The organism is Aquitalea sp. FG25 (assembly GCF_057809375.1).
This window is the reverse complement of sequence record NZ_JBMDJV010000009.1, coordinates 57,223-113,686: the sequence shown is the minus strand read 5'-3', so window position 1 is coordinate 113,686 and position 56,464 is coordinate 57,223. Positions and strand designations below refer to the sequence as shown.

54 protein-coding genes, 1 other RNA gene and 1 pseudogene (1 of these 56 cut by a window edge) are annotated in these 56,464 nt (G+C 59.4%); 11 read left to right on the top strand and 45 right to left on the bottom strand.

What is annotated here, in order from left to right; translation table 11 throughout:
- Positions 1-27 precede the first annotated feature (27 nt).
- The 10 genes from hisB to ACODR9_RS10105 all read right to left on the bottom strand — a co-directional run bounded on the left by hisB (position 28) and on the right by ACODR9_RS10105 (position 8,537).
- Complete coding sequence (gene hisB / locus ACODR9_RS10150) at positions 28-621, bottom strand: imidazoleglycerol-phosphate dehydratase HisB (protein WP_178971877.1); 594 nt, start codon at positions 619-621, stop codon at positions 28-30.
- A 4-nt stretch (positions 622-625) separates the two neighbouring features.
- The gene (gene hisC / locus ACODR9_RS10145) at positions 626-1,696 is read right to left on the bottom strand and encodes a histidinol-phosphate transaminase (protein ID WP_488809174.1); all 1,071 of its coding nucleotides are present in this window, start codon (positions 1,694-1,696) and stop codon (positions 626-628) included.
- A 229-nt stretch (positions 1,697-1,925) separates the two neighbouring features.
- Positions 1,926-3,218, bottom strand: a complete 1,293-nt coding sequence (gene hisD, locus ACODR9_RS10140) for a histidinol dehydrogenase (protein WP_488809136.1) — start codon at positions 3,216-3,218, stop codon at positions 1,926-1,928.
- Positions 3,219-3,235: 17 nt separating this feature from the next.
- Complete coding sequence (gene hisG / locus ACODR9_RS10135; RefSeq protein WP_089082604.1) at positions 3,236-3,877, bottom strand: ATP phosphoribosyltransferase; 642 nt, start codon at positions 3,875-3,877, stop codon at positions 3,236-3,238.
- A gap of 40 nt (positions 3,878-3,917) precedes the next feature.
- On the bottom strand, positions 3,918-4,682 hold the full coding sequence (locus ACODR9_RS10130) for a flagellar brake protein (RefSeq protein ID WP_488809135.1): 765 nt from the start codon (positions 4,680-4,682) through the stop codon (positions 3,918-3,920).
- A gap of 45 nt (positions 4,683-4,727) precedes the next feature.
- Complete coding sequence (locus tag ACODR9_RS10125; protein WP_488809134.1) at positions 4,728-5,294, bottom strand: SCO family protein; 567 nt, start codon at positions 5,292-5,294, stop codon at positions 4,728-4,730.
- A 23-nt stretch (positions 5,295-5,317) separates the two neighbouring features.
- Positions 5,318-6,220 (bottom strand): heme o synthase, encoded by a 903-nt coding sequence (locus tag ACODR9_RS10120; protein ID WP_488809133.1) that lies wholly within the window; start codon positions 6,218-6,220, stop codon positions 5,318-5,320.
- A gap of 13 nt (positions 6,221-6,233) precedes the next feature.
- Positions 6,234-7,280, bottom strand: a complete 1,047-nt coding sequence (locus ACODR9_RS10115; protein ID WP_488809132.1) for a COX15/CtaA family protein — start codon at positions 7,278-7,280, stop codon at positions 6,234-6,236.
- A 55-nt stretch (positions 7,281-7,335) separates the two neighbouring features.
- Positions 7,336-7,839: a hypothetical protein gene (locus ACODR9_RS10110; RefSeq protein WP_488809131.1), complete on the bottom strand. Its 504-nt coding sequence runs from the start codon at positions 7,837-7,839 to the stop codon at positions 7,336-7,338.
- Positions 7,836-8,537, bottom strand: a complete 702-nt coding sequence (locus ACODR9_RS10105) for an SURF1 family protein (RefSeq protein ID WP_488809130.1) — start codon at positions 8,535-8,537, stop codon at positions 7,836-7,838. The genes ACODR9_RS10110 and ACODR9_RS10105 overlap by 4 nt, the downstream gene beginning before the upstream one ends.
- On the opposite strand from ACODR9_RS10105, the gene ACODR9_RS10100 reads away from it, so the two are divergent.
- Positions 8,536-8,736 (top strand): DUF2909 domain-containing protein, encoded by a 201-nt coding sequence (locus ACODR9_RS10100; protein ID WP_488809129.1) that lies wholly within the window; start codon positions 8,536-8,538, stop codon positions 8,734-8,736. The genes ACODR9_RS10105 and ACODR9_RS10100 overlap by 2 nt on opposite strands.
- Positions 8,737-8,743: 7 nt before the next feature.
- On the opposite strand, the gene ACODR9_RS10095 is transcribed toward ACODR9_RS10100, so the two are convergent.
- Genes ACODR9_RS10095 through coxB form a run of 5 tightly spaced genes read right to left on the bottom strand, consistent with a single transcriptional unit; the run spans position 8,744 to position 13,120 of the window.
- Positions 8,744-9,607, bottom strand: a complete 864-nt coding sequence (locus tag ACODR9_RS10095) for a cytochrome c oxidase subunit 3 (protein ID WP_488809128.1) — start codon at positions 9,605-9,607, stop codon at positions 8,744-8,746.
- A 12-nt stretch (positions 9,608-9,619) separates the two neighbouring features.
- Positions 9,620-9,796 carry a DUF2970 domain-containing protein gene (locus ACODR9_RS10090; RefSeq protein ID WP_488809127.1) on the bottom strand — a complete coding sequence of 59 codons (177 nt, stop codon included), beginning with the start codon at positions 9,794-9,796 and terminating at the stop codon, positions 9,620-9,622.
- Complete coding sequence (locus ACODR9_RS10085; RefSeq protein WP_488809126.1) at positions 9,793-10,335, bottom strand: cytochrome c oxidase assembly protein; 543 nt, start codon at positions 10,333-10,335, stop codon at positions 9,793-9,795. The genes ACODR9_RS10090 and ACODR9_RS10085 overlap by 4 nt, the downstream gene beginning before the upstream one ends.
- A gap of 12 nt (positions 10,336-10,347) precedes the next feature.
- A complete protein-coding gene (ctaD, locus tag ACODR9_RS10080; protein ID WP_488809125.1) occupies positions 10,348-11,976 on the bottom strand; it encodes a cytochrome c oxidase subunit I in 1,629 nt (542 codons plus the stop codon).
- Between the two features lie 10 nt (positions 11,977-11,986).
- Positions 11,987-13,120 carry a cytochrome c oxidase subunit II gene (gene coxB, locus ACODR9_RS10075; protein WP_488809124.1) on the bottom strand — a complete coding sequence of 378 codons (1,134 nt, stop codon included), beginning with the start codon at positions 13,118-13,120 and terminating at the stop codon, positions 11,987-11,989.
- Between the two features lie 310 nt (positions 13,121-13,430).
- On the opposite strand from coxB, the gene ACODR9_RS10070 reads away from it, so the two are divergent.
- A complete protein-coding gene (locus tag ACODR9_RS10070) occupies positions 13,431-14,642 on the top strand; it encodes an HD-GYP domain-containing protein (protein ID WP_488809123.1) in 1,212 nt (403 codons plus the stop codon).
- Between the two features lie 27 nt (positions 14,643-14,669).
- On the opposite strand, the gene bioD is transcribed toward ACODR9_RS10070, so the two are convergent.
- From bioD to ilvB, 6 genes are all read right to left on the bottom strand, one after another.
- Positions 14,670-15,305: a dethiobiotin synthase gene (gene bioD / locus ACODR9_RS10065; protein WP_488809122.1), complete on the bottom strand. Its 636-nt coding sequence runs from the start codon at positions 15,303-15,305 to the stop codon at positions 14,670-14,672.
- Positions 15,306-15,618: 313 nt separating this feature from the next.
- Positions 15,619-17,415 (bottom strand): 2-isopropylmalate synthase, encoded by a 1,797-nt coding sequence (locus tag ACODR9_RS10060; RefSeq protein WP_488809121.1) that lies wholly within the window; start codon positions 17,413-17,415, stop codon positions 15,619-15,621.
- A gap of 306 nt (positions 17,416-17,721) precedes the next feature.
- On the bottom strand, positions 17,722-18,474 hold the full coding sequence (gene pssA / locus ACODR9_RS10055) for a CDP-diacylglycerol--serine O-phosphatidyltransferase (protein WP_488809120.1): 753 nt from the start codon (positions 18,472-18,474) through the stop codon (positions 17,722-17,724).
- A gap of 229 nt (positions 18,475-18,703) precedes the next feature.
- Complete coding sequence (gene ilvC / locus ACODR9_RS10050; protein WP_488809119.1) at positions 18,704-19,720, bottom strand: ketol-acid reductoisomerase; 1,017 nt, start codon at positions 19,718-19,720, stop codon at positions 18,704-18,706.
- A 64-nt stretch (positions 19,721-19,784) separates the two neighbouring features.
- On the bottom strand, positions 19,785-20,276 hold the full coding sequence (gene ilvN / locus ACODR9_RS10045) for an acetolactate synthase small subunit (protein WP_059284698.1): 492 nt from the start codon (positions 20,274-20,276) through the stop codon (positions 19,785-19,787).
- A 10-nt stretch (positions 20,277-20,286) separates the two neighbouring features.
- Positions 20,287-22,053 carry a biosynthetic-type acetolactate synthase large subunit gene (gene ilvB, locus ACODR9_RS10040; protein ID WP_488809118.1) on the bottom strand — a complete coding sequence of 589 codons (1,767 nt, stop codon included), beginning with the start codon at positions 22,051-22,053 and terminating at the stop codon, positions 20,287-20,289.
- A gap of 223 nt (positions 22,054-22,276) precedes the next feature.
- Between ilvB and ACODR9_RS10035 the strand changes: the two genes are divergently transcribed.
- From ACODR9_RS10035 to ACODR9_RS10015, 5 genes are all read left to right on the top strand, one after another.
- On the top strand, positions 22,277-22,843 hold the full coding sequence (locus tag ACODR9_RS10035) for an RNA polymerase sigma factor (RefSeq protein WP_488809117.1): 567 nt from the start codon (positions 22,277-22,279) through the stop codon (positions 22,841-22,843).
- Positions 22,840-23,226, top strand: coding sequence for a DUF3619 family protein (locus ACODR9_RS10030; protein ID WP_488809116.1), 387 nt, complete (start codon positions 22,840-22,842; stop codon positions 23,224-23,226). The genes ACODR9_RS10035 and ACODR9_RS10030 overlap by 4 nt, the downstream gene beginning before the upstream one ends.
- A complete protein-coding gene (locus ACODR9_RS10025) occupies positions 23,219-23,608 on the top strand; it encodes a DUF3106 domain-containing protein (protein ID WP_488809115.1) in 390 nt (129 codons plus the stop codon). Before ACODR9_RS10030 ends, ACODR9_RS10025 begins: the two co-directional genes overlap by 8 nt.
- A gap of 22 nt (positions 23,609-23,630) precedes the next feature.
- Positions 23,631-24,170 carry an RDD family protein gene (locus ACODR9_RS10020; protein WP_488809114.1) on the top strand — a complete coding sequence of 180 codons (540 nt, stop codon included), beginning with the start codon at positions 23,631-23,633 and terminating at the stop codon, positions 24,168-24,170.
- 237 nt (positions 24,171-24,407) lie between these two features.
- Positions 24,408-24,905, top strand: a complete 498-nt coding sequence (locus ACODR9_RS10015; RefSeq protein ID WP_488809113.1) for a MarR family winged helix-turn-helix transcriptional regulator — start codon at positions 24,408-24,410, stop codon at positions 24,903-24,905.
- A gap of 56 nt (positions 24,906-24,961) precedes the next feature.
- Here the strand turns inward: ACODR9_RS10015 and ACODR9_RS10010 are convergent, their stop codons facing one another.
- Genes ACODR9_RS10010 through ACODR9_RS10000 form a run of 3 tightly spaced genes read right to left on the bottom strand, consistent with a single transcriptional unit; the run spans position 24,962 to position 28,668 of the window.
- Positions 24,962-26,269: an Nramp family divalent metal transporter gene (locus tag ACODR9_RS10010; RefSeq protein ID WP_488809112.1), complete on the bottom strand. Its 1,308-nt coding sequence runs from the start codon at positions 26,267-26,269 to the stop codon at positions 24,962-24,964.
- Positions 26,270-26,323: 54 nt separating this feature from the next.
- Positions 26,324-26,962, bottom strand: coding sequence for a lytic transglycosylase domain-containing protein (locus tag ACODR9_RS10005; RefSeq protein ID WP_488809111.1), 639 nt, complete (start codon positions 26,960-26,962; stop codon positions 26,324-26,326).
- On the bottom strand, positions 26,962-28,668 hold the full coding sequence (locus tag ACODR9_RS10000) for a proline--tRNA ligase (protein ID WP_488809110.1): 1,707 nt from the start codon (positions 28,666-28,668) through the stop codon (positions 26,962-26,964). The genes ACODR9_RS10005 and ACODR9_RS10000 overlap by 1 nt, the downstream gene beginning before the upstream one ends.
- Before the next feature lie 300 nt (positions 28,669-28,968).
- Here ACODR9_RS10000 and kup point away from each other — a divergent pair, with 300 nt between their 5' ends.
- Positions 28,969-30,834: a low affinity potassium transporter Kup gene (gene kup, locus ACODR9_RS09995; protein WP_488809109.1), complete on the top strand. Its 1,866-nt coding sequence runs from the start codon at positions 28,969-28,971 to the stop codon at positions 30,832-30,834.
- Positions 30,835-31,079: 245 nt separating this feature from the next.
- On the opposite strand, the gene ampD is transcribed toward kup, so the two are convergent.
- Positions 31,080-31,622, bottom strand: coding sequence for a 1,6-anhydro-N-acetylmuramyl-L-alanine amidase AmpD (gene ampD, locus ACODR9_RS09990; RefSeq protein ID WP_488809173.1), 543 nt, complete (start codon positions 31,620-31,622; stop codon positions 31,080-31,082).
- Between the two features lie 78 nt (positions 31,623-31,700).
- Positions 31,701-31,946 (bottom strand): annotated as a pseudogene (locus tag ACODR9_RS09985) (GNAT family N-acetyltransferase); the annotation flags it as partial.
- Between the two features lie 349 nt (positions 31,947-32,295).
- On the opposite strand from ACODR9_RS09985, the gene ACODR9_RS09980 reads away from it, so the two are divergent.
- The gene (locus ACODR9_RS09980) at positions 32,296-32,826 is read left to right on the top strand and encodes a hemerythrin domain-containing protein (protein WP_488809108.1); all 531 of its coding nucleotides are present in this window, start codon (positions 32,296-32,298) and stop codon (positions 32,824-32,826) included.
- 70 nt (positions 32,827-32,896) lie between these two features.
- Here ACODR9_RS09980 and tal read toward each other — a convergent pair whose 3' ends face one another.
- The 3 genes from tal to phoB all read right to left on the bottom strand — a co-directional run bounded on the left by tal (position 32,897) and on the right by phoB (position 36,399).
- Entirely contained in the window at positions 32,897-33,958 is a 1,062-nt protein-coding gene (gene tal / locus ACODR9_RS09975) for a transaldolase (RefSeq protein ID WP_488809107.1), read from the bottom strand.
- A 421-nt stretch (positions 33,959-34,379) separates the two neighbouring features.
- Positions 34,380-35,702 (bottom strand): phosphate regulon sensor histidine kinase PhoR, encoded by a 1,323-nt coding sequence (gene phoR / locus ACODR9_RS09970; protein ID WP_488809106.1) that lies wholly within the window; start codon positions 35,700-35,702, stop codon positions 34,380-34,382.
- Between the two features lie 7 nt (positions 35,703-35,709).
- On the bottom strand, positions 35,710-36,399 hold the full coding sequence (gene phoB / locus ACODR9_RS09965) for a phosphate regulon transcriptional regulator PhoB (protein ID WP_488809105.1): 690 nt from the start codon (positions 36,397-36,399) through the stop codon (positions 35,710-35,712).
- A 453-nt stretch (positions 36,400-36,852) separates the two neighbouring features.
- On the opposite strand from phoB, the gene ACODR9_RS09960 reads away from it, so the two are divergent.
- On the top strand, positions 36,853-37,296 hold the full coding sequence (locus ACODR9_RS09960; RefSeq protein WP_159874614.1) for an Lrp/AsnC family transcriptional regulator: 444 nt from the start codon (positions 36,853-36,855) through the stop codon (positions 37,294-37,296).
- A 261-nt stretch (positions 37,297-37,557) separates the two neighbouring features.
- On the opposite strand, the gene gap is transcribed toward ACODR9_RS09960, so the two are convergent.
- From gap to rnpB, 16 genes are all read right to left on the bottom strand, one after another.
- Positions 37,558-38,568, bottom strand: a complete 1,011-nt coding sequence (gap, locus tag ACODR9_RS09955; RefSeq protein ID WP_488809104.1) for a type I glyceraldehyde-3-phosphate dehydrogenase — start codon at positions 38,566-38,568, stop codon at positions 37,558-37,560.
- A gap of 174 nt (positions 38,569-38,742) precedes the next feature.
- Positions 38,743-40,494 (bottom strand): N-acetylglucosamine-specific PTS transporter subunit IIBC, encoded by a 1,752-nt coding sequence (nagE, locus tag ACODR9_RS09950; RefSeq protein ID WP_488809103.1) that lies wholly within the window; start codon positions 40,492-40,494, stop codon positions 38,743-38,745.
- Between the two features lie 409 nt (positions 40,495-40,903).
- Positions 40,904-41,926: an SIS domain-containing protein gene (locus tag ACODR9_RS09945; RefSeq protein WP_488809102.1), complete on the bottom strand. Its 1,023-nt coding sequence runs from the start codon at positions 41,924-41,926 to the stop codon at positions 40,904-40,906.
- On the bottom strand, positions 41,907-43,028 hold the full coding sequence (nagA, locus tag ACODR9_RS09940) for an N-acetylglucosamine-6-phosphate deacetylase (protein WP_488809101.1): 1,122 nt from the start codon (positions 43,026-43,028) through the stop codon (positions 41,907-41,909). Before nagA ends, ACODR9_RS09945 begins: the two co-directional genes overlap by 20 nt.
- A complete protein-coding gene (locus ACODR9_RS09935) occupies positions 43,025-43,759 on the bottom strand; it encodes a GntR family transcriptional regulator (protein ID WP_488809100.1) in 735 nt (244 codons plus the stop codon). Before ACODR9_RS09935 ends, nagA begins: the two co-directional genes overlap by 4 nt.
- 455 nt (positions 43,760-44,214) lie before the next feature.
- Positions 44,215-45,087, bottom strand: a complete 873-nt coding sequence (yedA, locus tag ACODR9_RS09930) for a drug/metabolite exporter YedA (protein WP_488809099.1) — start codon at positions 45,085-45,087, stop codon at positions 44,215-44,217.
- A gap of 115 nt (positions 45,088-45,202) precedes the next feature.
- Positions 45,203-45,871: a protein TolQ gene (tolQ, locus tag ACODR9_RS09925; protein ID WP_178971840.1), complete on the bottom strand. Its 669-nt coding sequence runs from the start codon at positions 45,869-45,871 to the stop codon at positions 45,203-45,205.
- Positions 45,872-45,899: 28 nt separating this feature from the next.
- Positions 45,900-46,568 carry an L-threonylcarbamoyladenylate synthase type 1 TsaC gene (tsaC, locus tag ACODR9_RS09920; protein WP_488809098.1) on the bottom strand — a complete coding sequence of 223 codons (669 nt, stop codon included), beginning with the start codon at positions 46,566-46,568 and terminating at the stop codon, positions 45,900-45,902.
- A complete protein-coding gene (locus tag ACODR9_RS09915; protein WP_488809097.1) occupies positions 46,565-47,293 on the bottom strand; it encodes a substrate-binding periplasmic protein in 729 nt (242 codons plus the stop codon). Before ACODR9_RS09915 ends, tsaC begins: the two co-directional genes overlap by 4 nt.
- 39 nt (positions 47,294-47,332) lie before the next feature.
- On the bottom strand, positions 47,333-47,554 hold the full coding sequence (locus tag ACODR9_RS09910; protein ID WP_488809096.1) for a hypothetical protein: 222 nt from the start codon (positions 47,552-47,554) through the stop codon (positions 47,333-47,335).
- Between the two features lie 148 nt (positions 47,555-47,702).
- The gene (purD, locus tag ACODR9_RS09905; RefSeq protein ID WP_488809095.1) at positions 47,703-48,980 is read right to left on the bottom strand and encodes a phosphoribosylamine--glycine ligase; all 1,278 of its coding nucleotides are present in this window, start codon (positions 48,978-48,980) and stop codon (positions 47,703-47,705) included.
- 74 nt (positions 48,981-49,054) lie between these two features.
- Positions 49,055-49,906 (bottom strand): hypothetical protein, encoded by an 852-nt coding sequence (locus ACODR9_RS09900; RefSeq protein ID WP_488809094.1) that lies wholly within the window; start codon positions 49,904-49,906, stop codon positions 49,055-49,057.
- Positions 49,907-49,981: 75 nt separating this feature from the next.
- Positions 49,982-51,559, bottom strand: coding sequence for a bifunctional phosphoribosylaminoimidazolecarboxamide formyltransferase/IMP cyclohydrolase (gene purH, locus ACODR9_RS09895; RefSeq protein ID WP_488809093.1), 1,578 nt, complete (start codon positions 51,557-51,559; stop codon positions 49,982-49,984).
- A 144-nt stretch (positions 51,560-51,703) separates the two neighbouring features.
- A complete protein-coding gene (locus tag ACODR9_RS09890; protein WP_045845804.1) occupies positions 51,704-51,940 on the bottom strand; it encodes a helix-turn-helix domain-containing protein in 237 nt (78 codons plus the stop codon).
- 86 nt (positions 51,941-52,026) lie between these two features.
- Positions 52,027-53,049, bottom strand: a complete 1,023-nt coding sequence (dusB, locus tag ACODR9_RS09885) for a tRNA dihydrouridine synthase DusB (RefSeq protein ID WP_488809092.1) — start codon at positions 53,047-53,049, stop codon at positions 52,027-52,029.
- Positions 53,050-53,191: 142 nt separating this feature from the next.
- An RNA gene (rnpB, locus tag ACODR9_RS09880) (RNase P RNA component class A) lies at positions 53,192-53,554 on the bottom strand.
- A gap of 107 nt (positions 53,555-53,661) precedes the next feature.
- Here rnpB and ACODR9_RS09875 point away from each other — a divergent pair.
- On the top strand, positions 53,662-56,464 hold the 5' portion of the coding sequence (locus tag ACODR9_RS09875; RefSeq protein WP_488809091.1) for a bifunctional diguanylate cyclase/phosphodiesterase. 368 nt of this gene lie beyond the right edge of the window; 2,803 of the gene's 3,171 nt are visible here — the first part of the coding sequence; the start codon lies at positions 53,662-53,664; its stop codon lies beyond the right edge, outside the window.

The window sequence follows — 56,464 nt, the reverse complement described above, 5'->3', positions numbered from 1 at the left end:
ACTATTCGGGTGGAAGTGGGCTGCGGCTCAGGCCGTCAGCGTACCCTTGGTGGACGGTGTGGCACCACCCATGCGTTCGTCTACTTCACAGGCCATGCGCAACGCGCGGCCAAAGGCCTTGAAGATGGTTTCCGCCTGATGGTGGCTGTTTACCCCGCGCAGGTTATCGATATGCAGGGTCACCATGCTGTGGTTGACAAAGCCATGGAAGAACTCGGAGAACAGGTCGACATCAAACTGGCCGATGCTGGCACGGGTGTAGTCCACGTTGTATACCAGACCCGGGCGGCCGGAGAGGTCGATCACCACGCGGCTGAGCGCTTCGTCCAGCGGCACATAGGCATGGCCGTAACGACGGATGCCCTTCTTGTCGCCAATGGCCTTGGCAAAGGCCTGGCCCAGCGTGATGCCGATGTCTTCCACCGTGTGGTGGGCGTCGATATGCAAATCACCCTTGGCCACGATGTCCAGGTCGATCAGGCCATGGCGGGCAATCTGGTCCATCATATGGTCGAGAAAGGGCACGCCGGTATCGAAATGGCTGCGGCCAGTACCATCCAGATTCAGGGTGACGGTGATCTGGGTTTCCAGGGTATTGCGGGTAACGGAGGCTGTTCTCATGATTTCAGGCAAAGTAGCCGGCCAGTGCAGCAAGCACGGCCGTGTTTTCATCCGGACTGCCCACGGTGAGGCGCAGACAGTTGTCGAGCAGCGGGTGGCTGCCATGCAAGTTCTTGATCAGGATGCCATTTTTCTTCAGGAAGGCAAACAGTTCTGCGGCATCCGGCACGCGGATGGTGACAAAATTGGCCTGTGAATCAAACGCGGTCAGCGCGCTGTACTGACGCAAGGCCTGCAACAGGCGCTGGCGTTCGTCGCGCAGGGTCTGTGCCTGCTGCATGAACACAGCCAGATGGCGCAGGGCAAAACGCGCAGCCGCCTGGGTCAGCACATTGATGTTGTAAGGCGGGCGTACCTTGTCCAGCTCGTCTATCCATTCGGCGCAGCCTGCGGCATAGCCCAGGCGCAGACCGGCCAGGCCCAGCTTGGACAGGGTGCGCATCACCAAGAGATTGGGGCGGCTACCGGCCAGATCCATCAGGCTATCGCTGGCAAAGGCCTGGTAGGCCTCATCCACCACCACCAGTCCCGGCGCCGCGTCCAGCACGGCCAGAACCTGCTCGCGGGTAAACTGCGGGCCGGTGGGATTATTCGGGTAGGACAGGAACACCATCGCCGGTTGATGAGTGGCAATGGCTGCCAGCAGGGCGGGCAGATTCAGGCTGAAGTCGGCATTCAGCGGCACGCCGACATACTGCAGGCCGGAGAACAGCGCATTCATGCGGTACATGACGAAGGACGGTTCCAGCGCCAGCATCACCGCGCCAGGACGTGCCAGCGCCTGGGCAATCAGGGTGATGATTTCGTCCGAGCCATTGCCCAGCAGCACACTGGCGGCGGCCGGTATGTCAAACGCGGCTTTCAGTTCGTCCTTCAGCCCGCCGCCATGCGGATCGGGATAACGATTGATGGCCACGTCGGCCAGACACTGGCCCAGTTCGGCACGCAATGCGGATGGCAGTGCGTAGGGGTTTTCCATGGCGTCCAGCTTGATGAGGCCGCTGGCGTCGGCCACGTGGTAGGCCTTGATTCCGGCGATTTCCGGGCGGACCAGTTGCTTGGCAGTCAGTGTCATGATGATGGGGCTGCGCCGGTTACCGTTGGCAACCAACCCGGCCATGCAGGTCAACAGGGGCGTTGTCAGTACAACGCTGGAGGGGCCTATCCTACCGTGTTCGGCCGTTTTGGGCTAGTTGCGCCCGGCACCGGCCCTGGCTGATGGCGCGGGAAAACGACATTTCCGGCCAGGCAAAAAAACAGGGCCGGCATTGGCGCGGCCCTGTCTTCAAGCAAAGTCATCGCGCTCAGGATTCCAGACGCAGCTCGGCAGCACGGGCGTGGGCGGTGAGGCCTTCGCCGTGGGCCAGCACGCTGGCAATCTTGCCCAGCTTTTGTGCACCAGCGGCAGAAACCCGAATCAGGCTGGAGCGTTTCTGGAAGTCGTACACCCCCAGCGGGCTGGCAAAGCGGGCGGTGCGGCTGGTGGGCAGCACGTGGTTGGGGCCGGCACAGTAGTCGCCCAGGCTTTCCGAGGTAAAACGCCCCATGAAGATGGCACCGGCGTGGCGCAACAGCGGCAGCTGCTGTTCCGGCTCGCTCACCGACAACTCCAGATGTTCCGGGGCAATGTAGTTGGCAATCTCGCAGGCTTCGGCCAGGTCGCGCACCTGAATCAGCGCACCACGGTTGCCCAGGCTGGCTTCGATGATGGCGCGGCGCGGCATGGTGGGCAGCAGTTTTTCGATGCTGGCTTCCACCTGGGCAATGTATTCCGCCGACGGACACAGCAGGATGGCCTGGGCGATTTCGTCGTGCTCGGCCTGGCTGAACAGGTCCATGGCAATCCAGTCGGCCGGGGTGTTGCCATCGCAAATCACCAAAATCTCGGACGGGCCAGCCACCATGTCGATGCCCACCACGCCAAACACGCGGCGCTTGGCAGCCGCCACATAGGCATTGCCCGGCCCGGTAATCTTGTCCACCTGCGGAATGGTTGCCGTGCCATAGGCCAGCGCGGCCACCGCCTGGGCACCGCCACAGGTGAATACCTTGTCCACCCCGGCGATGAAGGCGGCAGCCAGTACCAAGTCGTTACGCTCGCCTTGCGGGGTGGGTACTACCATGATGATTTCACCCACACCGGCCACTTTGGCCGGCATGGCGTTCATCAGCACCGAGCTGGGGTACGCCGCCTTGCCACCGGGCACGTAGATGCCTACCCGGTCCAGCGCGGTGACTTGCTGCCCCAGCAGGGTGCCGTCTTCGTCTTCGTAGCTCCAGGAATGGGCCAGCTGCTTCTCGTGATAGCGACGTACCCGTTCAGCGGCAGCGCTCAGTGCCTGTTGCACTTCGGCAGGCAGGCGCAGCCAGGCTGCTTCCAGCTGCTCGCGCGACAGGGTGAGATCAGCCATGGAAGTGGCTTGCATACGGTCGAAGCGGTTGGTGTATTCCAGCACGGCGGCGTCGCCGCGCGCCTTGACGTCATCGCAGATGGCGGCCACGGCGCTGTCTACCGCCGGGTCCTGCGCGGTTTCGAAGGCCAGCAGCGCCTGCAGTTGCTGCTGGAAATCAGCTTGGGTCGAAGACAGTTTCAGCATGGGATTCCGTTTCTGCCTTATGCCGGCACGGCAGAGGCAAAGGCATCCAGCACCGGCTGGATGCGGTCGTATTTGAGCTTGAGCGCAGCCTGGTTCACCACCAGACGCGAGCTGATGTCGATGATGTGTTCGACAGCAACCAGATTATTGGCACGCAAGGTACCGCCGGTGGACACCAGATCGACAATGGCATCGGCCAGACCCACCAGCGGCGCCAGTTCCATCGAGCCATACAGCTTGATGATGTCCACGTGCACGCCCTTGGCGGCAAAGTGTTCGCGCGCAATTTTGGGGTATTTGGTGGCCACCTTCAGGCGTGCGCCCTGACGCACGGCATTCTGGTAGTCAAAGCCGTTTTCCACCGCCACCATCATCTTGCACTTGGCAATGTTCAGGTCCAGCGGCTGGTACAGGCCGTCGCCACCGTGTTCAATCAGCACATCGCGCCCGGCAATGCCCAGATCGGCAGCACCGTACTGGACATAGGTGGGGACATCGGAGGCTCTTACAATCACCAGCCGCACGTCGGCGTGATTGGTGCCGATGATCAGCTTGCGCGAGGATTCCGGATCTTCCGCCGGAACGATGCCGGCAGCGGCCAGCAGGGGCAGGGTTTCTTCAAAGATGCGCCCTTTGGATAGGGCAATAGTCAGGGTCATGATGTTAGACAGGCAATGGTAATGGGTAAGAAGGCGGTCATCAGCCGACCAGCGCGCGGCGTTCCCGCTCCAGATGGCCGACATAACGCTGCACCAGCGTTTCTGACGACGGCGTCATGTTGAGAAAGGCACAGCCGACACGCACGGCATCGTTACCGTTACGCAAACGGGTACTCAGATGGTGCCGGATTTCTATGCTCACCCGCAGGCTGCCCATGGGCTTGAGCTCGAACGTGCAATTCTGGTATTTCTGGCCAAGCTCGAAGCCTGGCGTTTGTGCTGCGGGCAGCCACAGGCTGCAGCCGCCCAGGCTGATGTCGAACAGCACCAGGTCCAACGGGCGATTGGGGTAGTCGGCGATATGGCAGGTAACCGGATTGCCAACCGGGGTTTGGATGCGGAAGAACTCGCGGCGCTGCAGTTTGATCACCTGCTCGGGCAGATCCACCTCGAAGGCCGGACCGCTCTCCAGCATCACCTTGCGGGCGGCCGTGGTGACAAACTGGGTTTTTACCCCTTCGGGCGAGCAGACAAACACATTGCGTTCGCTGGCCAGCAACTGCTCGTTGGTGGCCGGATCCGCCCCCCAATCCAGCAGCAGCACGCCACGCTTGGCGTCTACTTCCAGAAAGCGGGTGAGAATGAAGGTTTTTCCCTTGTTGGAAAACACCGTCACCATGTGGCCAGACTTGGCGATGGAGGCCAGATGGTGCACCACCTCAACCGGTGTGGCCAGGGTATACCTGGTCAGATCGGGCTGGGCATGGTCGCCATGCGGCATACCGGCGGTGTTGTCTTGGCTCACGATGGGTGCTTCTTTCCGCTGTAAATGTGAATCGTTGCCTGAATTCTAGCGTAACAGCTGACGAATATCATGAGTCAGGCTGTCTGCCGGCGTGCCATACGCCTCATAAACCCGCAATTTTCCACTTTTATCGAACAGATAAGATCCGGCGCTGTGGTCTACGGTGTAAGCCCCGTTGGTATCGCCCACCTTCTGCGCCACCACCTTGTAGGCGGCCTTAACCGGCTCTAGCTGCGCCGCGCTGCCGGTCAGGCCAACAAAACGGGCATCAAAATGTGGCACATAGCCGGCCAGCACCTTCGTGGTATCCCGTTCCGGGTCCACGGTAACAAACAGCACCTGCACCTTGTCGGCATCGGCGCCCAGTTTTTTCATCACCGCAGCGTATTCCAGCATGGTGGTGGGGCAGACATCAGGGCAATGGGTGTAGCCAAAGAACAGGGCCACCACCTTGCCGGAAAAGTCAGACAGCTTGCGTGGCTTGCCCAGATGGTCGGTCAGACTGAAATCGCCACCCAGCTGGGTTTCGCTCATGTCAGTACCCTTGAGGTCCAACTTGGCCGCAGCCGGGGGCGCACAGGCGGTGAGTGCCGCCAGCAGGCAGGAAAGCATCAGAATTCGTAACAGGAAGCGCATCAGATAACCGGTAGCAGACAATAGTGATCGAGCAGCATTGCACCAAACAAACCGGCCAGATACCAGATAGACCAGCGAAAGGTGCGACGCGCCAAGGCGTCAGCATACTGACGATGCAGTTGCACAGCAAGAAACAAGAAGCGCACATCCAGCAGCAGCGCCAGCAGCAGGTAGATCCGCCCGGCCACGCCAATGGCCAGCGGCAACAGGCTGACTGCCGCCAACAGCAGGGTATAGAGCAGGATGGACAGCGTGGTAAACCACTGGCCGTGGGTGAGTGGCAGCATGGGCAGGCCGGCTCGGGCATAGTCGCTGCGCCGGTACAAGGCCAGCGCCCAGAAATGAGGGGGCGTCCACACATAGATGATCAGTAGCAACAGCAAGGCATGCGGGCTGATTTCACCCGTCATGGCTGTCCAGCCCAGCAGGGGTGGCAGGGCACCGGCCAGGCCGCCGATCACGATATTCTGCGGGGTGCGCGGTTTGAGCCACAGCGTGTAGACCAGCACGTAAATCAGCAGCCCGCCCAGTGTCAGCCAGGCCGTCAGCACATTGATGCCGATCAGCAACAACATGCCGCTGCCAGCCAGCACCAGCGCCAGCAACAGGGTTTCCACCCGGCCAGCCTCGCCCCGGGCGGTGGCGCGCCAGGCCGTACGCTGCATGCGCGCATCCACCGCCCGCTCCAGCATGCAGTTGAGCATGGCCGAGGCGGCAGCCATCAGGGCAATGCCCAGGCTTGCCATCACCATCCGCCCCGGGGATGGCAAACCCGGCTGAGCCAGCAGCATGCCGCTGACGGCACAAAACAGAATCAGCGCCAGCACCCGTGGCTTGGCCAGCTGCAGCATGGCGCGAGCATGCTGCCAATGGTGCTGCGGCAGGATTCCGGCTGGTTTCATGTTGATTCCGCCATCATTCGCCATGCATGCCAGAACGCCTGCCCGGCCAGCTACGCACCAGCATGGCGGCGGGCTGGGCCTGCCGCTCCCGGACTGCAATCCGGCCACGCCAGGATGCCACGGGCTGCAACCGGCACAGCAAGCCCAGGGCCAAGGCCAGCAGCAGCATGGCCAGCACATGATGGGCCAGGGCCACGGGCAAAGGCCGTAACCACAAGACATTGGCAATGCCCAACAGCAGTTGCAGTCCGGCCAGCACTCCAAGCAGGCAGAGGCTTCTGCGTAAGGCCTGGTAGCGCCACAAGCGCCAAACCACGACAAGCAGCACGCATAGCAGCAGCAAGGCACCTACCCGGTGCAGCCAGTGCACCGCCACCAGCGCAGCAGTTGGCAGCACAACATGCCCGCCGGCAGCAAGAGACCAGCCCGGCAGCGCAGCCGCCAGTTGCATGTCCGGCCACCAACTGCCATTGCAGCGCGGAAAGCCCTGGCAGGCCAGCGCGGCCTGGTTGGCGGCCATCCAGCCGCCCAGGGCAATCTGCCCGAGCAACAGCAGCACCAGCACACTCGCCAGCCGCCACGCTGCGGGCAAGACGGCCACCCGTGGCTGATAGCGCCCGATGGCCTCCCGCAGCAGCAGGGCAAACAGGGACATGCCCAGCAACAGATGGGTGGCCACCACCAGCGGTCGTAATTGCAACGTAACCGTCAACATGCCCAACGTAGCCTGCAACAGCAGCAAGGCCAGCAGCAGGCTGGCCGCCGCCAGGCGCTGCCGCTGCCGCCAGGCTTGCCACCAATACCCCAGCACCAGCATGCCGAGCACGCCTGCCAGATAGCGATGGGTCATTTCCTTCCAGGCCTTATCCGGGCTGACCGGGCCATCCGGCTGTAACTGCATGGCGCGGGCAATGTCAGCAGCAGCATGGGCGGGTGACAGGCGGCCATAGCAACCAGGCCAGTCCGGGCAGCCCAGACCTGCCTGAGACAGACGCACATAAGCCCCCAGCGGCAGCAAAACCACAGCCAGCACCACGGCCAGCCACAGCAGTTTTCGCATCACGGCCTCCCGGTCAGTCCGGCAGCGGGTTTGCGCTCCCGGACTGGTGAATGCTTCAACCCATGCCGTTGTTTACCTTTAGCACCATGGCCAGTTCGCGGATGATGCGTTCTGGCCGCAAGGTATCGGCATAAAACAGCAACTGGTTGCCCTGCGGATCGATCAGGTAGAAGCCCTGCCGCTCAGGCGGAAGGGCGTGTCGCTGCGGCAACAGCAACACGCCGTCGCTGGCAGCAACAAGCTGCCGGTCATGCAACAACACCCTGCGTACGCGCGGCGCAGCCTCGCCCAGCGCCAGATGAACCTGACGCATGGCATACAGCCGCTGCCGACAGGACTGCAGACACGCTGTAGCGGTCTGCGTCACCAGTACCCACTGTCCACGCGGCCAGGCTTGCTGCTCTGCCGCCACAAAGTGCACCGTGGGCAGCATCTCGCCATAGCTCTTGCCCCCCTGCGGCGGCAAGAAGCGGTAGCTGAACCAGGCAGCAGCAACCGGTAGCAGGCACAGCGCCAGCATGGCCAGCAAACGCAATTGTCCCGCGCGGCGCGCAGTCATTGCGCACTCCGCGCCCAGCGCCGCCACAGCAGCAATACGCACACGGCCAGCAACAGCCATTGCAAGGCATAGGCAAAATGGCGCTGGGACGACAAAGTGGGTTGCAAAGGCCAGGGCTGCAAGCCTGGCAAGGACGGTTGCAGGATGAAAACTCCCGCATGCCAGCGCCCCGGATAACGCTGCAACAAGGCGGTGCGATCGACATCATCCACCACGCCCTCCATGCCCTGCCGCGCACCTGGCAGTGTCCAGCGTGCATGCCATGGCAACCATTGGCCGGTCAGACGCTGCGGCAGGCGCAACACCGGTACGGACTGCGCAGCGGCCCGCCAGCCCAGATCGGCCAGTATCAGACTGCCATCGCCCAGCCGCAGTACCTGTAGCACGCGCATTCCCGGCATGCCGTCCAGCAGGCTGTTATCCAGCAGGATGGGCATGCCGCCGGCACGGGTGGCCACCAGCTGGTAACGTGCCAGATCGGGCTCTCCAGCCGCCGGCAAGGCTGTCGCTACCACCTGTGCCTGCCGCGCCAAGAGCGTCTGCTCCAGCCGCAGCTTGTCCATGCCGCGCTGCCATTGCCACAACGCCAGTACAAAAGGTAACAAGACGCATAACAACAGAAACCCACGGCCTCGATTTTTGCCACTAGACTGAGTACATGTGTTTGCTGTCCGGGCAGTACCGGGGGATTCCGCCATGAAAATCATCATCGTGTTCTTGCTGGCCTGTATTGTGCTGGTGCTGTTCTGGGGACTGTCCGGCCTGCTCAAGGCAGATTCGGGTTCGCAACGGCTGATCCGCTCCCTGACCTTGCGTGTCGGCTTGTCCATCGGCCTGTTCATGTTGCTGCTGCTGGGTGCCTTGTTTGGCTGGTGGCGGCCACACCAGCCGGGCTGAGCCGGATTCATAGCCAGTACACCAGCACAAACAGCAGCAGCCACACGACATCCACAAAATGCCAGTACCAGGCCGCCGCCTCGAAAGCGAAGTGGTGCTGGCGGTCAAAATGTCCGCGCAACACGCGCAACCACACCACCAGCAAAATAATGCTCCCCAGCAGCACATGCAGTCCGTGCAAACCGGTCAGCATGTAGAAAGTCATGCCATAAGCACCGGCAGACAGCGTCAATTGCTGGGCAGTCCAGGCGTGGTGGTACTCGATGGCCTGCAACACCAAAAACAGGCCGCCCAGGCTGAAGGTAAACAGCAAACCACGTTGTAACTGCCGCCGCCGCCCCTGCAGCAAGCCCCAGTGCGCCCAAGTCAGCGTTGCGCCGGAGGACAACAAAATCAGCGTATTGAGCGCCGGCAGGCCCCAGGCCTCCATTGCCTGGTAGCTTGCTGTCGCCTGTGGCGCTGTCAGCAAGGGCCAGCTGGGGGAAAAATCAGGGTATAGCCATTTGTAATCCAGGCTGCCCAGCGTAGGCAGCGCCACCAGGCGCAGCCAGAACAGCACGCCAAAAAATGCGCCAAACAGCATGACTTCGGAAAAGATGAACCAGCCCATACCCCAGCGAAACGACATGCTCTCCTGACCGTGATAATGGCCCTGCTGGTTTTCGCCAATCACATCGCCAAACCAGCCAAACAGCATGCGCAGCAAGGCCAGGCTCCCGGCCAGCAGCAGCCAGCCGCTCCACCCCACGCCGTTGACGGCCAGTGCTGCCCCCAGGCCCAGGCAAAACAGCGCGGCGGCACCCAACGCCGGCCAGCGCGAAGGGGCTGGCACATAATATTGCCCGGCAGCATGTTGTTCCCGCATGTCCATTGCGCACTCTCCTCAAGCGCCGATCCAGTTGGCCAGCGCCAGCAGCAAGCCAATCAGCATCAGCACGAGTAATAAGGCGGTGATAACCAGCTGCCATGGCCGCACCTGACTGTCTTCCTGTACCGACTGCCGCTTGCGAATGCCGACAAAAGCCGACAACACAGCCAGTACACCACGCCAACCGCTCATGGCCCGCTCCCCTGCCCTGGAACATCAAACACGCTATAGGCCAGGGTGATGTGATCAATCTCGGCGGGCAGCTGCCGGTCGATCACCAATACCACCGGAAAACGCCGCGTCTCTCCTGGCTGAAACAGCTGCTGGCGAAAACAGAAGCATTCCAGCTTCTTCACATAGGCAGCCGCCTCGGCGGGCAGATAACGCGGAATCGCCTGCCCCACGACTTTTTGCTGACTGTTATTGCGCATTTCGTACTGCAGCTGGATGAACTGGCCGGTTTCCACCCTTAGCCGGGATTGCTGTGGCCGCACCTGCCAGGGCAGGCCTGGCTGCACCATGGCATCCAGTTGCAGCTCCACAGGCCGCGCCGCTGGCTGTACTTCAGCCTCGCCCGACAAGGTATCGGCGGCCACCACCCGGTTCAGGCCAGTCACCTCGCACAACACCCGATACAGCGGCACCAGCAGCCAGGCAAAGCCAAACATCAGCACTGCCGCCAGCAGCAAGCGGCGCAGCAATACCGCATTGGCCATCCGGCGGCTGTCCATTTGCTGCTCCCGCTAGCCCTGCCCGCCATCACGCATGCCCAGCACCACACCGTTTTCAGCCGTGTCCAGCTGCGGTGGCTGACTGAAGCTGTGATAAGGCGCAGGCGTGGGCAAGCGCCACTCCAGGGTATTGGCCCCTTCCCATGGCTGCTGCGGCGCGGTTTTGCCATGGCGCAGCGAGTACAGGATGTTCACCAGAAAAATCAGCTGCCCCAGGCCAAACATGAAGGCGCCAATGCTGGCAATGCGGTTGAAATCGGTAAATTGCAGGGCGTAATCCGGGATGCGGCGCGGCATGCCGGCCAGGCCCAGAAAGTGCATGGGGAAGAAGGTGACGTTGAACCACAGCAAGGACCACCAGAAATGCAACTGGCCCAGCCTTTCCACATACATGCGCCCGGTCATTTTGGGAAACCAGTAATACACGGCGGAAAACAGGCTGAACAAGGCACCGGCCACCAGCACGTAATGGAAATGCGCCACCACGTAATAACTGCCATGCAGTTGCACATCCACCGCCGCCACACTCAGCGTCACCCCGGACAGGCCGCCGATGGTAAACAACAGGATGAAACCGATGGCAAACAGCATCGGGGTTTCAAAACTCATGCTGCCCTGCCACATGGTGGCAATCCAGTTGAACACCTTCACCCCGGTGGGTACGGCAATCAGCATGGTGGCGTACATGAAAAACAACTGGGCCGTGGCGGGCATGCCGGTCACAAACATGTGGTGCGCCCACACCATGAAAGACAGCACGCCGATGGAGCTGGTGGCATACACCATGGAGCTGTAGCCAAACAGCGGTTTGCGCGCAAACGTAGGAATCACCTGGCTGACAATGCCAAAGGCTGGCAAGGCCATGATGTAGACCTCGGGATGACCGAAAAACCAGAACACATGCTGATACAGGATGGGGTCGCCCCCGCCGGCAGCATTGAAAAAGTGGGTACCAAAATGACGGTCGGTCAGCACCATGGTGACGGCCCCGGCCAGCACCGGCATCACCGCGATGATGAGATAGGCGGTAATCAGGCTGGCCCAGGCAAACATCGGCATATTCATCATGCGCATGCCCGGCGCACGCAGATTGATGATGGTGACCACGATATTGATGGCCCCCATGATGGAGCTGACCCCCAGAATATGAATGGCAAAAATGGTGAGATCCATGCCCATGCCCAGCTGTACCGACAGCGGCGCATACAGCGTCCAGCCTGCTGCTGCCGCACCGCCGGGGACGATGAAGGACAGCAACAACAGGGACATCGCCGGTGGCAGCAGCCAGAAGCTCCAGTTGTTCATGCGGGCAAAGGCCATGTCCGGCGCGCCGATCATCAGCGGCAGCATCCAGTTGGCCAGGCCGGTGAAGGCCGGCATGATGGCGCCGAATACCATGATCAAACCGTGCAGGGTGGTGAGCTGGTTGAACAGCTCAGGCTGGAAAAACTGCAAACCGGGACTGAACAGTTCAGCACGGATGCACAAGGCCAGTACGCCGCCCACCAGAAACATGCAAAAGGCAAACCACAAATACAGCGAACCGATGTCCTTGTGATTGGTGGCGAACAACCAGCGCCCCAGCCCATGCGGCTTATGCGCCGTGGGCAGCTTGTCTGCTGCACCGCTTGCCATGTCCATGCCCATCTCCTCAGCCGCTGCCGCCACGCACGGCGCGGATTTCAGCCGGCTGCACCAGCTGGCCGGTGTGGTTGCCCCAGGCATTGCGCTCATAGGTGATAACGGCGGCAATGTCGGTATCGGACAATTGCTTGCCCCAGGCCTGCATGGCCGGATTGCGCTGACTGCCATGAAACACGATGCGGATATGCGCCGCCTTATCACCATTGACTACCGGTGAACCATCCAGCGCCGGGAAGTTACCCGGGATGCCCTTGCCGCTGGCTTGATGACAAGGCAGGCAGTTCTGGCTGTATACCTTCTCGCCGCGTTCGCGCAGGGCCGCCAGCGACCATATCTTGGCCGGATCATCAGCACTTTCCGCCGCCTGCTTCAGTCGCGCAGCGCGCCAGCGCGCATAGTCCTCCGGGCTGCGCGCATCCACCACGATGGGCATGAAGCCGTGATCCTTGCCGCACAGCTCCGAGCATTGGCCACGGTAGATGCCGGGCTTATCCACCATGAACCAGGCATCGCGCAGGAAGCCGGGAATGGCATCCTGCTTGATGCCCAGTTGCGGCACCCACCAGGAGTGGATGACATCGTTGGCCGTCAGCAGCAAGCGCACCTTGCGCCCGGTGGGCAGCACCAGCGGCTCATCGACTTCCAGCAGGTAATGCTCCGGACGGACGGCGGTGGCGGCCATGGCAGTACGCGGGGTAGCCAGGTGGCTGACAAAACCGAAATTGTCGTCCAGATAGTCGTAACGCCACTTCCACTGATAGCCGGTGATGCGGATGGTCATGTCCTCGCCATGCGTGCTTTTCTGGTTCAGCACAGCGCGGGTGGCCGGCCAGGCGATGGCCAGCAGGATGAGCAGGGGAACCACGGTCCAGATGATTTCCACCGTGGTGTTTTCATGAAAGGGCTTGGCAGCATGGCCAACCGACTTGCGGTGCCGCACGATGGCATACAGCATCACGGCCAACACCAGCAGGAAGATGGCCCCGGTCACCAGCAACAACATGGTGTGCAGGTCGTACTCCATCCTGGCCAGGGAGGTGGCGGGGGCTTGCAGATTGAAAGCCGCACTCTGCCCGTGCACCACCGTGCTGTTCAGGATCAACCACGCGGCACTACTGCCGCCTATGCGCAGGCAGGACATGCGTCCCCCTCTTCCGGCCACGAGATACTCGATGGCCTGTTCAAGCACTGACAACAAATATCAACAGCTGCTTGAAATCCTAGGTCAGACGTAAATAAAAACAAGAATCTTTCATGACGCAGTGCGACAGCGCTGCAAATTCCGAAAGCATATTCTTGTAATTGCGCTACGATGGCAAATAATGATGATTGATTCATCACCATCCCGACGAAAACCTGCCCAGCTCACACTGCCAACACCCATCATGCCGAATGCAAGCCATGAGCAGTACAGTGCAAACCCCCATTTTCTAGCCTCCCTCTCCGGGTTGATGGCCAGACAGTCCATTGTGGTAGAACACAGCCTGGCGGCTACGGATGGCAGCATCCTGCTTAACAGCGGGCAGACATTGCAGCACAAGCATGTACAGGAATTGCCGCAGCAATTATTGCGCTCTCCGCTGGAAGCCAGCCTGGCACTGCCGGATTTTGCCGCACATGCCCTGCTGCGAGAAAAATGCCTGCACCTGCTTTCCAGCCAACGACTGCTGCAGGTGCTATTGGAAAAAACAGCACATCGGCATGCCTGCCTTGCCGTGCTGGAGAGTCTGCCGCTCAATCATTCGCTCACCATTCTGCTGGCCATGCTGGAAGAACAAGAACAGCTGGAACACGGTTTGCTGTGCTGCCTGATCAGCCTGGGCCTGGCCTTGCGCACCGGACAATCCAGCATCCTGCTGGAACAAATTGCACTGGCAGCGCTGTTTCATGATATCGGTGAGCTCTATCTGAGCCCCAAAACCATCAGCCCGGCGGCGGGCAACGATGCCACCCTGTGGCGTCACCGCATGGCACATCCGCTGATCGGCTATCGCCAGATGCGGCAACTGGGGCAGTTCACCCACAAGGAAACGGTGGCACTGGCTATTTTGCAGCACCATGAACGGCTGGATGGCAGCGGCTATCCGCGCCGGGAAAAGGAAAAAGAGCTGGGGATTGCCGGTCAGATCATCGCAGTGGCTGACCTGGCCACCCAGTTGCTCCTGCACAAAAGCCACCCCTATCAAAGGCTGGATATTGCCTTGCGCATCATCCCGGGTGAATTCCACCGACCATCCGTTTCTCTGCTCAACCGCATTATCCGCCAGCTAAACCAGAGCAATGCTTCTGCCAATGGCATAGCACAGGCCATGGAAGGCCTGCACGCCTTGCTAAAACGCATCGGTACGATCACCCACCAGTTGCTGAATTTGCAGGAAGAGAAGCTGAGCAGTAGCGGCCAGATCACACTCAGCCGATGCATGAGCCAGTTTGACGGCATCCAGCGCTCGCTGTTCAGTACGGGCATGCAGTCAGGCAATCAACTGGGACAGGAGGAAGATCTGCATCTGGAAATCATGCTGGCCAGCCAGGAAATCAACTGGCGGCTGCGCAATCTGGGCCGGGACCTGAGCCTGACCCAAGACCGGCTGGGGCCGGATGACTGCATGCTGTTTCAGGAGCTCAGCAGCACCTTGCTCGATACGCCGGTAACCGCCAACTGACCAGGCCACGGTCGCCAGGGGCTAGCGCTAGGCTGCAGCCTCTTCGTAAGGCAGTTCCAGCAACAAGGGTGCGGCAATGGCCGCCTTGAGAGTGGCCAGGTTATCGGCATAGGCCAGCTGCTGTGGCACCACGCGATTGGCCACCCAGCCGGCCAGCGTCAAACCTGACGCCTGAATGGCCCGAGCGCTCAGCAAGGCATGGTTGATACAGCCCAGCCTCATGCCCACCACCAGAATCACCGGCAGTTGCAGCGCCCGTGCCATGTCTTCCATGTACACGCCATCACCCAGCGGAGCCAGCCAGCCACCGGCGGCTTCCACCAGCACGGTATCGGCCTGAGCTGCCAACTGTTGGTAGTGACTGACAATACGCTCCAGCGAAATCGCCACCCCAGCCTCGCGTGCAGCAATGTGTGGCGATACCGGTGGCAAAAAGCGGTAGGGGTTCATCAAGTCCAGATCCTGCTGGCCGGTGGCCGCCACCAGCCGGGCGACATCGTCATTCAGCCAGCTGCCATCCGGGAGAATCTCGCAGCCGGAGGCCACCGGCTTCATCGCCAGCACCCGTTGCCCCTGTGCCTGCCAATGGCGGATCAGGGCGACGGCGGAATGGGTTTTGCCGATTTCGGTATCGGTGCCGGTAATGAAAAATCCCTGGGACATGATGTGTGCGCCTTGCATGAATGAAGCAGGCGCGATGATAACGCGGGCAGGACAGGAAGGTAAGGCGGGATCAGCCCGCCAGCGCGACAACGCCGACCTCCTGGGTCGGCTGTCTGCCGCGCTGGCCTTGTGAGCCGGGGCTAAATGGAAAGCGGCCTTGTGAGCCTGTGGTTTCAATCATAAGGGTGAACTGAAACCTGTTGCCGGATGGCTGCCACCGGGTGGGTCCGTCCTGACGGGAACGGGATGGGAAAATCCGTCAGGACAAGCCCGGGCGGTGGCGGACAGCCCGGCTGAAAACAAAATCAAATGATCAAACGTCGCCTTGCGCCTTGACGCGCTGCTGGCGGTTGCTCAGCTTGTTCAGGGCGGACAGGTAAGCCTTGGCACTGGCCACAATCACGTCGGTATCCGCACCCTGACCGTTCACCACGCGGCCATCCTTGGCCAGACGTACGGTGACTTCGCCCTGCGATTCGGTGCCCTTGGTGATGGCGTTCACCGAGTACAGTTCCAGTTCGGCCGCGCTGTTAACCGTGCTTTCGATCGCCTTGAAGGCGGCATCTACCGGGCCGGAGCCACTGGATTCGCAGCGTTTTTCCACGCCGTGCTCGACAAACACGATGGCAGCTTGCGGTGCTTCACCGGTTTCGGTGCTGATCTTCAGCGATACAAACTTGTAGTCCTCCTGCAAGGTGGACACCATTTCGTCGGAAACCAGTGCGTGCAGGTCTTCGTCGAAAATCTCGCGCTTGCGGTCGGCCAGGTCCTTGAAGCGGGCGAAAGCCGCATTCAGTGCCTCTTCGCTGTCCAGCACGATGCCAAGGTCAGTCAGCTTGGTCTTGAAGGCATTGCGACCGGACAACTTACCCAGCGTCAGGCGGTTGGCACTCCAGCCCACACTTTCAGCCGACATGATTTCGTAGGTTTCGCGATGCTTGAGAACGCCATCCTGATGGATGCCGGACTCGTGGGCAAAGGCGTTGGCACCAACAATGGCCTTATTGGGCTGCACCGGGTAGCCGGTGACGGTGGACACCAGTTTGGACGCCGGTACGATCTGGGTGGCATCGACACGGGTTTCCACGGCAAACACGTCCTTGCGGGTACGCACGGCCATGACGATTTCTTCCAGCGCAGCATTACCGGCCCGTTCGCCCAGTCCGTTGATGGTGCATTCCACCTGACGGGCACCGCCGAGCACTGCCGCCAGGCTGTTGGCCACGGCCATGCCCAAGTCGTTATGGCAATGGGCAGACCAGATCACCTTGTCGCCACCCGGCGTCTTGCTGATCAGCTCGCGGAAGAAGGCTTCGGTGGCACGCGGTACGGCATAGCCCACGGTGTCCGGTACGTTCAGCGTGGTGGCACCGGCCTTGATCACTTCGCCAAAGATGCGAGCGAGGAAGTCGATGTCGGAGCGCAAGGCGTCTTCGGCGGAAAATTCGACATCGTCGGTGTATTCACGGGCAATCTGCACCGCCTTCACTGCAGCTGCCACCACTTCATCCGGGCTCATGCGCAGCTTCTTTTCCATATGGATAGGGCTGGTGGCGATGAAAGTGTGGATACGACCACGGGCAGCAGGCTTGATGGCTTCACCGGCGGCACGCACATCGCGCTCATTGGCACGGGCCAGGCTACAGACGGTGGAATCCTTGATCACTTCGGCAATGGCGTGGATAGCATCGGCGTCCCCCGGGCTGGCAGCGGCAAAGCCGGCCTCGATCACATCGACACCCAGACGTTCCAGCTGGCGGGCGATGCGGATCTTTTCTTCCTTGGTCATGGAGGCGCCCGGCGACTGCTCGCCATCACGCAAGGTGGTATCAAAAATATAAAGACGGTCGCCCATGTCGAATGCTCTCCCTTGTCCCTGTGCTGCTGTCCCGGCGGCGTTCAGGTAATCGTTGAAATCGAATCTCTTGCCCTGGCTGGCGGCTAATTGCGCCAGTTTGTTCAACTGTGACAGCGGCAGGCTGCCACGTTCTCTCCATTTGTAGATTGCTGCACGGCTGACCGGCTCATCGGGAAACAGCTGACTCAGGCCTTCAGCCACCGCACCGGGGCCACCCAGGTCTTCGATCAGTCGTTCAATGTCCAATTGCATGTTGTGCTCCTGCAGCAAAGTTTTAACCAATGTAGCGATTGGACAATTTTTCGTCAAACACGCAGTGCAACATGGGCAGAAAAATCAAAAACCCTGTGTCAAATATGCAAATATCGGACATTAAGTCTAATATTTCATAGAAAATGGCTAGCACAGACACCAGGAACAGTCAGTAGCTGGGCTGGATAATCAGAACAATTCAGACAGAAATTGGACATTACTGTCCAATACATACATCGCACCAGACAATAAAAAACCCCGTTGCGCCAAGCGCCAACGGGGTGATCTGTTCAGTCAACAGCAGGGTCACAGCACCTCTGGCTTCGGTTTGCACCAGCGCCAGGCTGCCATCACATAGCCGGACAAGGCATAGCAGACAAAGAAGCCAAACAGCACCAGCGGCGGCTCGGACATCAGCAACAGCAAGCCCACCACCAGCGCCAGCAGCATCACAAACGGTACGCGACGGCGCAGGTGGATTTCCTTGAAGCTCCAGAACTTCACATTGGTCACCATGGTGATACCGGAAAAAGCAGTAAAGCCCAGCAACACCCATTTAAGGCCGGGCAGGCCGGTGTAATCGTAGGCATGGCAAATCCACACCAGCCCAGCCACCAGCGCGGCAGCCGCCGGGCTGGGCAGGCCGGTAAACCAGCGTTTGTCGGTGCTGCCTATCATGGTATTGAAGCGCGCCAGCCGTAGCGCCGCGCCGGCACAATGAATGAAGGCCACCATCCAGCCCAGCTTGCCCATGTCTTTCAGCAGCCACTCATAGGCCACCAGCGCCGGTGCCACGCCAAAGCTCACCATGTCCGACAAGCTGTCAAATTCGGCGCCAAAAGCACTCTGGCTGTGCGTCAGCCGGGCAACGCGGCCATCCATGCCGTCCAGGATCATGGCGACAAAAATGGCCACAGCAGCAATCTGGAAGTGCTGGTTCATCGCCTGCACGATGGCGTAGAAACCGGCAAACAGCGCGGCCAGGGTAAAGGAGTTGGGCAGCAGATAGATACCCTGGCGACGCAGGGTGGGTTTACCCGGAACGGGATCATTGATCATAGAGTTATCCGTAAGCGAAGCGGTCGATACGGCGCTGAACAACACGGCGGCACACAACCGGCAGTCAATACGTCGACGATCTGGATAATCGGGCGCCGTGGCGCAGAACCCGCTAGTTTAATCCAAGCCAGCACAGGCGGCAAAATCACCGCTAGCCCACCTCATTTCGGGTAAGCAGGCATGAAAAAAGCCGGGTTGCCCCGGCTTTGCACACTGACCGACTTCGAAATCAGTTCTTGGACTGGTCGACCAGCTTGTTCTTGGAGATCCAAGGCATCATGGCGCGCAGTTCGGCACCAACCTTCTCGATCGGGTGATCGGCGGTCAGGCGACGGCGGGCAGTCATGCTCGGATAGTTGGTCTTGCCTTCCAGGATGAACATCTTGGCGTATTCGCCGGACTGAATGCGGTACAGCGCCTTTTTCATGGCTTCCTTGGTGGCGGAGGTCACCACTTCCGGGCCGGTCACGTACTCGCCATACTCCGCATTGTTGGAGATGGAGTAGTTCATGTTGGCGATGCCGCCTTCGTACATCAGGTCGACGATCAGCTTCAGTTCGTGCAGGCACTCGAAGTAAGCCATTTCCGGCGCGTAACCGGCTTCGGTCAGGGTTTCGAAACCGGCTTTCACCAGTTCAACCGCGCCGCCACACAGCACAGCCTGTTCGCCGAACAGGTCGGTTTCGGTTTCTTCGCGGAAGTTGGTTTCGATCACGCCACCCTTGGTGCCGCCGTTGGCAGCAGCATAGGACAGGGCCACGTCACGGGCCTTGCCGGACTTGTCCTGATAAACGGCGATCAGGGTCGGCACGCCGCCACCCTTTACATACTCGGAGCGCACGGTGTGGCCCGGGCCTTTCGGGGCCACCATGATCACGTCCAGGTCTTCACGCGGAACGATCTGGTTGTAATGCACGTTGAAGCCGTGGGCGAATGCCAGGGCAGCACCCTTCTTGATGTTCGGGGCGATTTCGTTGTGGTATACCTCCGGCTGCGATTCGTCCGGCAGCAGGATCATCACGACATCGGCCTTCTTCACTGCTTCGGCTACTTCCTTCACCTTGTGGCCAGCAGCTTCGGCCTTGCTCCAGGACGCGCCGTTCTTACGCAGACCAACAATCACATCAACGCCAGACTCTTTCAGGTTCTGCGCGTGGGCATGGCCTTGCGAGCCGTAACCGATAATGGCTACTTTCTTGCCCTTGATGATGGAAAGATCAGCGTCCTTGTCGTAATACACTTTCATTTGCTTTGTCCCTTGTTATCCGGGCGGCCACCTGCTGTGGCCCGCCGCCAGATGTATAGATATATCAGATTTTCAGAACCCGTTCACCACGGCCTATGCCGGATGCGCCAGTACGGACCGTTTCCAGGATCACTGCGCGGTCAATGGCCTCGATAAAGGCCCCCAGCTTGTCGCTCGTACCAGTCAGCTCGATGGTGTATGTCTTTTCCGTAACATCGATGATGCGACCACGGAAAATGTCCGCCATGCGCTTCATTTCTTCCCGGTCTTTACCGGTAGCGCGCACCTTGATCAGCATCATCTCGCGTTCGATGTGCTCGGATTCATTGAGGTCAATCACCTTGACCACCTCGATCAGCTTGTTGAGCTGCTTGGTGATCTGCTCGATGACTTCGTCAGAACCATGCGTGACGATCGTCATCCGTGACAGCGTCGGATCCTCGGTAGTCGACACTGTCAGTGAGTCAATGTTGTAAGCCCGGGCCGAAAACAGGCCCACCACGCGGGACAGTGCGCCCGCCTCGTTTTCCAGCAAGATCGAAAGAATATGTCTCATACCGTCCGCCTCAGCACATATTGCCGTAGTCACGGTTGTTCTCGAAAGGAAGCTGCTGGACATCGCGCATGTGCGGCGGCAAGTCCATCTGGTCCAGGCCCTTGCCGTTCTGGATCATCGGGAACACGTTCTCGGATTGATCAGTACGGAAGTCAAGGAATACCAGGCGCTCCTTCAACGCGGGGCCAAATGCCTCGCGCAACACCGGTTCTACATCGGATGGATTTTCGATCTTGAAGCCAACGTGGCCATAGGCCTCGGCCACTTTCACGAAGTCCGGCAACGCGTCCATATAGGACTCGGAGTACCGGGTTCCGTAGAAGAATTCCTGCCACTGGCGCACCATGCCCAGGTAGCGGTTGTTCAGCGCCACCACCTTGACCGGGGTATGGTATTGCTTGCAGGTGGACAGCTCCTGGATGTTCATCTGGATGGAGCCTTCGCCGGTGATACAGGCGACGGTTGCATCCGGATTGGCCAGTTGCGCGCCCATGGCTGCCGGCAAACCGAAGCCCATGGTACCCAAGCCGCCGGAATTCAGCCACTGCTTTGGATTATCAAACTTGTAATACTGCGCCGCCCACATCTGATGCTGTCCCACATCGGAAGCGACAATGGCCTTGCCACCGGTAATCTCGTACAGCTTTTCCACCACGTATTGCGGCTTGATCAGCTCGGTGGACGGGGTATACAGCAAGCTGTTGTGACCACGCCATTCTTCGATCTGCTTCCACCAGTTTGCCAGATACTGTGCATCCGGTTTCTGGCCGGACTGGCGCAGGATATCCAGCATTTCACGCAGCACGTGCTTGACGTCACCGACGATGGGCACATCCACCTTCACGCGCTTGGAAATGGAAGACGGATCCACGTCGATGTGGATGATCTTCTTCGGCTGCGACAGGAAGTGTGAGGGCACACTGATCACGCGGTCGTCAAAACGTGCGCCCACGGCAATCAGCACATCACAGTACTGCATCGCCATATTGGCTTCGTAGGTACCGTGCATGCCCAGCATGCCGAGGAACTGCGGGTCGGAACCCGGATAGGCACCCAGGCCCATCAGGGTGTTGGTACACGGCAGACCCAGCGACTTCACCAGCTCGGTGACTTCCGCTGCGGCATTGCCTTGCACGGCACCACCACCTACATAGATATACGGACGTTTGGCTTCCAGCAGAAGGTTGATGGCCTTCTTGATCTGTCCCGGATGGCCACGGGTGGCAGGCACATAGGAACGGATGTGCACGCTTTCCGGGTAGTGGAATTCGGCACTTTGCTGGGTAACATCCTTGGGAATATCCACCACCACGGGGCCGGGACGGCCGCTCTTGGCGATGTAAAAGGCTTTCTTGATGGTTTCCGCCAGGTCGTTGATGTCCTTGACCAGGAAGTTGTGCTTCACGCACGGGCGGGTGATCCCCACCATGTCCACTTCCTGGAAGGCATCCAGACCGATGGCCGGCGTGGCCACCTGGCCAGAGATCACCACCATCGGAATCGAATCCATATAGGCGGTGGCAATGCCGGTAACGGCATTGGTGGCCCCGGGACCCGAAGTCACCAGCGCTACGCCCACCTTGTCACTGGAACGCGAATAAGCATCGGCTGCATGCACTGCGGCCTGCTCATGGCGTACCAGAACGTGCTTGAACTTGTCCTGCCGGAAGATGGCATCATAAATTTCCAGAACTGCGCCGCCGGGGTAGCCGAACAGAAATTCGACCCCTTCTTCCTGCAGGCAACGGACCAGGATTTCCGCGCCCGATATCTGCATCTTTTGCCTCTTTGTCTTGTCTTGCAGTCAATCTTGGCAATTGACTTGTGTTTCATCCCGTTGTGATGGAAGACCTTAGCGTATCCCTCAAATGGCGGTCAAGGCTTTTGTGCAGGTGCAAAAACACGCTAAGCCACGGTAAAAACAGGGAAATCCGCAGGGTAGTCTTGGCGTCGAGGCTCTGCTACTATCTCCCGTTGGCATCAACCCGAAATACCCTCTCATGGCAAGCCGCAAGGAAATGGCCGACTTTTTGCTGTCGGTGGAACGTCGCGCCTTCAAGCAAGCCCTGTATGCCGTGCGTAATGAAGAAAACGCACTGGATATCGTGCAGGACTCCATGATGAAACTGGCAGACCGTTACGCCCACGCACCGGCTGCCGAATTACCGCTGATTTTCCAGCGCATTCTGCAAAACACGATTCGCGATCACTTCCGCCGCGCCAAGGTGAGAAATTTCTTTGGCACTCTGTTGTCCTCTCTGCTCCCCACCCGTGAGGAGGACGAAACGGCAGATCCGCTGGAAACCCTCAACATCGCGGCAGATGAAGCCAGCAGCAATCCCGAAAAATGGTATGCGCGCAAGGAAGTTGCCCAACTGATTGATGGCGCCGTGCAACTGCTGCCCAACCGTCAACGCGAAGCCTTCCTGCTGCGTTACTGGGAAGGACTGGACGTTGCCGAGACGGCAAGGGTGATGGGCTGCTCGGAAGGCAGCGTCAAAACACATTGCTCGCGTGCCACCCATACCCTGGCCGCCATCCTGCAGCAAAAAGGAGTGGTGCTATGAAACCCTCGAACAAAGCGCTTGATACGGAAGACAAGCTGAGCCGCACCGTGACCACCATACTCGACAAGGCAGGTCAGGACCCCGACCCGCGCATACTGCATCGCCTGCAACAGGCCCGTGAGCGAGCACTGGGCCGTTTTGACGAGCGCATTACTCAGCCGGTAGGCCATGGCGAAAGGCTGGCGCTGTGGGTGCTGCGTCACACCCAGGCGCTGCGTCGCAGCATGCTGGCATTAAGTTTTGCCATGGTGGCAGGCACTGGCGTATGGCTGGCAGAAGGCTTGCTGGTGGAAGAGGAAGCTGTCGATGCGGCCATCCTGTCGCATGAGCTACCGCTGGAGGTGCTGATGGATCCGCACTTCTCCGGGAGCATGCATGACTAGTCTGCGCCGCCTTCTACCCGTACTGCTGCTGGGCAGCCTGCTGGCCCTGCCGGCCGCTGCCAGCCCGCTCACCAACCCGCGCTGGGACCAACTGGATGCCGAACAGCAGACCGTGATGGCACCGCTGGCCGGTGAATGGGACCGCTACGCACCAGAAAAGAAGAAAAACCTGCTGGCCATTGTGCCTGAGTACCGCAGCCTGGATGCCACCGGCAGATTGCGCCTGCAAAGCAAGCTGAAGATCTGGTCTGATCTGACGCTGGAACAACGCCAGCAAATCCGCAACAATTGGAAAACGCTGCAAAGCCTGCCCCCGGCCGACCGGGAAAAAGCCATCCAGCGCCTGAAACAAGGCCAGCTCAAGCCACAGGCTTCCGGCTGACCGTCAACTAGCCCGCCATTTCATGTCTTCATCCTTTACCGACGCCAGTATTGGCCGCCGCCTGTGCAGCCAGTTTTACGAACTGCTGCTGATTGCTGCCCTGTTGCTTACCGTTTCTGCCGTGATGACCGGCCTGCAAGCCTGGCTGGGCCGCTCACTGCTGCTGGATCTGCTGACCCAACTGGCACTGGTCGGCAGCCTGTTTGGTTATTTTGGCAGCAGCTGGGTCAAATCCGGCCAGACCGTGGCCATGAAAGCATGGCGGCTGAAACTGGTCAGACAAGACGGTATGGAGCTGATTGACTGGCGGCAGGCCGGCTTTCGATATGTGGTGGGGCTGCTGCTGTTCGTTGGCATGCCAGCCATCTCCTACCTGGCCTGGTCGCGCAATCTGGGGCATGGCCGTGAGGCGCTGCTCATTTCCCTGGCTTGGTGCGCCCTACCCTATCTGGCCGCCTTTTACGATAAGGACCGGCTGTTTCTGCATGACAGGCTGGCCCGCACCCGCCAAATCGCCCTGCCCAAGGCCCCACATCCGGGCAAGGGCAAAAACCGCCACTAAAGCCCGCCAGTGCGCCGCTGTCGCAAGCTTGCCCACAGGCAGCCAGCAACAGGCCGGATGGTATCTTTCCCTGAAAAATCAGCCCGCAGGCCCGCCATTACTGGCTTGCGGGCCTGCTTGCGCACTGCTTGTCCTCAAATTTATATCTTCATAAAAAGATACTTCACCGACAACTCATGATACGCTTTGCACCCGGAACGGAAAGTCACGCCCCTCCCTTACCTGGAATATCGCAGAATGCATCAACAGCCTGATCAGATCGACCGCATCGTCGCCCTCTGGAATGAAGTACGCCCCGACCTCGATCCCTCGTCAACCCACGTTATCGGTCGCATCGTGCGGATGGAGTATTTCATTACCCGCCGCGTGCTACAGGATCTGGCCCGCTACAACCTGAATGTCGGCGAGTTTGACGTGCTGGCGGCACTGCGCCGCCGTGGTGAGCCCTACCAGCTGTCACCCAACCAGTTGCAAGGTATGGTGCTGATCTCCTCCGGCGCGCTGACCAACCGCATCAACCGCCTGGAAGAAGCCGGTCTGGTAAATCGTTCACCCGACCCGGAAGACCGCCGTGGTGTGATTGTCACCCTGAGCGCCAAGGGCTTTGCCGTAATCGAAGAAGCCGTGGTCAACCATCTGGCTGCCGAAGCCGAACTGATGGAAAACCTGGATGATGCCGAGAAAATCCAGCTGGCCGGCCTGTTGAAAAAACTGCTGCAAACGCAGGAAGACTGAGTCTGCATCGCCTACACAATAAAAGAGCCGCCTCCGGGCGGCTTTTTTATTGTCGTTTACAGACCAATGACCAATAACAGGTTTGCCCCGCAGATCAGCACAAACAACAACCAGCCCACCGTCTGCATCAGGGGGGACAAGGCAAACGCGCCCATGTGCTGACGGCTGGACGTCAAGCGCAGCAAGGGCCACATCGCCAGTGGCAATTGCAGGCTAAGTACCACCTGACTCCACACCAGCATGCGCCCCACCGCGCCCTCACCCAGCAGCAGTACTCCGAACAAGGCTGGCAGCAAGGCCAGTCCCCGCGTAATCAGCCGGCGCTGGTAGCAGGGAATCCGGATGCGCAGGAAGCCATCCATGATCACCTGCCCGGCCACCGTGCCAGTCAGGGTGGAACTCTGGCCCGATGCCAGCAAGGCAAAGCCAAACAGCAAGGCCGCAGCACCGCCAGCCAGCGGGGTAATCAACTGGTAGGCCTGCTCGATATCATCCACCACCGGCTGACCCACCGCATGGAAAGCGCTGCCGGCCAGCACAAGAATGGCCCCATTCACCAGCATGGCCAGCAACAGGGATACCACCGTATCCACCCGGCACAGTGCCAGCGTATCGCGCAGGCTGTGCGCACCGCTTTCCACCTTGCGGGTTTGCACTACCGAGGAGTGCAGATACAGGTTGTGCGGCATGATGGTGGCCCCGACAATGCCCAGGCCCAGTACTACGGCCTGGTGCAGGTCACCTCCCGGATTGGAAGGCAACAAGCCGCGCGCGACTGCCGGCCAGTCTGGCCCCACCATGAATACCTGAATGGCAAAGCACAGCGCAATGGTGGCAATCAGCCCCAGCACCACAGCCTCGATCTGCCGGAAGCCCTTGCCCTTCATGCCCAGCACGATGACGGTATCAAACGCCGTCAGCACCACCCCCCAGGCCAATGGCACGCCAAACAACAGCTTGAATGCCAGTGCACAGCCCAGCACTTCGGCCACATCGCAGGCAATAATCGACAATTCTGCACTCAGCCATTGCACGATGCGCCCGGAGCGTCCGTAGTAAGCGCTGCTGGCTTGGGCCAGATCCTGCCCGGTAACCAGGCCAAGCCGGGCGGCCATCAGCTGTAACACCATTGCCACCAGGCTGGACAGCACCACAATCCACAGCAGGCCATAGCCAAAGCGTGAGCCGGCTTCGATATCGGTAGCCCAGTTGCCCGGGTCCATATACCCCACGGCGACCAGCAGGCCGGGCCCGGCAAAACGGCGCAGCCGTTGCCACCAGGGCGCACGGGCATCGATACGGATACTGCCCTGGACTTCAGCGGGACAAAACGGGGCGGTTGCCTTGCGGGGGAGGGAAAACATGCAGCATCCTCAAGCGAAGAGGAAAGAAAAATGCACACGATGTGCGTGCGAAGTCTACTGGCCTAAAGGCAGGTTACTACCTGCAACTCTGACTGGAGCAGGCGCAGTCCACGCCCATTGTTTTTTCCAGGCACCAATCACCAGATTGGGATATTCGGGACGGCCCAGGCTGCCGTTGTAGCGGCCCAGCGCACGGTAAAGATTGCCGCGCTCCATGTCCAGATAATGGCGCAGGATGGTGCAGCCATAGCGCAGGTTCAGGGTGAGTTCGAACAGATTGTGCTGCGGATTGCCGATCTGCCTTACCCAGAAAGGCATCACCTGCATCAGGCCACGGGCGCCAACCGGTGAAATGGCGTACTTGTTGAAGCCGCTTTCCACCTGAATCAGCCCTAGCACCATTTGCGGGTCCAGCCCGGCACGGGTCGCTTCGTACTGGATGGCAGTGAGCAGGCGTTCACGCATCCAGCTATCGGGAATGCGCTTTTGCAGACGGCGCGACATCTCGGCCAGCCAGGCCTGGCCTTCCTGCGGCGTATCAAACACCAGTCGTGGTGCATTGACATCGGCAATGGTTCGGCTCATTGCCGATGCCACATTGGCTGCCAGCGCCTCCTCGCGCTGCGCACCCGCCCATACTGGCGAACAGGCCAGCATGATGGGCAGGGCAAGCAGCGACAGGAGGATTTTCATCAGGACAGTTTGGCGAGCAGATGTTCCAGAATAGCATCTGCAGCGACGGCCGTTGCCGCAGCCTCACGACGCTGCTGGTACTCGACCTTGCCTTCCTTCAGGCCACGGTCGCCAATGGTGACGCGATGCGGCGCGCCAATCAGCTCCCAGTCGGCAAACATGGCACCCGGACGTTCGCCACGGTCATCAAGAATTACATCGACGCCCTTGGCCAGCAGTGCGGTATATAGATTATCTGCAGCGGCTTTGACTTCGGCCGAACGGTCGTAACCAACCGGGCAGATCACCACATTGAACGGGGCCAGGCTGTCCGGCCAGATAATGCCCTTGTCGTCGTGGTTCTGTTCGATGGCCGCGCCCAGGATACGCGTCACGCCAATGCCGTAGCAGCCCATTTCGAAGGGTTTCGGCTTGCCGTCTTCGTCGAGGAAGGTAGCGTTCATGGCGGCGGAATACTTGGTGCCCAGGTAGAACACATGGCCCACTTCGATGCCGCGCTGGATGGCCAGCACGCCCTTGCCGTCCGGGCTGGGGTCACCGGCCACCACATTGCGGATGTCGGCCACTTCCGGCTCGGCACAGTCGCGGCCGAAGTTGGCACCGGTGTAATGCTGGTCGTCTTCGTTGGCACCGATGACGAAATCGGCCATCTTGGCCACGGTACGGTCGGCAATGATGCGACCCTTGAAGCCGACCGGACCCAGCGAGCCCGGATTGGCACCAAAGGCCTCACGGATAATGGTCGGGGACGCCATGGTCAACGGCTTCTTGATGCCGGCGATTTTCTCGGCCTTCACTTCGTTCAGTTCGTGATCACCACGCACCAACATCAGCACGGCCTCACCTTCGCTGCCTTCCACCACCAGCGCCTTGACGGTGCTCTTGATGTCGATGGAGAGGAAGTCCACCAGGTCGGCAATGGTTTTTACCTTGGGGGTATGCACCTTGGTCAGCGCGGCGCTGGCGGCCGGGCGCTCACCGGCCGGTGCCACGGCCTCGGCCAGTTCGATATTGGCTGCGTAGTCGGAATCCGGGCAGTAGATGATGGCGTCTTCGCCGGTATCGGCAATTACCTGGAATTCGTGCGAGCGATCACCGCCAATGGCACCGGTATCGGCAGCCACGGCGCGGTAGGTCAGGCCCAGCCGGTCAAAAATACGGCAATACGTTTGGTACATATTGTCGTAGCTCACGCCAGCTGCTTCGGCGCTGCGGTCGAAGGAGTAGGCATCCTTCATGGTGAACTCGCGGCCACGCATCACGCCAAAGCGCGGGCGGCGCTCGTCGCGGAACTTGGTCTGGATCTGGTAAAAGTTTTTCGGCAGGGCGCGGTAGCTGCGCAGTTCGCTGCGGGCAATGTCGGTAATCACTTCTTCGGCAGTCGGCTGCAGGGCAAAGTCACGTTCGTGACGGTCCTTGAAGCGCAGCATTTCCTCGCCCATGGTGTCCCAGCGGCCCGACTCCTGCCACAGACCAGCCGGCTGTACCACCGGCAGCGATACTTCGATGGCACCGGCACGGTTCATTTCTTCGCGCACAATGTTTTCCACCTTGCGCACCACGCGCAGGCCCATCGGCATCCAGGAATAGATACCGGCAGCAACCTTGCGGATGAAACCGGCACGAATCATCAGCTTCTGGCTGGTGATGTCGGCGTCGGCGGGGGCTTCTTTCAGGGTGGAAATGAAAAACTGCGATGCGCGCATGATGCGTCCTTGGTATTCGGCGAAATAGGGGTGATTGTAGCGTTTTGCACGGCTGACGGGAAAGCATCCTGTCGGCAGCCTTCTAGCGCTGGTTCACGCATGGGCTTCCGGGTGTGACTTTGTCGTTTTCCCCCGACAAGGCTGAAAAGAAAACACGCGGCGCTACAGCATTAGCTTGGCGCTGTACTGACACAGTAGTAACCTTCGCGCTCACAGGCCATTCCGTTTTCTTGCGCCGCAGCAATCACGAAGAACGAATGGCATGCATGCTTAACTACATAAAGAATGCACACACAAATCATGCAGGCTCACAATAAACAAGCCATGACCGGCCTGACGCTGGCTGCGCTGGGCGTGGTGTATGGGGATATCGGCACCAGCCCGCTGTATACCTTGCGCGAATGCTTTACCGGGCATGGCATGGCTACCACGCCTGAAAATATCTTCGGCATTCTGTCGCTGATCTTCTGGTCGCTGATCTTCGTGGTATCCATCAAGTACGTCGTTTTCGTACTGCGTGCAGACAACCACGGTGAAGGCGGCATCATGGCGCTGATGGCGCTGGCGCGTCACTACGTCACCCATGCTGCACGCTGGAAAGTGGTATTGCTGGGGTTGTTCGGTGCGTCGCTGTTCTACGGCGATGCCATCATCACACCAGCCATGTCGGTATTATCTGCAGCAGAAGGACTGGAGGTGCTCAGTCCAAGCATGCAGCCTTATGTGCTGCCCATTGCCATCACCGTGCTGGTTGGCCTGTTTGCCTTGCAACGCTTTGGCACGGCCAGTGTAGGCATGCTGTTTGGTCCGGTGATGCTGGCCTGGTTCTCCATCCTCGGTTTGCTGGGCGTGCTGCAAATCGTCCAGGCACCCGGCATCCTGGCCGCCGTCAACCCCTGGTATGCCTACAATTTTGTCGCCCACCATGGCGTTGGTGCCTATCTGACGCTGGGTTCTGTCGTGCTGGCGCTGACCGGGGCCGAGGCGCTGTATGCGGATATGGGGCACTTCGGCAAAACACCGATCCGCCGCGCCTGGTATGGCTTGGTGCTGCCCGCACTAGTGCTCAATTACTTTGGCCAGGGCGCCCTGCTGATGCTCAAGCCCGAAACCATCAAGAACCCTTTCTTCCTGCTGGCACCACAATGGGCGCTGCTGCCCTTGATCATCCTGGCCACGCTGGCGACGGTGATTGCCTCGCAAGCGGTTATTTCCGGTGCTTACTCGCTGACTCGCCAGGCCATCCAGCTGGGTTATAGCCCGCGTATGGAGATTTCCCATACCTCGGAAAACGAAATCGGCCAGATTTACCTGCCCTTCGTCAACTGGGCGCTACTGGTGGCGGTGCTGGTGGTCGTGATGATTTTCCAGAGCTCGGACAACCTGGCCTCGGCCTACGGCATTGCAGTCACCGGCACCATGCTGATCACCACGCTGCTGTTCTTTGTGGTGGCGCGTGTCAACTGGCGCTGGCCGCTGCCGCTGGCACTGGGCATCACCATTTTCTTTGGCATCATCGATACCGCCTTTTTCAGCGCCAACCTGCTCAAACTGTTCTCTGGCGGCTGGCTGCCGCTCGTACTGGGCATGCTCATCTTCATGTTGATGACTACCTGGAAACAGGGCCGCAAGCTGCTGTTTGACCGTCTGCGCGAGCAAGCCCTGCCACTGGACGGTTTCATTGAAAATCTGGAGTCCTACCCGCCCACCCGCGTACAGGGCACGGCTGTATTCCTCACCAGCACTCTGCATGGCGTGCCGCATGCTCTGCTGCATAATCTGAAGCACAACAAGGTGCTGCACGATCGCATCGTCTTGATGACCATCCGTACTGAAGATGTCCCCTATATCAGTGATGATTCCAGACTGGAAGTCGTGCAGCTGTCACCATCGTTCTGGCGCGTGGTGGCCCGCTATGGCTTCAAGGAAGACCCCAGCGTACTGAATGTACTGACCTTGTGCGAAGCCGATGGCTTGGCGTTCGAATTGATGGACACGTCCTTCTTCCTGTCGCGCGAGACCATCATCTCCACCGAGCGTCCCGGCATGGCACGCTGGCGCGAACGCCTGTTCGTGTGGATGAGCAAAAACGCACTGCGCGCCACCGACTTCTTCCAGATTCCCACCAACCGCGTGGTGGAGCTGGGCGCACAGGTAGAGCTGTAGTCAAGCAACTACATCAGAAGGCAGGCATTTTTGCCTGCCTTTTTTATTCCCTTATCGTAAAACAGCAAATGTAATCGATTACAATCACTCAACAAAAAACAATATTTCCTTTTATTTTCAGTTGCTTGCATAAAAATCTCATCTCCAATTTGGTGGCATAGACCTTTTCGGCAATAAAAAAACCGGCTCAATCAAGCCGGTCCGTCGATGCAAAATGGATGAAATTTTACTATGTAGTGCAACAACTACATCGGCAGGTCAATTTCCCGCCGCACCCGCGCCCAATCAAAGTAAGGCCCCGGATCTGTCTTGCGCCCAGGTGCAATATTTTCGTGGCCGGTCATGGCTTGCAACGGCAGGTGCTGGCGTAGCTCCTGCACCAGCGCCAGCAGCATCTGGTATTGGGCATCGGTAAAGGGCTCGAAGTCGCAACCTTCCATCTCAATACCAATGGAAAAATCATTACAGCGCTCCCGCCCCTGCCAACTGGAAACCCCGGCATGCCAGGCGCGGGCTTGCACCGGGACAAATTGCACCAGCTGACCGCTGCGCCGGATAAAGAAATGTGATGAAACCCGCAGCTGCCTGATCGTGGCAAAGAATGGGTCTTCATCCGGATTCAGGCTATTGGTAAACAACTGCTCCACGGCCTGGCTGCCATAACGATATGGTGGCAGGCTGATATTGTGGATAACCAGCAACTCGGGGCTACCATGCTCCCGCGCATCGCAATTGGGTGACGGCACTTGCCTGGCCTCACGCACCCAGCCACTGGGCTCAAGATGCACGACTGGTCGCAAGCGGCCTGCCTGGTATAGCAGACGCCATAGCACCAGGCCATCCGGTACGCTCCAGCGCTGTTCCAGCACAAAGCCTGCCTTGTGATAGAGCGCGATTGCTGCCGCATTGACCTCGGCGGTATCCACGCTGACTTCATCAGCATCAGCCAGCAGGTGATTAAGCAGGCGATAACCCCAGCCGGCACCAAAATGCGCCGGATCCACCACCGTGCGCTCGATATGCCAACCACCCTGCTGGCGTTTGCTTGCCACCAGCACCCCACGCAAGGCCTCTCCCTCGAATGCACCGATCACGCGATCACGGCAAGCCATCACCTGACTCACTTCATGCCACATCACCGGCAGTGCCGGATAATTCAGCCATTTCACTTCCACCTGATGTGCCAGCAACTGAATGCGTAGCACGGCCTCGGCCAATGCAGGATTGTCCAGCGCTACATCCTTGACGACAAAGGGAATATCCATTTCCACCTTTCGGGTTACGGATTGCCACACTCCGTCATTCTACTTTCCTTCATACCGTGGCAAAGCGCACAATGGGCTATTGTGCCAGTCTCGCCGCCCACCGCCCATTCAATGCGGCGCATTTGAGCAGAATCATGGTTTTTTGCAATGCAGCACGGCACACTCGACACATTCACCCAGCTTGAGGCCACCCACCATGCTTACCCTGAATGATATCGGCAACACTGGCAGCGCCAGTTTTGAACAACCTCTGGACATGCTGCTGGCCTGTCACGACAAGATACGCCGCTTCTGTGACCAGCTGGATAAACTGCCCGGCTATATTGCCGAGCATGGCGTCAATGAGGCGGTGAAGAACACCATCGACGGTGTCATCCGCTATTTCGACGTCGCCGGCCCGGCTCACCATATTGACGAGGAAGAAGAGCTGTTTCCCATTTTGCTGGAGCGCGTACCCACTGCCGCCCCACGTATCGAACAGCTGGAAGCCGAGCATGGCTATTTGCACTCGTGCTGGAATGCCATTCGCGATGATTTGCGTGCCCTGCGCAATGGTGAAATCGACAAGATCAGCGAAAATGCAGTAGCCGAATTCGTGCGTCAATACCGCGAACATGCCGCATCGGAAGAAGCCTGGCTGATTCCCACTGCAGCGGCCACCCTGAACACGGATGAGCTGCGCAGTGCAGGCCTGCGGATGGCCCAGCGTCGCCAGCAAGCCTGCTGACGCGGTCAGGCCACCATATAAAAAGGATGCCAGCAGGCATCCTTTTTTTACTTCCGCTCAATGTCGCGGATCAGGCAGTCAGTTTCAGCAAGGCAGCGAAAGCATCCTCGAACAACTTGAGGCCATCCTGTTGCAGCTTGTCACCCACGGCCACCAGATCGATATCTGCCTCGGCCACATCCAGCAGGGTGATCTGTGCCTGCTGCGCATCCTGCGGCAAGGTCAGCGCAGCCACACCATGATCACGGAACGCCGCCAGAGTGGCATCCGGCACGGTATTGACGGTTTCATCGCCAATCAGGCTTGCCACGTAAAGCACGTCTGAGTAAGCCGCATTCTTGGTACCGGTAGAAGCCCACAGCAGGAATTGCGGCCAGGCGCCTGCGGCCTTCAGCGCGGCAAACTCGCTACCATGGAAACGCTGCTGATAGCGGGCATAGGCCACCTTGGACAGCGCAATCGCAGCCTTGCCTTGCAGAGCGGGCGGCAATTGCGGGTCCAGCAGGCTATCCACCCGTGACAGGAAGAAGCTGGCCACGGCCTTGATGCCCGTCACCGGCTTACCGGCCGCCAGGCGTGCGCTCAGGCCGTCGATATAGGCATCCCACACCGCTTCCACCTGCGGCAGGCTGAACAGCAAGGTGATGTTGACGTTGATGCCCTCGGCAGTCAGCGTCTGGAAAGCACGGATGCCCTCTGCCGTGGCCGGGATCTTGATCATGGCATTCGGGCGGTCGATCTCGGCCCACAAACGACGTGCTGCGGCCAGGGTGCCGGCTTCGTCATGCGACAAGGCAGGGGAAACTTCCAGGCTGACATAGCCGTCATTGCCCTGGCTGTTGCGATATTGTTCCTGCAGCAGATCGCAGGCGGCCTGGATATCCGGCACCACCAGTGCTTCGTAACGCTGCTCAGCGTTCAGGCTGGTATCTGCCCGCAAGCGCAGCAGGTCGGCCTGATAGCTAGGATCAGTGCTGATGGCTTTGTAGAAGATGGCCGGATTGGAGGTAACACCGGCAATACCGTCTTCCTGCAGCAGGCGGGCCAGTTCACCCGAAGCCAGCAGTTCACGGGACAGGTTATCCAGCCAGATACGCTGGCCGAACGGACGAATGGATTGCAGACGGTTCATGGTGTGGTCCGGAGTCGGGAAGTTTGCACAGAGGAAGAACATCCTAGCGCGACTACGTTAGAAGGCCAAGCCCATAATGCGACGAATGGCAGTTAACGTGCAGGGATATCACTAACTAAAACGTCATTAACAAACAGCTAACTGAAATTAATGAATTCCAGCTTGGCCTGCTGGGTCAGGTAAGTATCACGGGCGACAGCGTTGGCAAACTGCAGCAGCCCGCCATGGGTCAATCCATGCGGCAAGCCTGCCCGATTGCTATCCGCACCATCGCTCCGCAACAAAATGCTTGCTAGACGCTGTGCAGGCGGGAAAGCACTGGTTGATGCAGCACAGATCAGCGGCCATGCAGGACAAGCCAGTCAATGATGCTACCTGTCTTGCTGGCTGCCCATGTGTGCACATAGGCAGTCAAGCATGCTCAGGCATGGCCTCTAGACGGCACCTCCGGCTCAGCCGAACGCTCGCTCTGGAAAATCACGCTGAAAGTACTGCCCTTGTCCGGCTCGCTGCGAATTTCCAGCTTGGCATTATGGCGGGCAATCACATGCTTGACGATGGCCAAGCCCAAACCGGTGCCGCCATTACCGCGCGAACGCCCACGGTCAACCCGATAGAAGCGCTCGGTCAGGCGCGGGATATGCTCGCGCGGAATACCGATGCCACTGTCCTTGACAGAAAAGCACAGCCGTTCGCCATCTGCCTTCCACGATAGGGTGATATCCCCTCCTTCCGGGGTGTAGCGCACGGCATTGGATACCAGATTGCCAAACGCTGAATGCAGCTCTTGTGCACTGCCCCACAGCCACTGGCTGCAGCCCTTTTCCAAGCGGACATGATGACGGCCTTGCGACAATCCTTCGGCTTCCACCATCAGGGTATCCAGCATTTCCTGCATGTTGACCTTCTCGGCAGCAACGGCCTTGGGACTGTTTTCCAGCCGGGACAGGGTAAGCAGGTCTTCCACCAGGCTCTGCATGCGCCGCGACTGTTCCATCATCATGGGCAGAAAATGGCTGAGCGTGGCCTGATCGACTTCCTCCATGTCAGACAGGGTTTCCAGAAACCCCCCGACCACGGTCAACGGAGTACGCAGTTCATGCGATACATTGGCGACAAAATCGCGATGCACGGTCTGCACCCGTTCCAGCGAGGTGATATCCCGGCTGAGCAGCAGCTTGCGCGTTGAATCAAACGGCACCAGCTGTACCGAAATCACCAGTTCACGTGGCTGCGTAAACTGCAACACCAGCGGCTGGCTGAAGCTGGCACTTTTCATGTAGGCATGAAAACTGGGCTGGCGGATGAGGTTGAGAATCTGGTTGCCCACATCCTGTTTGCGGTCCAGATTCAGATGCTCCATCGCCATCGGGTTAATCCACTCGATACGGTCATGCTCATCCAGCACCACTACCCCGTCAGGCATGGCCTCACCGGCATTGATGAAGCGCTCCAACACATTGGTCAGCTTGCGCTTGCTTTGCATCTGGGTACGCATGGTGCGGTACAGCGTCATGAATACAGTATGCCAAGCACCAAAACCATCCGGCACCCGTTCTGCGGTAGGGTGATCCAGCCAGCGCAGCAGCAGGGCAATGTGATACAGATGAAAGCCCAGCCAGGCCAACAGGGCGATGCAGGCAGCAATCAGGCCTTCAATCGGTCCGGAAAATGCCCAAAAGGCCAGACCAATGAAGAGGATGACAATCAACCATGCCAGAGTACGCTGCAGGAATTCTCGCAAAACAACCTCACTGCTGAGTGGAAAAACGGTAGCCGGTACCACGTACGGTCTGAATCAGCGCGTCGTGGCCCGAGGTCTCCAGCGAACTGCGCAGGCGGCGGATATGCACATCAACCGTGCGCTCTTCCACAAATACATGATCCCCCCACACCTGGTCGAGCAGTTGCGAGCGAGAATGCACCCGTTCCGGATGTGTCATGAAGAAGTGCAACAGGCGGAACTCGGTAGGACCCAGGTCGATAGTATCGCCATTGCCGCTCACGCGGTGAGTGATAGGATCCAGTCGCAAGCCCTGTACTTCCACAGCATCATCGGTCATCTGCGGAGCACGACGGCGCAATACGGCCTTGATGCGGGCCAGCAGCTCACGCGGTGAAAATGGTTTAGTAATGTAGTCGTCGGCACCGGACTCCAGCCCGGTAATCTTGTCCTGCTCATCAGACCGCGCAGTCAGCATGATGATGGGAATATGCTTGGTACGCTCGTCCGAACGCAGACGCTTGGCAATATCCACACCGGAAGCACCCGGTAGCATCCAGTCCAGCAGCACCAGGTCCGGCAGAGCATTGCGCACTAGGGTAAGTGCAGCCTCCGCCGTGCTGGCACGCAACACGTGGTGCCCTGCCTGGGTAAGGTTAAAGGCGATCAGTTCCTGAATTGCAGGTTCGTCTTCGACAAGCAAAATATTGGCAGCCATGTATCGGTCCAGTCCCGGTTTGATGATGGCAAGGATAAAAAGCAGCGATTACAGAAATATGACATTTCTTAAATAGTCGGCAAAACTTCTGTAATGTTTGTCATCCAGGGTGGCAAGGCCACCATCTTGCCACGTCATGAGCAGGATACTGACAAAAAAAAACGGGCCTGCCGTATGGCAGACCCGGAATGGCCTTCGTCAAAAAATTTGTTTGTCTGACTTGAGACCAGGGACAAAGAGATCACCAGGACAGTTTCAAACAGGCACAGGGACATGCGCCCATCAGCAACGAATCCAGACTGGAACCATTACGGCGGGACAGTGCCGCAACAGCTCCGATAAGGCGGCATTGTACGGAGCAAGCGGCAATAATTTAATGTAAAAATATGGGATTTTTCGCATTATTGCCTTGTAAAATGGCTTTTTATTGCCACAAAACCTTTGATTCGAAACATGGATAAATTCGACAAAAAAATCCTCACCAGCCTGCATGAAAATGCCCGCATCAGCTATGCCGAGCTGGCTCGCCGGGTAAACCTGTCGGCCCCAGCCATTGCTGACCGTGTCGAGAAGCTGGAAAGAACAGGGGTGATTACCGGCTACCATGCACAGATCGATCCAGCCAAAGCCGGGCTACCGATCCTGTGCATGATAGAACTGACCGTCAAGCATCTGGATTACTACGTGGTTCTGGACCGCATCCGCAACATGCCGCAGGTGCTGGAATGCGCGTCCATTACCGGAACCAGCGGCCTGATGATGAAAGTTGCAGTGGATACCATGCCCAGCCTGCAAACCTTGATTGCCCAACTGATGCAGTTTGGCGATACCAAGACATCCATCATCATCGACATGCCGGTAGCGCCGCGCATGCCACAATTGCTGCAGGATGATTGAATACTTGCGAACCTGCCTGCCTTCTGAGCGCATCATGCCGGTAGATAATTGATACTGCCGGGCATGTGGACCAATGTTCCAGGACAAAAAAATGGCCGAAGAATCATCGATTCTTCGGCCAAGCTCTTGGGAGAGACCATATAGAAGCACATCACGAACGAAGCACCCAGACTGTCATCTTCTGACCAATGGCAGCCGGGCTTACTGCATTGGCTTCCCCCGGACAGATCTGACACCGCCCAGGGGAAGGCCTTACTAGCATTACTTGGCGGCAGCCCAGGCCAGCGAAGTGTCCAGCATGCGGTTGGCAAAGCCCCACTCGTTGTCGTACCAGGACAGCACTTTGACTTCACGCCCGGCAATCACGCGGGTCAGTGTGGAATCAAATACGCTGGAAGCCGGGTGGTGCAGGAAGTCACGCGAAACCAGCGGCAGGGTGTTGACAGCCAGTACCCCTGCCAAACGGCCCTTGGCAGCAGTGCTAACCAGTTCGTTGACCTCTTCCACCGTGGTGTCACGGGAGGAAGTGAAGGTGAGGTCAACCAGCGAGACATTGCTGACCGGCACACGCACAGCAAAGCCATCCAGCTTGCCCTTCAGCTTGGGCAGAACCAGACCTACCGCTGCAGCGGCACCCGTCTTGGTCGGGATCATCGACACCGCAGCCGAGCGGGCACGGCGCAGGTCGGAGTGATCGGTATCCAGCAGCACCTGATCGTTGGTATAGGCGTGGATGGTCGTCATCAGGCCGCGCTCGATGCCGACCGTATCGATCAGCGGCTGTACCAGCGGGGCCAGGCAGTTGGTGGTGCAAGACGCATTGGACACCACGGTCATGGCGCTGGTCAGCACGTCATCGTTTACACCGAATACCACGGTGGCATCCGCATCGTTGGCCGGGGCCGAAATCAGCACGCGCTTGGCACCGGCTTCCAGGTGCAGGGCGGCTTTGTCGCGCTTGGTGAAGATGCCGGTACATTCCAGCACCACATCCACACCCAGTTCTTTCCACGGCAGTTCAGCCGGGTTACGGATGGAAAGCAGTTTGATCGGCTTGCCGTTCACCACCAGCGCATCGCCTTCCAGCGCAATAGTGCCGCCAAACGGGCCGTGCACGCTGTCAAAGCGGGTGAGGTGTTCGTGCAGTTCCGGCTTGCCCAGGTCATTGATGGCCACGATTTCGATATCGCGATCAGCAAAGCGCTCCTGCCAGGCGCGGACCACCATGCGGCCGATACGGCCGTAACCATTAATGGCAACTTTCAACGTCATGATGCATCCTCCTAATTTGATAATTGGTGCAGGGTCATCTGGTGCCCAGCGCCTTCCAATTTCTGCTCCTTTTGCGCTGTAAGCAAGCGACTACAAAAGTAGTGTGCGGGTTACCAACAATGCGGCAAAATCCTTACCAGTAAAGGCTTGCCGCCGTGTGGTGCCAGTTTGGCCTTACGCCCGTAACAAACTGACAAAAGGAACAGGGTCTTCCTCCAACATTACATGCAGCAGAGTGGCCGAGAAGGTTGTCACCCCGCGCGCACCCAGTGTCTGCAAGGCGGTAGCATTCACCAGGCTGGCATCGGCCACTTCCACCCGCAGACGGCTGCCGGCCACCGCATCCACTCGTTTTACATTAGCCTGTCCGCCCAGAGCCTGCAGCCAGGCTGCACGCTGCCCATCCGAGGCCACCGGGCGCTGCGCGCGCACGGCTGGCTGAGCGGCTGCTGCCGGTATGCTGTCAGTCGCCGCCTCACCTTGCTGCAAGGCAGTGCGGATTTCATCGGAGATCAAGTCTGCCTCCGGTCCCAGGACAACCTGCACGCTGCCGGCAGCCGGCTTGATCAAGCCGCGCGCGCCTAGCGCCTTGAGCGCTGCTTCATCCACCTTGTCATTGTCCGCCACCTGCAGACGCAGACGAGTGGTGCAAGCATCGACCGACTTGAGATTGGCTGCCCCGCCCAGCGCCAGGATGAAGCCATGTGCACGTGCCGAGCCTGCCATCACTTGCACGGCGACTTGCGGGGCATCCTCCCGCCCCATGGTTTGCAGATTGAACTTACGGATGAAGAAGCTGAACAGGCTGTAATACACCACGAAATACAGCAGCCCCACCGGTAGTAGCAGCAACGGTTTCTGAGCAATACCGAAATTGAGCAGGTAATCGAACAGACCGGCAGAAAACCCAAAGCCCAGATGCACGCCCAGGGCATACATCAGCGCCATGGCAGCACCGGTCAGCACCGCATGGATGGCATACAGCACGGGGGCCAGGAACATGAAAGCAAACTCGACCGGCTCGGTTACTCCGGTCAGAAAGGCGGTCAAGGCCATGGAAAATAGCACGCCGCCCACGGCTGCTTTGTTTTCTGGCTTGGCAGCACGGTACATGGCCAGGCAGGCCGCGGGCAGGCCAAACATCATCACTGGGAAGAAGCCGCTCATGAACATGCCGGCACTCTTGTCGCCAGCAAAGAAACGAGTCAGGTCGCCATGGACCAGCTTACCTGCCGCATCGGTGTAATCGCCCACCTGGAACCACACCATGGTATTGAGAATGTGGTGCAGCCCGGTGACGATGAGCAGGCGGTTAAGGATGCCGTACAGGAACAGGCCGATTTCGCCAACGCCGATCAGCCATTTACCCAGCACGTCGATACCATTCTGCACCGGCGGCCAGGCCAGGCCTAGCAAGACACCCAGCAGCAACATGGCAAAGCCGGTGGCAATCGGTACAAACCGTTTGCCGCCGAAGAAGGCCAGGTAGGTCGGCAGCTTGATGTCTTTGTAGCGGTTGTACAGCACACCGGCGACCAGTCCGGCCAGGATGCCAGCCAATACCCCCATGTTGATGGCGAAGGGCTTGCCCATGGGATCAAGCTGAACCAGCGACTTGAAGCCCTCGTAGCCCAGCAGGGTGTCAGGCATCACCTTCAGCACCGCCGTCAGCACCATGTAGCCGATGGCACCGGCCAGGCCCGCTGCGCCGTTGTTATCGCGGGCAAATCCCACGGCGACACCGATGGCAAAAATCAGCGCCAGATTGCCAAAGATGGCATCCCCGGCCTGCGCCATGACCTTGATATTCAGCAAATCCGGCTGTCCCAGCCGCAACAGCAAACCGGCCACCGGCAATACCGCAATCGGTAGCATCAGGGCGCGGCCCAGCTGCTGGATACCGGCAAATTTGTTCTGTGTACTCACCTCAACGCCTCCTTTGGTTATCGGACAGCCCGCAGCCATCCCTTTTTGCCCACTTGTTGACCTTTCCAGCCAACAAACGGGATATGTCGCAATCAATCAGCCAGATGGGGGGCCGGTTAGGACGGCACCGTGGTTAGCGCAGGATGAGCCATACCGCAGGCAATGGCAGGGAGGGCGGCATGCGCCGCCAGGAACATGCCAGCAAACGCAGGTGGGTGTGAATGGATGTGAGACATCCGGGCTTCTCCTGTTCAGGCCAGGAGTGGCCAATATGATGGCCTGACTCCCGGGACTCAGGCCGTGCCAGGTGCGCCGTGCCGGAACCTGACACAAGCAGCATCATGCACGGCAGCGGGCCGTATAGGGTTGACTGATGGCCACCAGACAGTGGCCATGGGCAGTTCTGGTTTCAATGCGTACGGGTGACCTTTGACAAGTGACGCGGGGTATCCGGGTTAAGCCCACGCGCTTCCGACAACTGTGCTGCCATCAGATAAAAGCTCTGAATGGCCAGTAGCGGGTCCAGCGCTTCATCGTCGGCCACGCTCAGGGTCAGATCCCGGCTGGTAACGTCATCTGGTGCCGCCAGCAACACCCTGGCGCCACGACCACGCATTTCCTCAGCCAGATCGATCAGGCCTTGTTGTTCTGGCCCACGTGGCGCAAACACCAGCAGCGGATAGCCTTCGTCGATCAGGGCCATCGGGCCATGTTTGATTTCAGCACCGGAAAACGCCTCGGCCTGGATGGCGCAGGTTTCCTTGAACTTGAGCGCAGCCTCCAACGCCACGGCAAAGCCCAGGCCACGCCCGACTACCATGATGCGCTCGGCAGAAACCAGCACCGGAATGGCTGCACGCCAGTCCTGGCGACAGGCTTGTTGCAGCTGGGCGGGCAGTTGGTCCAGTGCCTGCAGCAGCGTGGCATCACCCTGCCAGTGCGCCACCAGCCGGGCCACGGCGGAGAGCGAAGCGATATAGCTCTTGGTGGCGGCTACGCTTTTTTCTTCACCGGCACACAATGGCAACGACCATTCGCAGGCGGCCGCCAGCGGCGATTCGTGCTTGTTGACCAAGGCCACGGTGCGCGCACCGGCAGCGGCCAGGCGGCGCATGGTATCGATCAGGTCCGGGCTCTGGCCGGACTGGGACAGGGCCACCGCCAGCTGCCCCTTTACCACCAGCGGGGCGTGGTGCAGGGTGACCAGCGACATCGGCAGGGATACCACCGGCACGCCCAGGCGCTGCATGGCCAGGTAAGCAAAATAACTGGCGGCATGGTCCGAGCTGCCACGCGCCACCGTCAGCGCCAGCGTGGGCGGCGTGGTGGCCAGCTCGCGGCCCAGTACGGCCAGGCCTTCGTCGGCATACATGTGTTGGGCGGCCACGGCATCCGCAGCGGACAGGGCTTCTTCATACATCAGAGACGACAAGGTGTTCCCCTTCCAGATAGACATCCAGCAAATTCAGCTCTGCATCCAGCACCAGCACATCGGCCCATGCCCCGGTTTGCAAACGGCCACGGTCGGCATGGCCCAGGTAATCGGCCGGATACAGCGACAGCCGGTGCGAGGCCTCGGCCAGCGGCAGGCCGATGGACACCAGATTGCGCAAGGCCTGATCCATGGTCAGCGTGCTGCCCGCCAGCGTGCCGTCGGCCAGCCGCACCCCGCCCATGCATTTGTGCACGGTATGTGAGCCCAGCTTGTATTCACCATCCGGCATGCCGGCGGCAGCAGTGGAGTCGGTCACGCAGTACAGGCGCGGAATGGCGCGCAAGGCGGTGCGGATGGCACCGGGATGCACATGCAGCAAATCGGGTATCAGCTCGGCGTATTGCGCATGAGCCAGTGCCGCGCCCACCATGCCCGGTTCGCGGTGATGCAGGCCGGTCATGGCATTGAACAAATGGGTAAAACCGGCGGCACCTTGCTGCAAGGCCTGTACCCCGTCTTCGTAACTACCCAGGGTATGGCCGATTTGCACCCGGATACCGGCATCGCTCAAGGCACGGATAATGTCCATGTGGCCGGGAATTTCCGGCGCCAGTGTCAGCAGGGCGATGGGGGCCAGTTGACCCAGCTTTTCAATCTGCGACAACACGGCCTGGCAGGCGTCGTCCGGCTGTGCGCCCAGCTTGCCGGGGTTGATGTAGGGGCCTTCCAGATGCACGCCCAGCAGGCGGGCACTGCCGCTGGCACGCTGGCGGCAAGACGGCCCCAGTGCAGCCAGCACGCTTTCTATCTCATCCATCGGCGCGGTCATGGTGGTGGCCAGCATGGCAGTGGTGCCGTGGCGGGCATGCAGCCGCGCCACCGATTCGGCGGCCTGGCCGCCCTCCATGATGTCCACCCCGCCACCGCCATGTACGTGCAGGTCGATAAAGCCGGGCAGGATGTAGCGTGCCGCTGCCGTGCTGCCGGGCAGTGTGCCGTCCAAAGCGGCAATGCGGCCATCCGGCCCGATCTCCAGCCTGCCATCCCGCCAGCCATCGGCAGTCAGGATGCGGCCCTGCAGTACATGTGGTGTCGTCATCGTCTCAGTTCGGCTACAAAATCGTAGTAATCGTTACGGCAATAAGTGTCGGTCAACTCGATTGCCTGGTTATCGGCATTAAAACCAATACGGGTGATCAGCAACATGGCCTCGCCCTGACGGATACCGGCCAGCGCCGCGATTTCCACCGAGGCATTCACCGCGCGGATATGCTGTAGTGCTCGCACCACCGACTGCCCGACACTATCCAGGTAGGCATACAGCGAGTTGCCCACTTTATGCGGCTCAGACAAAACGGCCACTGGCAAAGTGGTCATCTCGATCGCCATCACCACGCCGTCTGCCAGCCGTTGCCGCTTGAGCCGTGCCACCTGCGAGGTGGGGGACAGCCCCAGCTTGATTACCTCGTCATTGCTGGGCGGATGAATGCCGCGCTCCAGCCACACCGAGGAAGGCTCGAAGCCGCGCTGGCGCAATTGCTCGGTAAACCCCACCAGCCGGGACAAGGGCTGTTCCAGTCTTGGCGTGATGAAAGTGCCGGAGCCATGGCGGCGGCGAATCAGCCCCTGCTCCAGCAACACATCCATCGCCTTGCGCGCCGTCACCCGCGAAATGCCCAGCTCTTCGGAGAAGGTGCGTTCAGAAGGCAGGGCTTCATCGGCCTGCCACCAGCCCGCATTGATGGCTTCGGCCAGTTTGCGGGCAAGCTGCAAGTACAGCGGCGTGGTGGACTCGCCTTCCGGCTTGAGCGCACTCCATCGGTTTTCCATAAGCGGTCTGCAACTGGTCTGGTTAATAACAGGCCAAATATCGCACTCCTGGCCCGGCAAGACCAGCAACTGTCATGGCAAAAAATTTAATACCACTTAAATACCACGTCAATACCAATTTTGGAGAATCAACCAGAAATCACACTATTTAAGCGGAGGTAACCCTTGCGGCAGCCGCATAATTTGCAGGCCGTCCAGTACCAATGGGATAGGATTTGGCGTAGCCATTTCAGATTAACTGGTATTGAAGTGGTTACTTTTAATGACTAAAACGTGAACAGCGTAGGGAAATGGTCATGCCCCCCTGGCAGGGCATGGTGGCCTGATGACTGCAGCCAGTCTGTCGCAAACGCCTTCCAGGCCAGACCATGCAGCGTGGCCAGAAAGCCACAGCCAGGCAGAACAATGCAACAGGGGCCGCAAGCGGCCCCTGGAAAACAGCACAATGCGGCGACTTACTTGCGCCAGCTGATCAGTACCACACCCGACAGAATGATCACCATGGCCAGGATTTCCTGCTGTCCGACATGCTCGCCCAGCAACAGCATGCCCAACAGAACGGCGATGATGGGGTTTACATAGGCATAGCTGGTGGCCGCCGCCGGAGATACCGTTTTCAGCAGATGCAGATAAGCACTGTAGGCCACCATGGAGCCAAAAACTGACAGATAGGCGATAGCCGCCCAACCCTGCCACGGCGGGATGGCAGCCAGATGCTCGCCAGTAATGGTGCTGCCCAGCAACAAGGCCAGACCGCCAAAAATCATCATCCAGGCACTACCCATCGGCCCCTTGGGCTGCACAATCACCCGACTCCAGGCCGACCCCAGCGCCCAGCCCGCCGAGGCAAACAACAGCCAGAACGCCCCCATGGGGCTGGCACGCAGATTGGAACCCAGGTTCAGCACCAAGATGCCCAGCATACCCAGTGCAATCCCCGCCCATTCGCGGCCACGCGCGCGCAAGCCAAAACAGAAACGGCCAAACAACACGGTGAACAGGGGAACGGTGGCCACCACCAGCGCGGCCACCCCGGAAGACACCTGCTTTTCCGCCAGCGTGACAAAGCCGTTGCCGATGGCTGGCATCAATACGCCCAGAATGGCTGCGCCACGCAGTTCCTGCCGACTGGGCAAGCGATGGCCGCGCAGCAACAGGAAGGCCAACATCACGCTGCCGGCAAACAGAAAGCGCAGACCGGCCATCATGAAAGGCGGCCAGGATTCGATACCAATGCGTATGAAGAAATAGGTTGAGCCCCAGATGACATACAGGGCAAAGAAGGCTGACAGTGTCAGCAAGGACAGCGAAGCGTGGCGGGAAGGCATGGCGGACTCGGAGATACTGGCCGCTTACCATGCCTTCCGCATGCAGAAAACTCAAGCCTTGCCAGGAAAAGATCTGTTCTGCATGCAGAACAATCGCGGCAGGGTTAGCGCGGCGTCAGCGGGTGGCCAGGCGCTGCAGGATGTTGGAGAACTCTTCCATATAAGTGTCGAAGCGGGTGGCCAGACGGTCCACATCGGTGGCAAAGCGGTTATACGCCACCACCGCCGGAATGGCGGCAAACAGGCCAATGGCGGTAGCCACCAGTGCTTCGGCAATACCCGGTGCCACGGTGGACAAAGTAGCCTGACCCACATTACCCAGCCCGATAAAGGCATGCATGATGCCCCACACCGTGCCGAACAGGCCGATGTAGGGGCTGACCGAACCAACGGTTGCCAGGAAGGAGGTATGACTGTCCAGCGCATCCAGCTCGCGCTGGGCGGCGGCACGCATGGCACGGCGCGAACCATCCATGATGTCGGACAGCTCGGCCCCACTGCGGCCACGCAGCTTGAGGAATTCGGCAAAACCGGATTGGAAAATACGCTCCATGCCCACGCTGTCGTTGCGGCGGTTGGCGTCTTCATACAGGCGGTTCAGGTCGGCGCCGCTCCAGAAATTGCGCTCGAACTCGTCGCTGTGGCGACGCGCAGCACGCAATACGGCAATCTTGTTGAAAATCAGCGCCCACGACAGCACCGACACCAAGGCCAGGCCTGCCATGACCAGCTGCACCACCAGGCTGGCATTCATCACCAGGCTGAATATGGAAATCTGCTGCACGATGTTTCCTTGTCTGAATTAAAACGGCCTAGCGCAATACGCGGCCAGTTGTGAAATCAATGATGGTGGAAGGTTTTCTGCGCTTGCCTATGCGCCCAGGCAAGGTCAGTACCGTCTGGCCAAAGGCTTTGCGGCATGCTGCTGCAGTCTTTAACGCACGCTGGCCCGCCCGGTTGGCAGAAGTGGACACCAGCGCACTACCCAAAGCACGGCACAGCGCGGCGGCCTCGCCATGGGCGGTAATGCGCACCGCAATCTGGTCATGGCGGCCACGCAGCGCTGGCGGCACCTTGCGCGCGGCTGGCAGCAAAAAGGTATAAGGACCGGGCCAGTAAGTGGCAAGTTCCGCCCATTGTGCGGCGGAAAGCGGCTGCACCAGATGACGGATCTGGCTGACATCGGCGGCGATGACAATCAGGCCCTTGTGATTCGGCCTTGCCTTGACCGCCAGCACTCGTCGGATCGCCCGCACATCCGTCGGCAGGCAACCCAGCCCGAAACAGGATTCAGTGGAATAGGCAATCACCCCACCCGCGCGCAAACGTGCGCGCGCCTGCATCAGCAAGCCTGCCTTGGGCAGACGATATGGCGAGGACAAGCAGGAAGACGGCATGCAGGTTGGCAAGGAGTTGAAGCGAAGCTGCCATTGTAGCGGCAGCGCCGCACCGGATGAAACCGCGATCTGCAGTCTGCTCACTCTTTCTGGTTAATATATTTGGCGTAGAGGTGCACCAGCGTGCCATCGCGCTGCATACTGCGTAGCTGATCATTCAATTGCTGTATCAGTGCGTCCGGCATGCCAGGATTGCACGCCAGATACAGCATGGGGGTGTTGAATGTCAGGATGGGATGCAACTGGGTGACTTTTTCTCTGGCCAGCAAGGCTGCACCAGGATATTTCCCGGTAGCCCAGAAGTCGATGCGCCCCGCCAGCAATTTCTTGATATTGAGTTGGTCGGTGCTGGCCAGATCCACATCGAAGCCGCGATCAATCAGGAACTGGGCGGTCGCGTCCCCGCTATACCCGCCTATCTTGAAACGTCTGGCTTCTTCCAGTGACTTGATGGCATGACGGCTATCATTTCTGCCATAAAGTACCCAGGGATTATCAACCAATGGCCCAACCCATTTGAACTGATGCTCGCGTGCATCGGTACGCGCGGTGGAATAAAGGCAGGTATTGCTTTCCAGTATGGTCAGATTGAGCGCACGAATCCATGGCAGCATTTCGATGGCATAGCTGATACCGGCTCGGCGAAACACTTCTTGCAAGACATCGGTGGACATCCCGCTGATGCGGCCCCCACTGCCCATCATATTGAAGGGGGGGTAGTCCTCGGTGAGAATGCGCAGCGGCGGGCTGGCGTGGACGGCAAGACTGGCAGTCAATAGTACGCTGGCAAGTAACAGACGGATGGACATGGCAGCGGCTCCCGGATGTCAGCGACATTTGCAGTCTAGTCAAGCCTGCGGGGGCCTGCCATATAGGTCGGTTTTTTGCTGCTTTGCTGATGTCGGCGGCACTGGCGGCAAGGAGCGCCAGGCACAACAGCGCGAGACTTGGGCCGGGCTGCGGAATTGGCGCAGCCAGTAGCTCACCCGGCAGCAGCAACGGCGGGCATGGCGCAACAACGCCTGGGCGCTGTGCGGCAAGTGTGGTGTTTGGGCAGGCGAGGCAAACATGGCGGACTCCTGCTGGACGATGACTGACAAGCAGAATGTAGTGTCCTGCCGGTCAAAATCGCATAGAGATAGCCACGCAACACATCAAAAACCGATAAAGAAAACGGCACCGCCAGGGTGCCGTTGCATGCCGTTGCGCCATAAGCGCTTACTTGGGGCGGTTGATCGCCTTGCTGCCGATATCGCGGCGCAGCTGGCTACCATCAAAATGGATGGCATCGGCCACCGCATAGGCTTTTTGCTGGGCCATTTTCACGCTGTCGCCCAGGCCTACCGCACACAGCACGCGGCCACCATGGCTCACCACCTGCTTGCTGTCGTTGAAGGTGGTACCGGCATGGAACACCATGCTGTCTGCGGTTTCTGCCGGCAGGCCGGTGATGACGTCGCCCTTGCGCGGCGCATCCGGGTAACCGGCGGCAGCCAGCACCACACCCAGCGCCACACGGCGGTCCCATTCGGCTTCCACCTGATCCAGCTTGCCGTTGACACCGGCTTCCAGCAGCACGGTGAAGTCGGACTTCAAGCGCGCCATGATGGGCTGGGTTTCCGGGTCGCCAAAGCGGCAGTTGAATTCGATGGTGAACGGGTTGCCGTCGTGGTCGATCATCAGACCGGCGTACAGGAAGCCGGTGTAGCTGTGGCCGTCCTTTTTCATGCCTTGCACCGTGGGCAGGATGATTTCGCGCATCACGCGGTTATGCACCTGCGGGGTAACCACCGGTGCCGGGCTGTAAGCACCCATGCCGCCGGTATTGGGGCCCAGGTCGTTGTCCAGCAGACGTTTATGATCCTGGCTGGTGGCCATCGGCAACACGTGGTCGCCATCCACCATCACGATGAAGCTGGCTTCTTCGCCTTGCAGGAAGTCTTCGATTACCACGCGCGCACCAGCGCTGCCCATCTTGTTGCCCACCAGCATGTCGTCGATGGCGGCATGGGCTTCGTCCAACGTCAGTGCCACTACCACGCCCTTGCCCGCCGCCAGGCCATCGGCCTTGATCACGATGGGCGCGCCCTTGCCAGCCACATAGGCATGGGCCTCGGCTGCATCGGTAAAGGTCTGGTAACCGGCAGTGGGAATACCATGGCGCTGCATGAAGGCCTTGGCAAAGTCCTTGGAGCTTTCCAGTTGGGCACAGAACTGGGTGGGGCCGAAAATTTTCAGGCCAGCCGCACGGAAGGCATCCACCACACCGGCAGCCAACGGCGCTTCCGGGCCGACCACAGTGAGCTGGATGTCTTCACGACGGGCAAATTCCACCAGGGCGTCATTGCCGTTCAGCTCGACATTGGTGAGATTGGGGTCCAAGGCGGTGCCGGCATTGCCCGGGGCCACAAATACCTTGGAGACGCGATTGGACTTGGCAATACGCCACGCCAGTGCGTGTTCGCGGCCACCGGAACCGATTACCAACACTTTCATCTTGCGAGATCCTTCATCGTTAGCGGCAGCGCCTTGGCTGCCGACTTCAAGCCGCAAGCCCGGTCGGGCTGCGCTCAGAATTGTACATTTAGCGTGGCGGGAAACGGATAAATCCCGCTACCTGCATCGGGAAGCAATTGCGCGTGCTGGCTGATTTTCTTGCCGTCGATCAGCCCCTGCCATTGCACATCCAGCGGGTAGAAGCGGCCATTGGCGGCACCAACTTGTGGCAGCCAGCGCCAGCGTACCTGCAGATCAGTCACCGCCGGACAGCCATCCCCACCACCGTCACCGCACACACCTTTGTTGTCGGCCTGTTCGGTCAGATGCCCCATGCTGCGAATATCTGTGGCCGTGGCATGGAAAAACTCCACCGTACTGGCGGTGTAGCCTTGCTGCAGATAGCCACTTTGCATCACCCAGCCCCATTCATGCGGGCCAAGCTGTACCACGCGTGCGCTGGCCGCCATGCCGTTGGTGCCCATTTCCAGCTGCTTCTCCGTCTGCAGCACGTACTGGCCGTTCTGCAACACAAACAGCAGCAGGCGGCTGATACCGGAAGCGGCAAAGCTGTCCATACCCTCGCCGGCAGAATCCGCCGTATCTGCCACAAAGGTGGTCAGTAGCAGCTGACGGCCCTGGCCGTCCTGCGCCAGTTGCAGCGGCCCGAAGCTACCAACAAACGGACCCGCACTATTACTGGCCTTGGCATCCAGCTTCCACTGCCCGGGCTTGGTGGCGGTTTGCATGTTCTGCGCACTGCGGTATACCGCCACGGCCTGCTCGGCCAGCGGCTTGAGATCTGGCGCACGGGCGGCGGGCAACACGGCAGCAGGCGGCGTTGACGGCTGTTCCAGCCAGTACACCCCGGCGGCCAGGCCGAGTATCAGCACAATCAGCAGCATGGTCCTGTTGGTCTTGGTCACGGCTTCTCCGGCGGACGGCAAAGCAACATGATACAGGCCTCCCCAACGCAAACTGCGCGGGGAGGCTGCTCGCGCTTAGTGGCGGAAATGACGCACGCCGGTCAGCACCATGGCAATGCCATGCTCGTCGGCTGCGGCAAACACTTCTTCGTCACGCATGGAGCCACCCGGCTGGATGATGGCCTTGATGCCCTGCTCGGCAATCACGTCGATACCGTCGCGGAAGGGGAAGAAGGCATCACTGGAGGCCACGGCACCTTGCAGGCTCAAACCGGCATCCTGCGCCTTGCGGGCGGCGATGCGGGTGGAGTCCACGCGGCTCATCTGACCAGCGCCGATACCGGCGGTCTGGCCGTTATTGCAGAACACGATGGCATTGGATTTGACAAACTTGGCCACGCGCCAGGCGAACAGCAGATCGGACATTTCCTGCGGGGTGGGTTGACGCTTGGTCACCACGCACAGTTCGTCCAGCGCCACATTGCGGATGTCCGGGGTTTGTACCAGTACACCACCACCCACGCGTTTCAGTTCATAGCGGTTGGCACCGGTTTCCAGCGGAATTTCCAGCACACGTACGTTTTTCTTGGCGGCGATGATGGCCTTGGCTTCTTCGGTGAAGGACGGGGCGATCAGCACTTCCAGGAACTGGCCGGTCACGGCTTCCACGGTTTCAGCATCTACCGGGCGGTTGAAGGCAATGATGCCGCCAAAGGCGCTGGTGGTGTCGGTGGCAAAAGCCAGCTTGTAGGCGCTCAGGGTGTCACCGGCCACGGCCACGCCGCAGGGGTTGGCGTGCTTGACGATGACACAGGCGGTCTGGTCGAAGGTTTTGACTGCTTCCCAGGCTGCATCAGCGTCAGCGATGTTGTTGTAGGACAATTCCTTGCCCTGCAGCTGACGGTAGCCGGAGATGGTGCCGGCTGCCGGGTCCAGATCGCGGTAGAAGGCAGCGGATTGATGCGGGTTTTCGCCGTAGCGCATGTCCTGCACCTTGACGAACTGGGCATTCAGGCGGTTGGGGAAAGCCACGCGTTCGGGCTTGCCGCTCACCACGCCATCGGCCAGGCTGGTCAGGTAGTTGGAGATGGCACCATCGTAAGCAGCAGTGTGGGTGAAGGCTTTTTTGGCCAGTTCGAAGCGGGTGGTCTTGGCCAGCTTGCCGTCATTGGCCTTCAGTTCGGCGGACAGTGCAGCGTAGTCGGCAGCGTCGGTGACGATGGCAACGTGGGCCCAGTTCTTGGCGGCGGAGCGCACCATGGTGGGGCCGCCGATGTCGATGTTCTCGATGGCGTCTTCCAGCACACAGTCCGGGTTGGCGATGGTGGCTTCAAACGGGTAGAGGTTCACGCACACCAGGTCGATGTTGCCGATATCGTATTCGGCCATCTTGGCCACGTGTTCCGGCAGGTCGCGACGACCCAGAATGCCGCCATGCACCTTGGGGTGCAGGGTTTTCACACGGCCATCCAGCATTTCCGGGAAGCCGGTGTAATCGGACACTTCGGTCACCGGCACACCGTTGTCAGCCAGCAATTTGGCAGTACCGCCAGTCGACAGGATGTGCACGCCCAGTGCGGCCAGTTGCTGTGCAAATTCCAGAACACCGGTCTTGTCGGATACGCTGATCAGCGCGCGTTCGATTTTGGTCATGTTTCTCTACCACCTTGGCTAATGAATGAAAAAGCTGTTTTAACTGTGGCCCGATGCCCGCATCAGGCCGTATCCGGCTTGCCCTGCCTTGCCGGCAGGCACAAAAAAACCGGCCATCCTGTGTGGGGTATGGCCGGTTTATCTTCATATCAAATCATACGACTTCATTTTTTTACGCAGCGTGTTGCGATTGAGCCCGAGCAGCTCCGCCGCCCGGGTCTGGTTACCCTGGGTATGGGTAAGCACTACCTCGATCAGGGGTTTTTCCACACAGGCCAGCACCATATCGTAGATGGAGGCGGGAATTTCGCCGTCCAGATCACGGAAATATTGTTCCATCGCCAGCCGGACCGACTGCGAAATATGTTCGTTGTTTTGCATGTTTATTGTTCTGTCTTCAACATATGGTGTGAACGCTGCGTACTGCACTGTAGCCCGCCCGCTGGCGGTCTGCCCCTGCCTGTCAGTCAGACCGGAACGGCCTCTTCTGCCAGGATTGAAGCGTATTCCAGTCGTTCTGACTGCCCGGCAAGCTGATCGAAATAAGCGGCAACTGCCAGCCGTTGCCCGGCGGTTTCTTCCAGCTGGTACATCGCCTGGCGGAATTCATTGGAACCCCTCAGCCCCCTGGTGTACCAGGCAATATGCTTGCGGGCGATACGACAGCCGGAATACTCACCGTAAAACCCGTACAAATCATCCAGATGCTCCAGCATGATCTGGCGGATTTCCGTCACCCGGGGTGGCGGCAAACACTCTCCCGTGTCCAGATAGTGCTGCATCTCGCGAAAAATCCACGGCCGCCCCTGCGCCGCCCGGCCTATCATCACCGCATCGGCTCCGGTGTACTGCAATACCTGCTGCGCCTTTTGCGGGGTGTCGATGTCACCATTGGCAATCAGCGGAATACCAATGCTGGCCTTGACCGCGCGGATGGTGTCGTACTCGGCATCCCCCCGATACATGTCTTCGCGGGTACGGCCATGCAGCGCCAGCGCCGCGATGCCGCAATCCTCGGCCAGCCGTGCAATGCGCAAGGCATTGCGGTGTTCCGGGCTCCAGCCAGTACGGGTTTTCAGCGTCACCGGTACATCCACCGCCTTGACTACCGCTTCCAGAATGCGACCCACCAGCGCTTCGTCACGCAACAAGGCCGAACCGGCTGCCACATTGCATACTTTCTTGGCCGGACAACCCATATTGATGTCGATGATCTGCGCGCCCTGCTCCACATTGATACGTGCTGCTTCCGCCATCTGCTGCGGGTCCGAACCGGCAATCTGCACCGAAATCGGCTCCACTTCGCCGGCATGGTCGGCCCGACGCAAGGTCTTGGCTGTGGCCCACAAGGACTTGTTGGACGTGATCATTTCCGACACTGCCATGGCTGCACCCATTTTCTTGCACAGCATGCGAAACGGCCTATCCGTCACGCCGGCCATGGGGGCGACGATCAGCCGGTTTTTCAGGGTGTAAGGGCCTATGCGCATCGGAGTTTTCTGCGGTCAAACAAGCAAAAGGGCGGCCATTGTACTGCTTTTTTTTTAGGCGGTAAAAAATTTTTGCTTATTTTTTGAGCAAGGTCGATAGCCAGAAGAAATGGTACTGGCGGGTACTGCTGAAGGGGTGGGGGTTGGAAGTCAGCCGATAAGCCGGGTTCTGTCGTTGGACAGTCATTCCTCTAGTACTGCCGTTACCGACAGTCTCAAGCAACCTACCCGGGGACAACGCGAGCCACGTTAACGCCCCCCTATTTGGTCTTGCTCCTGATGGGGTTTAGCCTGCCGTCCGTGTTGCCACGTTCGCGGTGCGCTCTTACCGCACCTTTTCACCCTTACCTGTGCTGACAAGTCAGCCATCGGCGGTTCAGCTCTCTGTTCCACTTTCCGTCGCCTCACGGCGCCCGGCCGTTAGCCGGCATCATGCTCTGCGGAGCCCGGACTTTCCTCCCCGCCCCTGCTTGCGCAGCAGCGCGGCGACTGTCTGTCTGACTTCCAACCTGCGATTTTACCTGAAGCAGATCAAAGTTGTGGCACTTTTTACAAGTGACCAGATAGTATTCATTTATACTGAACCGCTATTTCTGTGGAATATATTTATCAATGGAGAGAAATCAGGCCAGGCTGTCGCGCTTGCAGCTGCTTGGCACCCTGCTCATCATTTTTCTGCTGGCAATCACGCTGGCGGCCTATTTCCTGCTGACCAGCTGGGAAGACTTCCACGCGCGCCAGCAGCAAGTGGAAAGCGATGCCTATCGGCACGCGCAGGAATATCTCCAATCCTCTGGCGACCATACCGCACAAACTCTGCTGGCCTTGCGCGCGCATGCCACCGACACCCTCAAGCAGCAGCTCAAGGATCAGGTAGATCAGGCCTATCATGTGGCTGATGGTATCTGGCAGCAGGAACACGCACGCCTGCCACCGGCACGGGTAAAGGCATTGATCATCGAAGCACTGCGGCCGCTGAGCTTTTTTGACGGGCGCGGCTACTTCTTTATCGACACCATGGGTGGCCGCTGCGTCTTGCTGCCCACCGCACCTCAGCTGGAAGGCAGCTCGCTGCTGGAAAACAGGGATGATCAAGGCCGCTACATCATGAAGACGCTGATTACTGCGGTCAGCACACCCGAGCAAGAAGGTTATGCCAGCTACCGTTGGTACTTGCCTGGCAGCCGGATGATGGCCGACAAAGTTGCCTATTCACGACAGTTTGCACCTTATGGCTGGCTGATTGGCAGCGGCGAATACATTGCCAATGTAGAGGCATCACTGCAGCAGCGTGCACTTGCCCTGCTTGCCAGCATGCAACTGGACAAGGATAACGATGACCTGATGGTCATCGACAATCAGGGCGTGCTGCAGCTGTTCCCGGCCAATCCATCCCTGCAGGGCCGCCACTACCTGGCGCTGGCACCGGCACTGCGCAAGCGGGTGCTGGAGGCCATCCAACTGGGGCGGCAAGGTGGCTTTATGGAATACAGCATTCCTGCGGGCAAAAACGGTGCACCAGTCAGCCACCTGGCCTATGCCCGCCGACTACCCGGCTGGGACTGGACCCTGGTCAACGCCATGCACATCCAGTCCATCCGCGACAGCAGCATACAAGCGAGTACCGCGCTGGAAGGACAATTGCTGGGCCGTATCAAGGCCACATTGCTGATGAGCTTGCTGGCCATGGCCAGTGCCGGTTTACTGTCCTGGTGGTTTGTGCGCTGGATGAACGCACTGCTGGCCCGCTACCAGCTTGACCTGCGCCGCAGCCATGTCGAGCTGGAATCCAGCACGCGCGAACTGAAGCTCAGCCATTTCATGATTGACCATGCGACAGATCTGGTCGCCCTGCAAACCGCAGACGGCGTGCTGGTTTACGCCAACCGCGCTGCCCAGGATTGCATGGGGCAGGACGAGACGTTGCGCAGCCAATTGTCGCAGCAACTGTTTTCACACGCAGGCCAGGCACTGCCACATACATTTGAAACCCGGCTGCAATGTCGGCAGGGACATCTGCATCTGGAAGTCACCCTGACCGGGCTGGACTACCAGGGCGTGCGTTATCTGTGCGCCACAGCACGTGACATCAGCCAGCGTCATCATGCCGCCCGCCAGCAACGCCTGGCGGCCAAGGTGTTCGAATCCAGCAATGAAGCCATTCTGATTACCAACGCCGATAACCGCATTCTGGCGGTCAACCAGGCCTTTACCCAGATCACCGGCTACACCGAGCAGGATGTGCTGGGGCAGTCGCCCGCAATGCTGGCATCCGGCCAGCACGATGCCGATTTCTACCGGCGCATGTGGGCTAGCCTGAAAGAACGCGGCCAATGGTCTGGCGAAATCTGGAACCGCCGCAAGAATGGTGAGGCCTTCCCCGAGTGGCTGAATATCAGCGTGCTGACCGATGAGCACGGACAGATCACCCACCATGTTGCCTTCTTTACCGATATTTCCGAGCGCAAGGAACACGAAGCCCGTATCCAGCATCTGGCCGAATACGATGCCCTCACCGATCTGCCAAACCGCATTCTGGTCAACGACCGCCTGCAGCAGGCCATTCGTCTGGCGGAACGCCAGTCCGGGCAGCTGGCGGTGCTGTTTGTCGATCTGGATCACTTCAAAAACATCAACGATACCCTGGGACACAACACCGGTGATGAGTTGCTCAAGCAGGTGGCTGGCCGGCTGTGCGGCGCGGTGCGGGAGCTGGACACCGTAGGCCGCACCGGTGGCGACGAGTTTGTGCTGATCCTTCCCTCCATCGCCCAGCCCGATGAGGCCGCACAGGTTGCCGAACGTATCCTGCGCGCCATGCAGCTGCCATTTGATATGGATGGCACTTCGCTGGTCGTCAGCTGCAGCATCGGCATCAGCCTGTTGCCGGATGATGGCCAGGACATCCAGGCCCTGCTGATGAATGCCGATCTGGCCATGTACCACGCCAAAGCCCATGGCCGGAATACCTTCCGCTTCTACGCCCGTGAAATGAACACCCAGGTGGCCGATCGGCTGCAACTGGAAAACCGGCTGCGCCATGCACTGGAGCAGGAGGAACTGTTCCTGTTGTTCCAGCCGCAATACGACATCAACAGCAATGCCCTGATCGGTTGTGAAGTACTGCTGCGCTGGCAGGACCCGCAGGAAGGCCTGATCATGCCATCCCGCTTTATTCCGATTGCCGAAGACAGCGGTTTGATCGTTCCACTGGGACGCTGGGTGCTGCGCGAAGCCTGCATGCAGATGGCCCGCTGGCGTCAGCAAGGCCTGCAGTTGCCCAAGATTGCCGTGAATGTCTCGGCACGCCAGCTGGCACGGATGGATTTCATCGATGATGTCCGTGCTGCCTTGCAGGAAAGCGGCCTACCCGGCCATTGCCTGGAAATCGAAGTCACCGAAAGCACGCTGATGG

What these genes read in the sequence shown, in the direction of transcription:
- ACODR9_RS10030 (WP_488809116.1), top strand. Translation starts at nt 22,840, where the DNA reads ATGAAACCCTCGAACAAAGCGCTTGATACGGAAGACAAGCTGAGCCGC.
- ACODR9_RS10105 (WP_488809130.1), bottom strand. Translation starts at nt 8,537, where the DNA reads ATGGCGGAATCCCCCGGTACTGCCCGGACAGCAAACACATGTACTCAG.
- ACODR9_RS10095 (WP_488809128.1), bottom strand. Translation starts at nt 9,607, where the DNA reads ATGGACATGCGGGAACAACATGCTGCCGGGCAATATTATGTGCCAGCC.
- dusB (WP_488809092.1), bottom strand. Translation starts at nt 53,049, where the DNA reads ATGCGCATAGGCCCTTACACCCTGAAAAACCGGCTGATCGTCGCCCCC.
- ACODR9_RS10115 (WP_488809132.1), bottom strand. Translation starts at nt 7,280, where the DNA reads ATGCGAAAACTGCTGTGGCTGGCCGTGGTGCTGGCTGTGGTTTTGCTG.
- ACODR9_RS10010 (WP_488809112.1), bottom strand. Translation starts at nt 26,269, where the DNA reads ATGTTTTCCCTCCCCCGCAAGGCAACCGCCCCGTTTTGTCCCGCTGAA.
- hisD (WP_488809136.1), bottom strand. Translation starts at nt 3,218, where the DNA reads ATGCTGAAACTGTCTTCGACCCAAGCTGATTTCCAGCAGCAACTGCAG.
- ACODR9_RS10100 (WP_488809129.1), top strand. Translation starts at nt 8,536, where the DNA reads ATGAAAATCATCATCGTGTTCTTGCTGGCCTGTATTGTGCTGGTGCTG.
- purD (WP_488809095.1), bottom strand. Translation starts at nt 48,980, where the DNA reads ATGAAAGTGTTGGTAATCGGTTCCGGTGGCCGCGAACACGCACTGGCG.
- phoB (WP_488809105.1), bottom strand. Translation starts at nt 36,399, where the DNA reads ATGGCTGCCAATATTTTGCTTGTCGAAGACGAACCTGCAATTCAGGAA.
- ACODR9_RS09980 (WP_488809108.1), top strand. Translation starts at nt 32,296, where the DNA reads ATGCTTACCCTGAATGATATCGGCAACACTGGCAGCGCCAGTTTTGAA.
- ACODR9_RS10060 (WP_488809121.1), bottom strand. Translation starts at nt 17,415, where the DNA reads ATGCAATTGGACATTGAACGACTGATCGAAGACCTGGGTGGCCCCGGT.
- ACODR9_RS10005 (WP_488809111.1), bottom strand. Translation starts at nt 26,962, where the DNA reads ATGAAAATCCTCCTGTCGCTGCTTGCCCTGCCCATCATGCTGGCCTGT.
- ACODR9_RS09890 (WP_045845804.1), bottom strand. Translation starts at nt 51,940, where the DNA reads ATGCAAAACAACGAACATATTTCGCAGTCGGTCCGGCTGGCGATGGAA.
- ACODR9_RS10035 (WP_488809117.1), top strand. Translation starts at nt 22,277, where the DNA reads ATGGCAAGCCGCAAGGAAATGGCCGACTTTTTGCTGTCGGTGGAACGT.
- ACODR9_RS09960 (WP_159874614.1), top strand. Translation starts at nt 36,853, where the DNA reads ATGGATAAATTCGACAAAAAAATCCTCACCAGCCTGCATGAAAATGCC.
- hisG (WP_089082604.1), bottom strand. Translation starts at nt 3,877, where the DNA reads ATGACCCTGACTATTGCCCTATCCAAAGGGCGCATCTTTGAAGAAACC.
- ctaD (WP_488809125.1), bottom strand. Translation starts at nt 11,976, where the DNA reads ATGGACATGGCAAGCGGTGCAGCAGACAAGCTGCCCACGGCGCATAAG.
- ACODR9_RS10015 (WP_488809113.1), top strand. Translation starts at nt 24,408, where the DNA reads ATGCATCAACAGCCTGATCAGATCGACCGCATCGTCGCCCTCTGGAAT.
- ACODR9_RS09935 (WP_488809100.1), bottom strand. Translation starts at nt 43,759, where the DNA reads ATGGAAAACCGATGGAGTGCGCTCAAGCCGGAAGGCGAGTCCACCACG.
- ACODR9_RS10070 (WP_488809123.1), top strand. Translation starts at nt 13,431, where the DNA reads ATGGCCAGACAGTCCATTGTGGTAGAACACAGCCTGGCGGCTACGGAT.
- pssA (WP_488809120.1), bottom strand. Translation starts at nt 18,474, where the DNA reads ATGATCAATGATCCCGTTCCGGGTAAACCCACCCTGCGTCGCCAGGGT.
- tal (WP_488809107.1), bottom strand. Translation starts at nt 33,958, where the DNA reads ATGAACCGTCTGCAATCCATTCGTCCGTTCGGCCAGCGTATCTGGCTG.
- yedA (WP_488809099.1), bottom strand. Translation starts at nt 45,087, where the DNA reads ATGCCTTCCCGCCACGCTTCGCTGTCCTTGCTGACACTGTCAGCCTTC.
- gap (WP_488809104.1), bottom strand. Translation starts at nt 38,568, where the DNA reads ATGACGTTGAAAGTTGCCATTAATGGTTACGGCCGTATCGGCCGCATG.
- ACODR9_RS10000 (WP_488809110.1), bottom strand. Translation starts at nt 28,668, where the DNA reads ATGCGCGCATCGCAGTTTTTCATTTCCACCCTGAAAGAAGCCCCCGCC.
- ilvB (WP_488809118.1), bottom strand. Translation starts at nt 22,053, where the DNA reads ATGCAGATATCGGGCGCGGAAATCCTGGTCCGTTGCCTGCAGGAAGAA.
- hisB (WP_178971877.1), bottom strand. Translation starts at nt 621, where the DNA reads ATGAGAACAGCCTCCGTTACCCGCAATACCCTGGAAACCCAGATCACC.
- kup (WP_488809109.1), top strand. Translation starts at nt 28,969, where the DNA reads ATGCAGGCTCACAATAAACAAGCCATGACCGGCCTGACGCTGGCTGCG.
- ACODR9_RS10125 (WP_488809134.1), bottom strand. Translation starts at nt 5,294, where the DNA reads ATGCTTTCCTGCCTGCTGGCGGCACTCACCGCCTGTGCGCCCCCGGCT.
- ACODR9_RS10085 (WP_488809126.1), bottom strand. Translation starts at nt 10,335, where the DNA reads ATGGACAGCCGCCGGATGGCCAATGCGGTATTGCTGCGCCGCTTGCTG.
- ilvC (WP_488809119.1), bottom strand. Translation starts at nt 19,720, where the DNA reads ATGAAAGTGTATTACGACAAGGACGCTGATCTTTCCATCATCAAGGGC.
- ACODR9_RS10020 (WP_488809114.1), top strand. Translation starts at nt 23,631, where the DNA reads ATGTCTTCATCCTTTACCGACGCCAGTATTGGCCGCCGCCTGTGCAGC.
- ACODR9_RS10110 (WP_488809131.1), bottom strand. Translation starts at nt 7,839, where the DNA reads ATGACTGCGCGCCGCGCGGGACAATTGCGTTTGCTGGCCATGCTGGCG.
- ACODR9_RS10120 (WP_488809133.1), bottom strand. Translation starts at nt 6,220, where the DNA reads ATGAAACCAGCCGGAATCCTGCCGCAGCACCATTGGCAGCATGCTCGC.
- bioD (WP_488809122.1), bottom strand. Translation starts at nt 15,305, where the DNA reads ATGTCCCAGGGATTTTTCATTACCGGCACCGATACCGAAATCGGCAAA.
- coxB (WP_488809124.1), bottom strand. Translation starts at nt 13,120, where the DNA reads ATGTCCTGCCTGCGCATAGGCGGCAGTAGTGCCGCGTGGTTGATCCTG.
- ACODR9_RS10090 (WP_488809127.1), bottom strand. Translation starts at nt 9,796, where the DNA reads ATGAGCGGTTGGCGTGGTGTACTGGCTGTGTTGTCGGCTTTTGTCGGC.
- nagA (WP_488809101.1), bottom strand. Translation starts at nt 43,028, where the DNA reads ATGACGACACCACATGTACTGCAGGGCCGCATCCTGACTGCCGATGGC.
- ilvN (WP_059284698.1), bottom strand. Translation starts at nt 20,276, where the DNA reads ATGAGACATATTCTTTCGATCTTGCTGGAAAACGAGGCGGGCGCACTG.
- ACODR9_RS10025 (WP_488809115.1), top strand. Translation starts at nt 23,219, where the DNA reads ATGACTAGTCTGCGCCGCCTTCTACCCGTACTGCTGCTGGGCAGCCTG.
- ACODR9_RS09915 (WP_488809097.1), bottom strand. Translation starts at nt 47,293, where the DNA reads ATGTCCATCCGTCTGTTACTTGCCAGCGTACTATTGACTGCCAGTCTT.
- ACODR9_RS09910 (WP_488809096.1), bottom strand. Translation starts at nt 47,554, where the DNA reads ATGTTTGCCTCGCCTGCCCAAACACCACACTTGCCGCACAGCGCCCAG.
- hisC (WP_488809174.1), bottom strand. Translation starts at nt 1,696, where the DNA reads ATGACACTGACTGCCAAGCAACTGGTCCGCCCGGAAATCGCCGGAATC.
- purH (WP_488809093.1), bottom strand. Translation starts at nt 51,559, where the DNA reads ATGACCAAAATCGAACGCGCGCTGATCAGCGTATCCGACAAGACCGGT.